Raw genomic sequence first — 56,853 nt, 5'->3', positions numbered from 1 at the left:
ATGGGTTGAAAAGAGGTATGTTATTGATTATAGATTCTTTTAAAAGAAAAAATAAGAATCTATAGAAGAATCTACAAAAAGAGATTTAAATTTCAAACACGAATTTGAACAATTTGGCGAACAAAAAATGACTTCAGAGCAATCACGTTTAACGTTATCACTAGTGATGATTCTGATTATCATGATGGCTACCTTAGTTTATTTGGTTTCTAAATCGTGTTAATTTATTTTTAATACTTTTTATTGATCCAAAAGAACCCCAGTTATCTAACTGGGGTTTTTATTATATAAAGCATGGTGAGTTTGAGAAAGGAACATTAAACAAAATATTCCATATACCCATCGAAAGTAGTTAGTAACGATCCCTAAAAATACCTTTCAAAAAAGTAAATAATGATATAAACAAATAAAATGATATTTAATAAAGATATATCTATATTTATAGAAAGTAATAATATTATGAATTGGAATAACAATATTATAGACTTATTCAATTCATAATTTTTAATCTTTTTATTGATTTAAGTCGATTATCTATATAATATTAAATAGAATTAATTTTAAAAAAATTAATTTACTACAAAAGTATAATTTACCTATACCTTAATGAATTTAAATTAATAATTAATTTTAATTACAAATTTATGAATCAAAAAACAAACAACGACAAGAAATTAATCGAATTCGGATATATTCCTTGTCTAAATTTGCCAGAAAGAATTGACATCTTCATTTATGAAATCGAAGAAACTGAGATGTACTTATTGGTACTTCGTATTAATGGAAATCCCATTAAAACAACAGTAACGATAATAAGTCAACAAGTCCTTAATGACCATTTATCTGGTATTTCAGGTCTTGAATTGTTTGATGAAACAGTGAAGTTGTGTAATGTCTTTACACGCATAATAGTCTTTCTTAAAAAGTTATATTATGTTTAAAAATTAAATTTTAATTTTAATTTAATTCACCCCCCAGTTGTCGATCTAACTGGGGTTTTTATTGCTTGACTTAAGTAAAAGTCGTCATGGAATAATTTAAATAGTCTATTATAAAATATCTCATCAATCCAAAGCTATCTTGATTTAAAACTGAAGAATTATTTAAAAGTTTATGAAACTCACAACTTACTTTTTAATAGAGAGCAAAAATATTATGAATTCAAATCTCAATATTATAGGCTTTATTAACTAATAACTTTTATAAGTGTTATTGACCTAATTTGATAATCTATATAGTATAGAATGGAATTAATTTTTAAAATTAATTTGCTACAAAAGTATAATTTATCTATACCTTAATGAATTTAAATTATTGTTAAATTTTAATATTAAACTCATGAAAAAAAGAAGTGACGACAAGAAATTAACCGAATTAGGTTATATTTCCTGTCCAAATTTGAAAGAAAGAATTGACATCTTTGTTTATCGAATTGAAGAAATTAAGAAGTTCTTATTGGTACTTCGTATTGATGGAAAAACAGTTAAATCAACAGAAACTACGATAAGTGAACAAGTCTTTATTGACAATCTAGCGGGTGATTTTACTCTTGAAACCTTGTTTGTTAACGCTGTGGGATTGTGTAATATCAATGCACGCATGATACTCTTTCTTATAAAATTTTCTTCTGTTCTCAAAAATTAAATTTTTAATTTATTTTACCCCTCAGTTATTGGTATAACTGGGGTTTTTATTGCATGATATAAACGAAAATCGTCATGAAATAGCTTGAATAATCAATTATAAAGCATTTAATCAATCCAGAGTCATCTTGATTTAAAACTAAAGAATTATTTAAAAGTTTATGAAACTCACAACTTCCTTATTAATAGAGAGCAAAAATATTATGAATTCAGATATCAATATTATAGACTTTCACAATTAATCACTTTTAGGAATGTAATTGACTTAATCCGATTATCTATATAATCTAATCTAGAATTAATTTTTAAAATTAATTTACTACAAAAGTATAATTTACCTATGCCTTAATGAATTTAAAAATTTTATTAACTAAAAAATATTTAAATCATGAAAAAAAGATTTAGACGTATGCCTAGAGGAAAATTTAATTATGGTTGTTTTTCTAGTGAAGAGGTAAAAGGATGTGAAATCTTAGTTTATACTTATTTCCCTTACTTAGAATACTCATTGGTTCTTCGCTTTGATGAAGATATCATTGTTAGTGAAACTGAAACTTTTATAAGTAAAAGTGATTATTTTGATAATTTCAAAGATTATTTTGATTCTTATACGAAGTTTCATATTGCATTGAAGTTGATGAAATTAGATTTAAATAAGATTCGCGATTTACATCAAACATGGTCTCAATCCAAAAAATAAATTAAATTTTTAATTTATTTTACCCCCCCAGTTATTGATTTAACTGGGGTTTTTATTGAATGATATAAGGGTTCATTGCCTTGAAATTATCAATCATATTGCATCTAATTAACCCAAAGTTACCTTGATATAAAAATAAAATTATCTACAAATTTTACGCAATTCACTTCACTCCTCTTTCAATAAAAAAGCTATTTAATTAGCTGAAAACCTATGACTAATTAAAATCAATTGGGATGATAACTGGCTAATTCAGTTAATATTAACGCTGATTGCGTTTTGATTGAAAGCTAAATTGATTCAATATAGTTTAATAAACTAACTGAAGAAATAAAAAAATGATTACTGTAGAATTGAGTAAAAAACCTTAGGTATTAAAAAATATTGAAATTTCAGAATTATTGGTTTAGTATAAAAGTAGGTTAGTCTAATTCACAATGTTGAGTTATATAACTACCTACTGGTGAAGTATTCACAAATTTAATTAATTTATTCCATTATGTCAAATTTTGTAATAATCGGATTTTTATCCGAACAAAAAGAAGAGGGAGTATCAATAGCAATATTGATGGAACCTGATCGTTCGATTGTTAAATTAGTAGCAATGCGAAACGGCAAGAAAATTGAAGGTACTATTGAAGTTAAATTAACCTCAAAGGATTTTGATAGACTGTTATATGATTATCCAGATCCAACAGAGCGTAAGTATTATGTCTATGGCTTGTGTAAAGTAAATAAAAATGTATTATATCCTAATACGTTTCGTACTGTACCGAGAAATCATAGAACGCTAGAACATGTATTTATACATATACTCTTCTTTATTTGTATATCTGGAATTCTGGCTTGTTTACTCTTTGGTTTAGGTAAATTTGTTCTATATATAGTAGAATTTTTTTCTTGGCCATAGTTTTGGAATTTTATTAATTCAACAAAATAAACCTCAGTTATTTAACTGAGGTTTATTATTAAAGTTTGGTCTTTCATGAATAGTTATCATTATTGCGCAACAAATTAAAATTCTATAGCAAATAAAGACTACGATGAATAAATAGGTTACTCGTATAAATATGATACTTTTAATAACTTTAAGACTTTTAACAGGTAATCTTTTAAAGATTTAACAAAACTATTGAATTAATTAAATAATATATCTTTATAAATTATCAATCATATTGCATCTAATTAACCCAAAGTTACCTAGATATAAAAAATAAAATTATCTATAAATTTTACGCAATTCATTTCACTCCTCTTTCAATAAAAAAGCTATTTAATTAGCTGGAAATCTATGATTAATTAAAATCAATTGGGATGATAACTGGGTAATACAGTTAATATTAACGCTGATGGTGTTTTGATAAAAAGCTAAATTGATTCAATATAGTTTAATAAACTAACTAAAGAGATAAAAAAATTATTACTGTAGAATTGAGTAAAACACTTTGGGGGATTAAAAAAATATTGAAATTTAACGATTATCGGTCTAACATAAAAACAGGTTAGTCTAATTCACAATGATGAATTATATAACTACCTACTGGTGAAGTAATTCACATGCCTAATTAAAAAAATTGCATTATGTCAGATTGTAAAATCATCGGATTTTTATCCGAAAACAGTGAAAGGGGAGTATCAATAGCAATATTGATGGATCCTGATCGTTCAATTGTTAAATTAGTAGCAATGCGAAACGGCGAACAAATTGAAGGTACCATTGGAGTTGAATTAACTTCAAAGCGTTTTGATAGACTGATAGATGATTATCCTGATCTAAAGAAACGTAAGTATCATGTCTATGGCATGTGTAAAGTGGATTACAATGTATTATATTCTGATACATCTGATGAAACCACAAATGAAATTAGTTCAAATTCTAATGATCATCTACGGATTGAAAATAAAATCGTCGATGCACTTGCAACTACTTTGGCGTTTCTTTTCATAATAGGATTAGTGTGTATTTCTGTTTATCTTATAGGCAAATTCGCACTTGCTATATTAGTGTACATTTTTGACCATTTGAAATTTGATTAATCTAACCAAATAAACCTCAGTTATTTAACTGGGGTTTATTGTTATAGTTTGTTCTTTCATAAATAGTTATCATTATTGCGCAACTAATTAAAATTCTACAGCAAATAAAGACTACGATGAATAAATAGGTTGCTCGTATAAATATGATACTTTTAATAACTTTAAGACTTTTAACAAGTAATCTTTTAAAGATTTAACAAAACTATTGAATTAATTAAATAATATAATTTTATAAATTAAAATCCAATATAACAAGATAAAAAACAAGTTAAATTATGCACTTTTTATTGATACACTTCTAAATTAAACACAAAACCCTAACATCATTGTATTCTATGTTTTATGATAGAATATATGTTTAGTTATTTGCTTCATAATTTAATTACCGCTTTAAATCTGGTACATAAATGAAATCAACAAACAATAAATTTTCTGTAGCACCCATGCTTGATAGGACAAACTAACCTTTATTTAAAGGTTTTATACTATGCTTGGGTTCCTATTGGGAGCCTGACCCAGACAATAAAAAACCGGAATATTCCGGTTTAATCAATAATATTTTTAGTCTAGGAATGTGTGAGTTCAACTTCCCTTTTGGCTTCATCTCGCTTTCTATCAATAAAGTCTGCCAGATCCTTAACGTGAACAATTCTTGGTGCTTTTTGTCCTTGATCAAGTCTAAAAGAGGGTAGTGCTAATTCACCACAATTTGCTTTTTTATTTGCGGTTTCGGGTTTCATTCCAAGATAGCGTTCGGCGATTTGAGATAATGGTATTGTCGGCGTGCCAAATTCGGCCATAAGTAAAAATACTGTATTCATTTTAATACTCCACGGTTATCGTTATCTGCACTTAACGATGTTTAATGATTTAGATTTGATTAATATTTGGTTTTATTTAATTCATAAGCTACACACATTTGTTCTGCATCTCTCAATACATCATGTAATGCATGATGTTTAGTAAAATTAAAATTTGTTTTAAAATCTTTAATATATCCCTTATTACTATTAGTTAATGCATCAATATAAGTCCTGATATCACGCACGTTATAAAACTTCCACGGCACTTCTAAATCAAGCGATTTATATGCATTAACCAGAATGGCCTCATCAAATGACGTGCCTCTAAAATATAAATGAACATCATCATTATTACTGAGTTTGTCATTGAGATATTTACTCAAATTTATCAGTGCCTGTCTTGGATCCCAGCTATGACCTATAAACGGTGAATAGTCATTGTTTTTCCAAAAATCAATGGTTTCTGCTGATATAGAGCGACCTCTTAAAATTTGAGGCAATAAATGGAGGTTATAATAAAACGATTGATTTTTATTTTGTTCACTTGAGCGTAACATGTGATTTATGGAAATCATTGTTTCTTTTAAATTGAATTTATTGAACGAGAACGCACCAATTGACAAAATCACCGCTGTTGGTGCTGTATCTAGTGTTTCAATATCAATAATAACTGTATTAATTGTCATGCTAATTTTCTCCATGTTCGCTATATTTAGTCATGTTTAGCCCTTAATGTTTCAGCGTAACACTTTAATTCTGCTCGATATAGCTGTTTGAGTGCATCAGTACCAATCGGGTAAATATATATTTTGCCGTCAGCTTTTTTTAGGGCTTCTTCAATCCCCTGAGCTTTGATTTCATTGATTTCTTGTTCTAAATATACGTTTAAACCTCTGTTCCATTCATTAGATAGAATTGTTTCAAAAAACTCCTTCTTTGTTATAGAGCCAGTATCAAGGCAAACGGAGCCACAACAAATAAAAAGTAGCAATTTTTTAATTTTTTTTGACAAACTCTCAAAATCACGGTCAACGTTAAAATATTGGTTTAATTTATCTTCGTTCCATCTAATGTCCTTATAATCACCATCGAATTTACATGTAGTGAACTGGTTAACAAATTCGTCAATGTATTCGGGGTTTGGAACGTCATTTATTAATTTAGATATAATCTCAGACTTACCCTCTTGGTATCGCGTTTCTTTTTCAGCTTCCTGTTTTTTAATTATTGTTAGTAGGTGTTTGACTACAAGTACGTAATCCTCATATTCAACATACTTGCCTGATGATGGATCACCTGCAATCAATCCACCTAATAGCGTATATCTTCTTATCTCCTCCGCTTGTAAATGGCAGCGTTTTAATTGTTCAGTCATAATTAATCCTTAAAATAAATTATTTAACTTTTTACTTTGCTTTTTTCATATTCATAATCAGTCATAAAATTATTAAAAACGTTTTTACTATTAATCATTTTCATGACAACTTGTTCCGTAATTTCAGTTGTATTTGGTGTAGCTAACCAGAATTGAGTTAATCTATGTAATGGGTTGGCCGTTTCCCACAGATCAACTTGAAATTCAGCAAGGTAATCAGATAATTCATGTGTAAAGTATTCATTAGCAGTTATAAACGTATCTGTTTTTAAATACTCTCTCTTCATCTGATCTCGACATATAACACCAGCCATTATTTGCCACTTATAACGGACTTCATTTAACATACGGGCTTCAAATGATTTTGGTTTAATTTCAGAACCCTTGTAATAGACAAACACATCAACCGCAGTAATATCTAAAATCATATAATCTTTGGCCACAATTTTAGATATCTGCTGATATTTCAACGTTGGGTTATATTTTTTATTTCGCCTTTTTTTCATTGTCTTAATTTCAAAAACTTAAATCTAAATCCAATCCCAATTGACAGGAAAACAATTCACATGATTCAGAACATGATCCAGAATCGTAACCTCCACGCCCTCTAATTGTTGCTACAATTTCATCTCGTGTATGGTTTTGGTACATTGCCATGATTGAAATTAACGAATTGTTACCTCTGTACATAATTTTATTAGCCTGTTGCCGACGCTCTACAACACGGACGTCGGGGTCGTTGATCAGATTGATAAAATCCGTTGCCATTTTTGGCTCGTCACGGGTGGCTAGAGCAATTTTATTAACGCTTTTTTTGATACAAAAAACACAGTTTCCGAGATGTTCTGGTAAATCTAAATCAAACGGCTGAGTTCCCCACCAGTCGATAACGTCCCGTTTATCAAAATCGCAAATATCGGCTAAATATTTATAACCCTGTTTGGGTTGTAATCGTCTAGGCTCGTCAGCTCGAATGCCTAGCCAAGTTGTATAGTTACCGTTGCCGTACGTCTCGTTACAATATCGTGTGAACGGCTCGAGTTTCAGAGTGCGAGTACAGAATGCGCCGTGAACGTACGGCGTTCCATATTTATAGCAAACGTCCCGAAACGGCTGTAAATCCGGTTTGAGTTCGTCTAGTGTTATCACGCGATACGAGTTTCCCTGTCCTAATTCAGGATTAACAACTACACGTAAACACGTTAATTTTATTCCCCAATGTTTGACTGTATTTTTTATAAACTCATAGGTTTTCGGGTGTTCCGCCCCCGTATCAAGAAAAACAAAATCCGTGTCGGGGTAGTCGTTTTTCATCAAATGAACCAGTAGTGCAGAAGAGCGCCCCCCACTAAAACTAACAACATTTTTTGGTAATAATTTCATATCGAGGTCCCTGTATTCAAGGAACATAGCTCTATAAAGCGCTCCAAAAATAGGTTGTACGCAACGTTGCTTGGAAGAGGTTCAATTCTTTTATTCAACAACGGGACGTTTCTTAACATTGGCCATTCTTTACCGTCATTGGCTATATCACGATGCTCTGTTGCTAATAAAATTAAATCGGCTCGCTTAACTTCAGCTGACATAACTACTGGTAAATTAAATTTTTGGCGAATAATAAGATCAACATAATTCTCAATCTTTTGATAATCGGGTAATAATTTTTTTAGCGGAGAAGGTATATCTTTACAATATGCTTCTACAGCATCATGCAGTAGGGCTTCAAGTTTAAATTGATCCGGCACTATATAACTACATTCTACAGAATGTTGTGCAACCGAATAAAATCGGTCCAGTTGTCCAGTAAACCGGCACTCATGAGACAGCCCTTTGGCTATATCTTCAATACAGATTGCATTGGCGATAGGGTTTTGGTAATCAAAATGTAACCCAGAATGGGTTGTAATCCAAGTCATATAATACTCCACATTTAATTAATAACGTCTGCACTCGTTATTTAGTTACTACAATTTGCACTACAATATATTCCAAAAATTATTCACTTATGAATGAAAATAATTTATTTAATTGTTTATGATCGTTAGCTATATATAATTCTTCTAGCCCAACCCAATGAGTCACGATTTTTCGCCATCTTTCGCTTTTAGATTTCATCAAGTGAAGTCTACCTTCTAATTCAGGCACTGATTTTATTAATTCAATACACCTACCAAGATCACCTATATCTAAAGGATGAGCATATTGATAGGGATAGATTCCCGTTGTCACACTTGCAAGATATTTACTACTTTCGCCTACATTGTCTGATGCAAACCATCTAATTAAATTTAGATATGATTCAATAGTACTAAGATTTAAATTTCCCATATTTACTCCGTTTTTTCAGTCCAATAACTGGCGCTATAATAACCGTTGTTTTCACACTCCAAATGAACCCTACCTGTAACATTACCATTACCGTGATGGTCGTAGCTAAAATATTTCATAATGCCTCCTCAGGTAGTGGAATTTCATTTAAATAAATCCAATATTTTGCTTCCCCATCTACTGAATACATCCACTTTTTTGTAAATTTATTAATCCAATCTTTATAAAAAAATGGTTTGTTATTATGAAATGACACCACTAAGCACATGGACGGAAATCCGTCGTCATCTACCAGCGTTGGCAATTCCCGCTTAACATCACGCCAATTTAATTTAGTAATTTGATTGATTTTTTTGCTCATTTTTTTATCGCAAGGACCTAGTAAAATCTTTAATCAACGTAGCTAATTCATTAGCAACTAAATAAAAATCCGCTTCTATTCGTTTAGCTTTATCATCCAGTGAAATATCGCAATTTTCATATCTCATTTCAGATGAATAATTAATTTTAGAAAAAACTAACTCGGTATTTACCGTAAACACTGTTCTCTGTTGATATGAAAACGACAGTGACTTGATTTCATGACCTGAATTAAGATAGCTTTTAACTTCATCAGCTGTTAAATTCTCGTCCATAAGTTTCACTTTTCCATTTCCCTCCAGTGGATCCTCTAGTAGCGCATCATTCAGAATAAAAAAGTTAGCCGGAGGATTGTCATTTAAAACCCATTCTTTTAACGTGGATGATATATTATTTTCAATAGAAAGAGGTTTTAGTGATAATGCGCCTAATTCTTTTCTTATCGAGGCAAGAACGTCCTCGGATTTTTTAAAGCTGGCTGTTTCTATCGCGATAAATTGATCGCGATAATTAATCCAAACATAGGTGTATTGATCTTTAGTGAAAGCGACTGGTAACAATTCAACCATAATTTCATCTTTGGCTGTTAGCTTTTCACTGCGAGTTAATTTACGGCCCAATTTTTGTTCTAAATGCTTAATTCGTTCAGCTTGTTTTTTCTTAATAACAGAACCTGGTAAAATTTTACTTTCGGTACGTACTTTTAATAACGTGTGGCCATGGATATCTAGTTTTAATGAATCATCATCGACAGGGGATACAAAACCGTGTTTGATAGAATCCAATGGTCCGCACGGGGTGAACGCCATATTTTTTAGCGTGTCGTCGTCTAAACGTTCAATGCTGCTGTTGTTTTTATCGAATTGATAGATAATGAGGTTTTTGAAAAACATATTTAATACTCCACATTTTTATTTTATCTTTCTGCACTAAGATATATTTAATTAGTCGTAATCGTTTGGGTAAACAATGTCGTCTACGTCACAGTCAAATACCAGTTTTGATTGACCGTAATAAAGCGCGATCATTACGTTTTGATATTTTGTATTGGTTGGTTGTAATAATTCCCCTATGCGGCGGCCAACAATTTTTGCTGCATAAACGTTATAAACATAACAGTCATCTTGATATAATTTACCTTTTACTTTTTCGTCTAAACGGCGACACGCGAGATAGTTGTCCAATGAGTGTTTGCTTCTTTCTGATAAATAACCCTTTTCAGGTCCCTTATCAAAATAGATATGCATGTATTCATTGTCATAATCGCTTTCCTCAATCCGGATGTCTGGTCTATCCCATCTGTTCTCCTCTGCCTCCTCGACGTATTCCTCAACAAACGCCTCCAGCAAATCAGATAGATAAATATATTCAGGTATGGGGTATTCATTAATTATGTCATTAAGCATTTTTGTTGCTGTATCTACAAAATGTTGCTCAACACCTGATGACATCCATTGCTGTTGAAGTGAGTTGACAATTAATTGATTATATTTAGGAAGGGAAATGATATCTTGAATATTGGCTGGTAATGCTTTTTTTACTGCATTTCTTAGTATTTCACCAAAATCTCCATAGGATCGAAATTCACTATCGATTATGTCTTTGAATAGTTTTTCTATTGCATTATCAATTATTAATGCTGGTTTATCACTGTTATTAAAGCGGTCTACACCGTCCATTAACAAGTCTTTTAATGTTTTATCTTTCATTTTTCACTCCACACGTGTTGTAAATCAATTTCTATTTTGTGGGTCTACTGCATTAGTCCCACAATTTCGGTTATTTAAATATGGCAATCATATAAACTAAAAAATTCATGATACGGTGCTAACTGTTCGTATGGATTATTTCCTATAACTAAAACTGCAAAATGGCTCATAACAATACTCCACAAATTTAAAAAAACGCTCTGGTCTGCACTCCGAGAGCGTGCGATAACTCCACTTCATTAACTGGAATCAAGAACAGCATTAACCAAGTGTACTAGATGCCTATCTTTATACTTGTTAGGCTCAAGTTTCCTTTTTTGTCACCACAACAATAAGGAATTATGATATAATTTAGATAACCACAACATATAAACAAGGAATAAAAATGAAAAAATCTACAGCGGAATATATAGCTTTGAATATGGTAAATAACATACTTAAAACAGATCCTTCTGCCTTTATCTATAAAGGCAGTGATGCTAATACTACTGCAAACTATATTGCTGATTTTATTAAAACACTTTCAACACGACTAGCTACTGATTGTGATGATCAGAAGATTTATCCTGTGGATAAGAGTTAATATAATCTATAGCTTTGCAAGCTTTTGATGCTAACAGTTCTGCATCTAAATCTTGCTTGGCTATACTCATCAAAATAGCCTTTTTTATTTTCACTTTATCTCCTAATGACAAGTGTTTCTTTTTTTCAACCATATGACCTTAACCTCCCATTTTAATAAAAATACATTTGGTTAATGCTGTTCCTGATTTTTAAAGAGCGATCATACTAGTGATTATTTATTACTTTCCAAAACCGCTGTACTTTCATATGCCTCAGCTAGCTACTTGAACCTTGTTAACTAATTAAATAACTCGTGGTATTGTTTAATTATTTTGTTAACTCAGTTTGTTTTGATGTGGCTAGTTTAGTAAACTGTTAATTAAAAGTAAAGTGAAATGTTTATTAAAAACTAAACTTTTTTATAAATAAATGCTTTTGTTCAGTAAAACAATAGGTTAGCAAATTATAAATTTTGTACGATTGATTGTTTTTTGTGCTCTCAGAGTAAGGAAAGATTCCATATGTGGATTTTAGGCATGAAAAAACCCGCACTTGGCGGGTTTGATTTTAGGAACAAGTATGATCTATAGGAATGGGCATTGGCTTTTTTGAATGAATTATTCCAATTACAACACCATTTACCTTATGTTCCTTTGAGTATCTAAATATTATAGTGCAAGGCTCTTTGCACTTGGGACAATATCCCATTGTCATATTAAAGTCCAAATCACGAGCACAGAACTATTGACACAAAGATCTAATGGCATATATAATAAATATGCCGTTTCGAAATGCGTCGTGAAAACAAAAATTGCTCGTGAGAAAGTTATTTTTGTTTTCTAGTGATCTTAGCCCCTGATAGTTAGTCGCTTTCAGGGGCTTCCCTTATTTATGCCTTCAATTTAAATAGTCAGTTCAAATTTTCAAAGCACATTAGTATTATACAAACTTATTTCTTTATGATCAATTTATATTGCTTAATTCTTCTTAAAATTAATTTTGAGAAGAGATTATTATCTTATATGATTAATTACCTTTATTAATATAAACGCTCTTAAAATTTGATTGGTGAATGATTAGAGGTATGTAAAAAAACACAGCTATTATTTATAAGCTGATTTTAAGCACAAAAAAACCGCCGAAGCGGTTATTTTTTTCACTGAAACTGATTTTCAGTAGATTTTTTCCATAACAATAAATTTATTAATATTTCGCGAGCTGTTGATTCATCTATAAGATAATGGTTTTCTACAAAAAGAGGAATAAAATAAGATTTTGGATAATACTTTAATCTTGCATATGGCACGCCTTTTTCTATGTGATATTCGGCACCTATTACATTGAGTTTTATATTTTTTTCATAATCATTTTTTTGTGAAAGCAATTGATCAGCTGGGAGATGAGACCATCGAATAAAGTTTATTATTTCTGAAATCGCTTCATCAACCTGATTTCGTTCTATTTTCCCGTAAAATACCTTAAGATATCCGCTCCATGCGCCATAGAGCGTTATTAGTTGCCAAGTATGATTTTTGGGATTAATAGCCGAAAATAAGCTATCATCCCATCCTTCATTTTTACATTCATTCTGATCATTTAGTCTAGAGCAAAAGTGAGTTTTATTTTTGAAATAGTGCTCATTATGTTCTTTATAATTATAATCAGCACAACCAGACATTATGAATAATATAGATAAAATTGTAATAAATCTTCGCATTTTTCAATCCTTATTATAATAATTAAATTAACCATGTTTCCTTAATAGCATTGATTGACTAAGCATTACTTTCCCATGTATATAAAGTTGATCGATTTCTTCTTCTGTTATGTCCCACTCCTTGTATTTTTTATTATCAGATATAACTATTAGTTTATTTTTAATTATCTGTAGCCGTTTTACATATAAATTTTTTCCGAATGTAAATACATAGATGCCATCACCATTAAATTCTTTTTTAGAAACATCAACATATATTGCATCACCGCTATCAAACGTGCCCTGCATACTGTCGCCACTTATATTGATGACTTTCAAATTTTCAGCGCTAACACCTCTAAATAATAATTTTGCCTGCTCCGAATCATATTCAATTAATTTCACCACTTCCATCACATCCGAGTTTAGGTAGCCCAATCCTGCGCTAGCGTTAATATCCAAAATTTCAATCACGTAGTTATTATCATTAGTGTGATATCTATTATTCTGATTAATTCCATATAATTCATTGTGTTCTGTTTTATCTAAATAAAATTCAGGCATACCATAATCATTTTCCAAACGTCGAGCTGATTTCTCACCAAATGATGATTTACCATTGATTAATTGAGAAATGTAACTTTTTTCTTTATTAGGTATGGTTTTACCAGCAAACCATCGTTTTAGGTTTATAGCTCTCAGCGTTTGTAATTCATTTTTATTCATAATGGCTCCTAATTTTTTATTATCTTATTTAGTATTTACTAAATTAGCAAAAAATAAACTTTACTTTACCCATGGTTTAGTGTTAAATAAACTAAATTTAATTTTTACTAAACCGAGGTGAAATGACTTTATCAGATTACCTATCTCAGCTTGAACGAGGCGGGAAAAGCCGCTTCGCCGAAAAAATTGGCGTCTCTAAATCATTTTTGCGACAAATGGAAGTCGGAACAGCTCCAATTCCTATAAATGTGGCAAAAAAAATTGAAAAAAACACACAAGGTAGAGTTACAAAAGCTGAGTTACGCCCTGATGTATGGGCTGAATAATAAATGTAAACACTAAATAATGTAACCCAAACGAGGAATTTTAAAATATGGGAAACAAAAAAAAATTAATTAACGATTTATTGAGTTGTATTGATGGTGGTGTAGAGGTGGCATCTAGTTATTTAGGTTTATCCGTATCTGCATTTAACGATCGTCGTTATGAAAATAAAGGCACTCGTTTTTTTAGTGGTGATGAATTAATGGCGTTACAAAATTTGAGCAAAACTGCATTGGTTGCGGATTATTTTGCAAGAGCAGTGAATTGTATAGTCATAAAAAAACCTGATGTCGCTAAAGCGGGAAGTTATGATCTTTTTGAATCAATGTTAAGTATTGGTACAGCTAGAGGTAAATATGAAAATTATTTAGCAAATGCAATTAGTGATGGAGTTATAACAGATGAAGAAGAATCTATATTGAACAGATTGTGTGAGTCAATAGTTAAAAACAGGCTTAAAGCACATATCGAAACAATTAAATCACATAAACAAAAAGTTGACCGATAGCAATTTTGCAGACGGCTATCGGTCGGTGCGAAAAAACACTTGTGGAGTATTAGTCGCATGAATAGTTTAACACTAAAATGTACTATAACGCAATTGCGTTGTAGATTTTTGCCGTTCGGCATTCAATATGAAGCCATGATAAACAATCATTGGCAACCCGTCACCCACAAATTTGTCGAAATTTTGTGGTCTATTCTAATCAAACAACAAAGAGAGCTTGTCAAAAATAATTCGTTGAGCTATAGTGATGTTGCACTAGCAAAATCTAGTGTCAGGATTGGAACCCTGCAATTACCTATGGCGACACATGACGCCCAAAGCGTCTTTTTTTGTGTCAATGCTCGCGTGCATCTGTATTTCATATCAATGGTGGCGTTAGTGGGGCATCCGAAAGGGTGGCTGTTTTCCGTAGGTAGCAGTAGTTCCAACCCTGTTAACGTCACCGCCAATGAGATTGGAACCTCTTGCGGTGATTATAATAATTACCCTACGGAGGCTGTCTCTATGACTACTATCCCTAATGAAATAGTACCTAGAAAAGCTATATCAATAACTCAGATTGATACTATCAATAAAAAACTTCTTCAAGTTGAAGCCATTATTCATCTCCTTTCAGTCAATTCAAGCACCGAAATCCAAATCAATGATAATTTGGTTTGCGATGTACTATGGGCTGTATCTGATTTAGTTGCTGATGCACGTCACTGCTTACACCATACTCCCAACGTGGAGGTGCCTGCATGAGTATGTTACTAATGGTCAAGGCCATGAATGCAAAAGTTGGTAACTCATCAAGAAAACTTGTTTTAATCAAATTAGCCGATCATGCAAATGATAAAGGAATTTGTTGGCCGTCTCATGACCATATTGCTGAACAATGTGAAATGTCAAAAAGAACAGTGATAAGACATATTGAAGAGTTAGAAAAACAAGGATTAATTAAAGTTGTGCAACGAAAAAGAGAAGGTGAAGCTTTTAACAAAACAAATCTCTATTATTTGTCTCTAGATGATAGTGCCAATTTGTCACTATCAAATCAAAACGATAGTGACATTTTGTCCAACGATGGTGACATTTTGTCAAATGATAGTGACAATTTGTCACAAACGATAGTGACACAGTGTCACCCTAACCAGTCATTAATAACCAGTCATAAAACAGAACCAGTCAAAGAACCTATAAATAAAAGGGCACTTGATTTATCTCATTTTGAACAAGCTCCTAGTGATCGGGTTTGGTCAGATTATCTTGAACATCGGAAAAACAAAAAAGCTAAACTTACCCAAACCGCTTTAAATCTGTTAATTAAACAAATTAATCAGTGTTTAGCATTTGGATACAGCACTGATGAAGTCTTAGCCGAATGTATGGCAAGAGGTTGGATTGGCTTTAAATCTGAATGGATTTTAAAAAATAATCAGTCAACCCAATCAAGTAGTTTTATGACTCTTGAGGAACGTAATCGATTGGCATTTGAAAAATCATTAGGAGCGATGTCATGAGTAATAACAAAAAACAATTCACCGCCTTGATGTATGGATTATTCAATACTTATGGACAAAATTTCAATCAGACTCAAGTTGATGTTTACTGGAATGTATTATCTAGATATTCACATGATCAAGTTACTCAAGCATTTAATCAATATTTACTGATTGGAAAACGCTTTCCAAGACCTGCTGACATTATTGAATTAATTGATAATGCCTCGGGTAATCGTCACATGGAAGCCAGTGAAGCATGGGCAATCGCATTGTCAGCTAATGATGAAGCTAATACGGTTGTTTGGACTGATGAAATGCATAAAGCGTGGGTTGTTGCTAAAAACGTAATGGATCTTGGGGATGAAGTTGGTGCTCGCAGAGCTTTTATCGAATCGTATGGACGACTTATTCAAGAGTCAATTTTTAATTGCAAGCCGATCTCTGTAACAGTTTCGCTTGGTTTTGATAAAACAAAACGAATTCAAGCAATCAACAATGCAGTTTTTACGGGTTTATTAAGCGAAGCTGAAGCGAAAAAATATCTTCCGAAACCTGAGAACACTTTTGCAATGCTTGAAAACAAACAAGATGATGAGAAAAGCGCAGGGATTCCGGCTGGCTTATTCGGCATCAAAGCAATGCTAAAAGCTGACAAACTCAATAAGCAAGAAAAATGGAAAGTTGAACAATCACGTTTACATGAATCACTTAGAAAACGTTATGAACAACAATTATCAGAATTAAACAATGAGGCAGTTGCAAATGGCTAAATCTGATTATAAGCACTCGAAAAGTAAAACTGATGCCGATATAAAAGATCTATGGCAGACACCAATTGAATTATATGAATATCTGAATGCCCGATTTAGTTTTGTTTGTGATGTTGCTGCAAGCGATCATAATCATTTGCACTTGAATTACTTAACGGAATCATACAATTCACTGATTAACGGCTGGGCACACTTAAGAGGCGGTTATGCGTTTTGTAATCCTCCGTATTCGCGTATTTTGCCATGGGTTAAAAAAGCTAAAGAAGCGTCTAATCAGGGAGTTGGTACCGTGATGTTATTACCAGTTGATACTTCAGTCGAATGGTTTAATGAATTACAAAAGTCAGCGAGTGAAATTTATTTTATTGTAAACGGACGTATTTCATTTGTTAGATCTGACAATAAACAAAAAATTCATGGCAATAATCGCGGTTCATTGTTTGCAGTATTTAATCCATTGTCTATTGGTGAATGCCGGATCTCTTGTGTTAATCGTAGTGAAATATTTGAAACATACGAAAAAATAAAAGACAACATACCTGATCCTAAAGTTTCGACAGTCTGGCCCAAAGAGGTTAATTCTATTTTTAATTCGGTTGAGTATTCAAAAAATTTAAGCATTGATCAGCAAATAAAAATTAAACAAAGCATTAATAAAATGATTATGGATCGATTACCACGTGATCAAATTTATAATGCTACCAAATTTCTTGTGAATAGAATGGAGGCTAATAAATGATTATTTTATCATTATTTGATGGAATTAGCAGCGGTCGCGTCGCTCTTGATCGTGCAGGTATTCATGTTGCTAATTATTTTGCTAGTGAAATTGATAAATATGCAATCAAAGTTAGCCAAAACAATTACCCAGACATTATTCGGCTTGGCGATATAAACAACTGGGAAAATTGGGACGTTCCCTGGTCCGATATTGATTTGATATTAGCAGGCTCTCCATGTCAGGGGTTTTCATTCGCAGGTAAACAATTAGCATTTGACGATAAACGCTCGGCGTTGTTTTTTAGATTTGCTGAAATATTAGCACACGTTCAATCGCTCAATCCTAATGTCAGTTTTCTGCTCGAAAACGTTAGAATGAAAAAAGAGCACGAAAACGTGATTACGTCAATTGTAGGCGTTGATCCGGTCATGATAAATAGTGCGTTGGTATCAGCGCAAAACCGTAAACGATTGTATTGGTGTAACTGGAATGTAGAGCAACCAGCAGACAAATGTATTTTGTTAAAAGACGTTATCCACGAAACCATTGATATAACAAATCATGACAAATTGCCTGTATTTAATTGTAATCCCAGCGGTAGGGGGATGAATGGTACTGTTACGCCAATTACTAACGATAAAAACCCAACACTCACAACAAATAAAGGTGAAGGGAACAAAATCGCGATCCCATTTAATGCGGTTGTGGGGATAAAACAAAATCCTCGAGGTAAAAATCGTGGTGGGATTCATACGGAAAAAAGCCCCGCATTAACCAGCAACTCATGGGAACACAATAACCATTTATTATCGGCTGTTGTTAAAGATAATTTTATAGACTCATTTATAGTGCCGTTTGATAAAACATTGCAGATTTTGGATAAAGAGACTATTGCCGGTAAAATCGGATTTTTCCGTTCCGACTGCCAGTCCGGACGCATTTACAGCATACACGGTAAAGCAGTAACTCTTTGCGGTGATGCCGGAGGCGGAGCGGCAAAAATGGGTCAATACCTGTTTGGATGTATAACCCCTGATAGAATCGAAAAACGACAAAACGGCCGGCGATTTAGCAATGGCGAGAAATTCTATACCCTCACGGCACAGGATCGGCACGGCATTTTAATTGACGGGTATATTAGAAAATTGACACCGATTGAATGCGAACGTCTCCAGACTCTGCCAGACAACTACACAGCAGGCGTTAGCAATACCCAGCGTTATAAAATGCTAGGTAACGGCTGGACGGTTGATGTTATAACCCACCTTCTAAAACACATGAAAGGTTAGTAAGATGATAAATTTAAACAATGAACGTATAGAGTTTGAATCCGTCATGCGTAAAAATGGGTTTCCTGATAATCATTTACGAAAGGATCGTAAAGGTAGATATTTGCGAAAAAATGTTGAGTCTGCATTTCAGGGATGGATTATGAAAGCGATAGCTAAAAAAGGATGAGAGATGAGTGAATTGAATCATAATGAACTTTGTTTAATAGCTGATAAATTTCTAAAGCGTAATGGTTTTGGAGTGGTATTCCATGACCGTTATCAAGCGTGTATAGGAACTGGAGAAAAGCCTGACGCTATTGGATTTAGAAATAATGTATCTCTACTAATTGAATGCAAAACCAGTCGATCTGATTTTTTGGCTGATAAAAATAAAACGTTTAGGATCAATCCCAATCTTGGAATGGGGGACTGGCGTTTTTACCTGTGTCCACCAGATTTAATCAAAATTGATGACCTGCCCATAGGGTGGGGGTTACTGTATGCCTGTGGCAACAGAGTTAGAAAAATACACGGGTTTCCTACAAATGTGACGCTGATTACTGATAAACCATTTAATAGCAATAAACAGGCCGAGTGTGATTTTTTATATGGTGTATTCAGGCGTATGGTTATTCGCGGACATTTTGATGATATTTATACAAAATATAACGCAAATGAATAGTAGCAGAAGAAAAAAAGTATGTACTTTTTGTGGGTTAAATTTAACAAATGATAGCACCATATTTTGCGATGGAGTAATAGGTTTTATGAATGTTGTTAGCGAAAATACAGTTATTGGCTGTGACGCAGTAATGTGTAGAAATTGCGCAACAAAAATAGGATTTAGTCATTATCATTCAGAATATGCCCCAGTGAAAAAAATCAGTGACACGATTGATCTGTGCCCGATTTGTAATAACAACCAAGCAGATGGCGAATTAAATATCGTTACCAATGTTGAATCTGCAATACGGGCGCATTTGGCGTTAATAAATAGAAGTTTGTTTAGGATTGTAAAATGATTACTTTGATTTTGCCATTTCCACCCTCAATGAATACATATTGGCGTAATTTAAATGGAAGAACGTTATTAAGTGCAAAAGGTCGCAAATATAAGACTGATGTTGTTTATGCAGTTTATGAACAATTAAAACGGGTTCCAAAACCAATTACAGATAATGTTGCTGTCAACGTTGAGTTTTATCCGCCTAACAATATTAGGCGTGATATGGATAATTATTTTAAAGCTTTGTTTGATTCGCTGACTACAGCTGGTGTTTGGATTGATGATAGTCAAATAAAACGAATTGAATCTGAGTGGTTTGAGTCAGTAATTAATGGTAAAGTAATTATATATATAAATAAAAAATAGTTATTATGTCAGACACCAAAATTATAAATTATAACGACCTTAATTTAGATGATTATTGTGCAATTAGTATTGATACTAATGTTTTTAGAAAAACTGGATATAACTTTCAAAGTTCTTTAATAAAACGCTTACCTGAATTAGGGATGATCTGTGATATTTTAATTCATGAGATAGTATACAGAGAAATGGAATCTCACTTAACAGAAGAACTACAAAAAATTGATGAAAATGTAATTAGTACTTTAAATGAACTAAAAAAGAAAAAATCACATATAACTAATGAACAATTAGATATAGTGAAAAATACGCTATCAATTGGTCATCATGAGAATATTATCGATGTCAAATTAACAAAATTCTTACAAGAAACAAAATGTAAAATAATAGATTGTTATGCTGATTTTGATATAAAACGTTTGATAGATGATTATTTTAATAACAAATATCCATTTGAAATAAGAAATAGCAAAAAAAATGAATTTCCAGATGCAATAATACTTCATTCCCTTGAAAATTATGCCAAGAGAAATAAACAAAAGATTTTAATAATCTCTGAAGATTTAGGGTGGCAAAAATTTGCTGAAAAATCTGATTACTTAGATTGTGTTGATAACTTGTCGGTTGTTTATGATGCTATTTATCCATTTGAAATAAAGCAAAATATTATTAACTGTATAAAGAAAATCTTTTTTCTTCAACCCAATCAACAATATGACACCCTTTTTAACTTATTATCTTGTGAAGTCGAAAAGTTAAATATTTCGGTTATAGCTAGTTGTTCTTGTGCAGAAGTAGATTTAGTGGATGAAAATTATCAAATTGATCTTGAAAATATTATTTTATCTAAAGATTTAAAAATCAATGTAATAAGCATAGAACAAGGTAAGATGAGTTTTACACTTCCAATAACGCTAAATATTTATATAACCACAATGCTAGCTTTTTATAAATACAGCGATTATTCAGATTATTATGAAGTCGGCCGTCAACCCTATGAATATGAAGAATTATTCACTACGGATATCACATTGGAAATTTCATTTTCCAATTCACTTCGTTTGAACGATCTTACTATGTTTGATTTAAAGATAAATCGGGTAGAACTACCTTTTAATACCTTAGATATTGATTATGGAAGCGTTTATTTAGACATATATGAAGATTATTAAGTTTCTTTTTATAAAAAAGGGATATATGAAAATATTGGTTGAATAAAATTCAAATAGTTGTAATTAGCAAATTAATTATATATATTAAATCTGTCAGAGTGCAGACTGACGTTGAACAAGTGCTTAACAATAGTGGAGTATTAAAAATGTATAGCCAATCTTCTGTGGTGACAGATAATGCCACGTCAACAATGCCGAACGGCAATCAGTTAACCATGTCTAGCCGTGAAATTGCAGAATTAACTGGGAAAGAGCATAAAAATGTTATTAGAGATATTAATAACATGATTGAATCTTTAAAAAAAGATGGACCAAATTTGAGCCATGAAATAAATCAATCAGTTACATATCAACATGATGCCAGAGGTTATATTAGCAATATTTTATTAATTAAAAAGTATGTTGAATGTTTATTAACAGGTTACAGCATTCCTTTAAGAATGAAAGTAATTGATCGCATGCATCAATTAGAAGATAACTTATTTAAATTGCCTAAAACATTACCAGAGGCGTTACGTGCATATGCTGATGAATGTGAAAAAAATTTAAAGTTGGAAAGTAAGATACAAGAGGACGCCCCTAAAGTTGCGTTTGTTGATAATTATGTAATAAGTCGCAATTCTAAATCTTTGCGAGAAACCGCAAAAATTCTCAAAATGTCAGAAAGGGCTTTGATAGAAGCATTGATCAGAGATAGGTTTTTGTATCGGCTATCTGGTAATTTATTGCCGTATTCTCGCCCAAGCATAAAATCTTATTTTACTGTTAAAACTGGTTCCGCTGAAAATGGACATGCATACTCACAAACTCGAGTAACAGCGGAGGGTATTTCATGGATTGCTAGTCGTTATGCATCTGAACTAATGGTTAATTAGGCTAATTAATGAAAGCAATCCTTACTCCTTATTATCAACCCGAGCTTGGAATTATTATTTTAAAACCTGGTACTGAGTTATTAAAGAAACTGAGTGACGGTAATCGTATAATAATTTCTCCAGCACAGGACGAACACGCAGGTATCAAATCCGGCATTCTTCAAAATGACCAACAATTATTAAATAATGAATATATAGATCCATTCATTTTACATGACACTGTAGTAAGTAAATTGAAGAAATTATATAGTTTTGACGTATGGTTAAATAGTCGATTTAATTGTCAGCTTGAAGATGAAGAATATTGTCATCATGAGTTTGTTAATGAAAAAATAGGAAATTCAGCAATACATATATGCTGGCATCACAATAAAGATTTAATTATTGATGATAAAATAAAAGCAATTGCTAAACGTAATTTAAAACAATTTCTAATCGACTGTATTATTAACCAATTAAAACACAATACTAATCATCAGTTATCAATTCAAGAACTTGGTTGGTGGGCAGTAATTAATCATCTATATGAGCTTATACCAGAAAATATGGCGAGGCTACTACATGGGCGACAAATAGAAAAAATAAAATCAGTTTACAAAGAATCTGAAATAATTGCTTATGATGATAGATCAACTACACGATTAAAAAATGAAATAAAAAAAATAAAATTAGATCCTGAGTCGCCGGAATCTTTTATGTTACGCCCAAAGATGAAGCATTGGGAATGTGAAAAATATACTCAATGGGTTAAAACTCAGCCATGTGTATGTTGTGGAAAACAATCGGATGATCCGCATCATATAATTGGATACGGGCAGGGTAAAATGGGCGGAAAATCGCATGACATATTTACAATACCGCTATGCAGGAAACATCATAATGAACTACATCAGAATGTAGAAAACTGGGAACAGAAATACGGTTCACAGTTATTTTTATTATTTCGCTTTTTAGATCGCGCATTTGGAATGTGTGTTATTTCTTAATTTGGACTTCTTTACGTATGGATGGCTAATTGGTATAATAATAGCATTGTGGAGTGTAAGCAATAAACAGAGTGCAGACTGTTTTTGTGAATTCCTCTCTATAATTTTACGGAGAGTATATGAAGAGAGATATTAAATTAGTTCTAGTCGCATGGGCCAATGTTAGACGTAGTATAAAAACGGGTTTAGAATATCCGTATAAATCATCAATGATTAATAGTAATGGCTTTGATTCTCGTCCATTGCTAAGTGAAGATGAAGCCGAAATTGTTGATAACGCGGTTCTGCGCTTGTCAACAATAGATACTATTTCTTATTCTATCCTTAAATCAGTTTATATCAATCAACAGTCGTGTCGCCAATTAGCTAAAAATATACATAAAAGTAAAGACTTTGTTTGTGACAAATTAAAAATGGCTGAAATTTATGTGTTCGCTAAAATTCATGATGTAATAAGTGATGTAATTTTATAAATTGACAATAATTTTGTCGGGTTGTATATTGTCTCTTGGTGCTCAACACACCAAGCAACGAGCGGACTTCCGCACCCGAAAGATTAGCGGTTTTTTTACGTCCAAATTTTATGGTCGGGTGGCGTGCATAATACAATACCGAAAGGGAATAATGCAGGCTGTCTCGTTGCAGTGTTGAAGCACCCGACCTCCCTCAATCAACATGGGGGATAATAATAAAATCAACGAGGATGTAGATATGTCAAATCAAATTCAATTAGTTCAATTTCACAATCAACAAATATCAATTCTTAATTATAATAATAATCCTTATGTTGCTATCAAGCCAATATGCGAAAATATAGGTTTGGATTGGGAAGCTCAAAGGCAACGAATCAAAAGAAATGAAATACTTAATTCAACTGCCTTTATGATAAAGGTAGTTGCAAAAGACGGTAAAAATAGAGACGTGTTATGTTTACCTCTCGGTTACCTCAACGGATGGCTCTCTGGTATAGAATTAAGCAGGGTTAATCCGGAAATAAAACCTATTTTAAAACAATATCAATTAGAATGTTTTGATGTTCTTTATAATCATTTTATGCCCAAAGTAGCTCAACAATACCCTCATACAATCTCACTCGAACAGCAACAGCAAATCAAACAAGCAGTAAACGAACGATCATATAGAACAGGTGAGCATTATCAAGCAATTTACACTAAGCTCTATGAGCAATTCAAAATACCTCGTTATCAAGATTTACCTCTAAATCAATTTGATAATGCAATTGAATTTTTAGGTGGATTATTAATAAAACCAGAAGCTTTAACAAGCGATGAGCTTTGTAATTTTGCGTGGTTATATAAAGCAGCAGAATATATGCGTAGCGAAATCGAAGAAATGGAGCCTGTGCTCAGACTGTTAAAATCTGAAAAAGCCTCACTATACTATACGATGAGCAGAGAATACCGTAACTTAACTCAACTTTGCAAAAAAATAGTACAAAATAAAATGAAAAGTACCCAAATAAATAAAAATGATTTGTCTTGGCAACGTGTATTACCATACGTTCAATGAAATAAGCCCCGAAGGGGCTTTTTTAAATGCCATACATTGCCATTTTATGAAATTTATCAATAATTAACTCAATTTCTTTCATGTATATATTTAAAGGTTCATTTTGAAGTTTTTCAAGTTTGTGGGTTTTGTTTTTTCTATTTTCTAATAATGACATAATAGCCAAAAGCCTATCTTTATGTTCTGGCATAATTTCAAGTAGATTATTATAGTATATAAATGAGCTTTCACCTTTTTCATTTTTGGCGTTGGGAAAATGCTTTATAAGATTAAATAACTTATTATCGAAAGAAACAATCCAATTATCTAATTTTTCGTTATCAAATCCTGTAAAATCACCTACGTTACATATATTTATTAGTGCTAAATCAAAAGAGCCATTTGAAGCTATACTCTTCATTTTGTCTAAAGGTGATAATCTTTTAAATGACTTCGATTTCTTTTCAGAATAAAAATTATTTCGAATATCTTTAATTAATTCTTTATAAGGACCATTGTTTTGTTTTAAAGATGATGAGTAGAAAACAATACAAGCAATAAATAATTCTTTTGAAGACACTAAATCAAGTTCACTTATAACAATATCAAGATAGCGATTAATTTTGATATCAAAAGTAGACATGTTTAGGTTTTTTTCAATAATTTGAATTAATAATAATGAACAGTAGGAAGTATAAGATGTTAATTTTTGTCCTTGGGTAAAGTTATCTATTAGTTTTAAGGTTTCTTGCTTATCAAAAGTATCATCATTAATATTATCTTCTTCATAGGCACATTCGAATTTAAATTTTTGATCGAATAATTTTAGTTTTTTATAGCTACAATTCGCATCTTTACCAGGCATTTCAGATAAAGAAAAAAAAGGACACCATGCAATGTTTGGGAATGGATTTGCTCTAAAGAAATCAAATAACTCCTTTAAATCATGTTCTTTTAATATTCTAATTCTATCTTGGTCGTTATTTACCTTCATATCAGCACATTTTTCCATGGCTATAAGAATATTTGTATCTGGTATTAAATTAGTTGTGACGCCGTTTTGATAGTTATTTTTTATTCGTTCTAACGTGAGTGTTTGCGCGTTTTCATTTGGATATAATGATGGTTTAATAAATCGAAGTTTTCTTGACATGTTTTTACCTTATATAATTCAAAAAATCATCCCTATTATATTAAAAATATATTTTATGTAATTGACTGTCTCTGTGTTGCGACATATAATCAACCTAAAGTGCGGTTTTATGCGTTTGGAACTAGTATAAAATAAATGGACTTATGAAAAAAATTATCTTCGCTTTATTGTTATTCCCAGATTTTGCTTATGCAGCACAAAATTTTAATTCTGCAAAAACTCAGTTAATCAATCTGTACAAATCAAACAAAATTCAAACAACTACGTTTTATTGTGGTTGTCATTTCTCATTTAATAACAAATCTGGCGTAGTTGATTTTAGCCAATGTGGATATGAGCCAAGAAAAAATCAAAATAGAGCGTCTCGTATAGAGTGGGAGCATGTAATGCCAGCCGAGAATTTTGGGCGACACCTGCAATGTTGGCGAGATGGTGGACGCAAAGAGTGCAAAAAAGACCTGAAATTCAATGAAATGGAGGGTGATTTACACAATTTGCAACCTTCAATCGGCGAGGTAAATGGTGACCGTTCTAATTATCGCTATTCGCAATTTACTAATGAATTCACTCAGTACGGACAATGCAAAAGCGCTGTAGATTTTAAAGATAGAAAATTTCAGCCTCGTGAGGAAATCAGAGGCATTATAGCTCGCACATATTTCTACATGTCAGATAAATACAATATCAATTTATCTGATTCAGAACACAAATTAATGACGGCGTGGAGCAAGATGTATCCACCTGAAAACTGGGAATGTGAACGGAACAAACTAATAAAACAAATTCAGGGTAATGATAATAAATTTGTTACTCAACAATGTAATTAAGCCGACAAAAAAGTCGGTTTTTTTATACCTAAAATCGGCAGCAATGCTATATATACAGTTAACATCTAGCTAGTGCGCTACCTCTCATTAAACTAAATTAAATTAAGACATAAAAATATGGACAAATATTCTTCTCCCATTTCGTATTTTTGGGGCGCTATATGCACATTATTTGGTGCCCTCAGCCTGAATGATATCGCTGTTGTGGTGGGCATCATTCTATCGATAGCGACGTTCCTAATTAATTGGTGGTACAAACGCCGAGATGCAAACCACAAAGAGAAATTAAGGCAATTTTACTATGAAAAGCATAAAAACGATAACGACGAGTGCGATTTGTAGTGTTTCGGTAATTATAGGCATAGTTATTGCGAGTTACTCAGATGAAATTAAAACGAGCAGAGCCGGACTAGAAATAATCAGCAATGCTGAATCGTGTATCAGAGAGCCATATTTATGTCCTGCAAATGTGTTAACAGTTGGCATAGGGTCAACCACGGGCAACATAGAAAACAGATATTATTCTGACGACGAAATAGCACAACGTTGGGTTGACGATATAAAAACAGCTGAACGATGCGTATACCGCCACGCTAACGGGTTTCATCTGCCTCGTAGTGTTTTTGACGCAGTAACGTCAATTACGTTTAACGTTGGCTGTACAAAAATGCGAACATCAACAATGTATAAATACTTAAACACTGGTGACTATAAATCCGCTTGCAATGAGTTCCCGAAATGGAATAAAGCAGGCGGCAAAGTGCTAAATGGTTTAGTAGCTCGTCGAGAAAAGGAAAAAGCATTATGTCTATCGTATGCTTCATCATCGCTGCAATAATGGCTGTTCATGGTGTAAATGGTTGGGGTTGGTTTTTGTTTGTAGCATTATTGTTGAGTGATTAGTTATGTCAAATGGAAAAATATTCAGCATAGTGTCAACTATTTTAGTTTTTGCCATTTATTGGGGCTACAACAATTATCATGAGAAAAAACGATTAAAAAACGCTAATACCTATCTAACGAATCAAATTAACCAGTTAGAGAAAACTATATCCAAAAACAATCAGATTATAGCGCAACGAGAGCACGAAAAATCGCAGGACGCTATGTCAATAAAAAAAATCCACGAGCAAATAAATGACACAATTAAAAACAATCAATGTGCTAATGAGTATATGCCTGACAACGTTATTAATTGGATGCGGGACGGTAAAAACTGAATATGTTTATCAATGCAATATACCGGCATCACTAACACAACAAAATAACGCACCATATATTGGTAAAAAAATCACTTGGGGTCAATGTCCTGTTTTGTACACTGAATTGCTAAATGAACTTAGGCAATGCAATGCGGATAAAAGGGCAATAAGGGAGATTAGTAAGTGAAGTGCAAAGCAAAGGGGTGTTGTGTTATTGCATACACTTCTAGTGGTTATTGCGATAAACATCTATATATGATTAGAGCAAAAAAAATAACTAATAGATTATTTTCACAAATTTGTAATAAGAGAGGATGTAAAAGAGTAGTTCAAAAGGGTAAGAATTACTGTTTTGTTCATGATTTGTCTATATCTAAAAATGGAGTTAACAATGCCACCGAGGACCCCAAAAGCATGTAGAAAACAAGGTTGCCCTAAAGTGACAACAGATGTGTCAGGTTACTGTGCAAGCCACAAGCCGACGGAAAACGGTTGGACTCGGTATCAAAATGGGCGATCTAGGCATCAGCGAGGTTATGGATCAGCGTGGGACAAGGTAAGAAAACAAGTCCTGCAACGTGATAAATATATTTGTCAGTGTGATGAATGTAAGGGATTAGGGTTAGTTAAGGAAGCAACTCACGTCGATCACATCATTGCAAAGGCTCATGGTGGAACAGATGATCTAAGTAATCTGCGTGCAATAAATAAGAACTGTCATGATAAGAAAACAGCAAGAGAGCGGCTTAGGTAGGGGGGATCAAATCTCTACAACTTTTATTCTTCAGGACCGCCCCCCTAGTCAAATTTTTACAACCGCGAAAAATGAACTTTAAATAGGAGATGTTATGGCTGGAGCAAGCGGACGGTCAGGACGTAAGCCAAAACCAGTCGCAATTAAAAAGCTCACGAATAATCCGGGCAAACGTAAGCTCAATAAATATGAACCCACATTTACACCAATAAAAGGTGTTACCCATCCAGAATGGTTTGTAGAAGCTGAATTGCACCTCGCTATTATAATGTGGGAGCTAACAGCAAAAGAGCTGTGTGCCGAAGGACTATTGTGTTTAACCGATTTGAGCATTCTTGAGCGTTGGTGTGTCGCATATGAATTTTGGCGTAGAGCTGTAATTAACATTGCTAGACAAGGCAATACCGTGCTCGGCGCAACTGGCGGACCAGTAAAGAATCCTGAGTTAACTGCCAAAAAAGAACAAGAATCTGAAATGAACACGACAGGTGCATTGCTGGGTTTAGATCCTAGTAGCCGCCAAAGATTGATTGGTTTAGCGACTAAAGAAAAATCAAATAACCCATTTAGTAATTTATAGTTATGGCCCAAAAATCATATAAAAATGTTAATGCTGCAAATCAATATGCTAGAGATATTGTTAAAGGGAAAATTATTGCGTGTAAATATGTAATTGACGCATGCCAACGGCATTTAGATGATTTAGAACAAGAAAAAAATAAGTCGTTTAAATATAAATTTAATAAAGATCTTGCGGAAAAAGTATGTAAATTTATTCAATTATTACCGCATACAAAAGGCGAGTGGGCATTTAAAAGAATGCCGATCACATTAGAGCCGTGGCAATTATTTATATTTTGTTGTGTATTCGGATGGGTTCATAAAAAAACAAATTTACGTCGATTTCGTGAAGTATACACTGAAATTCCTCGTAAAAATGGGAAGTCGGCAATTTCAGCAGGAACGGGGTTATACTGCTTTTCGGCGGATAACGAATTTGGTGCAGAAGTTTATTCTGGTGCCACAACTGAAAAACAAGCGTGGGAAGTTTTTCGCCCAGCTCGATTAATGTGTAAGCGGACACCTCTTCTTTGTGAAGCTTTTGGTATAATCGTAAATGCTTCTAATCTTAGTCGAATTGCGGACGGTGCTCGCTTTGAACCATTGATCGGAAATCCTGGTGATGGGGCTTCTCCGAGTTGTGCAATTGTTGATGAATATCATGAACATGATACGGATTCTCTTTACACAACAATGCTGACGGGGATGGGAGCACGTAAACAACCGTTAATGTGGGCGATTACAACCGCAGGTTATAACATTGAAGGCCCTTGTTATGACAAGCGTCGAGAAGTAATTGATATGCTAAATGCAACAGTCCCAAATGACGAATTGTTTGGCATTATTTATACGATCGACGAGGGCGATGACTGGACAGATCCATCCGCACTTGAAAAGGCCAATCCCAATATAGGTATTTCTGTTTATCGTGACTTTTTATTAAGCCAACAACAACGAGCAATTAATAATGCAAGATTGGCAAATACGTTTAAGACTAAACATTTAAATGTGTGGGTTTCAGCAAAATCAGCATTTTTTAATATGATCAGTTGGGCAAGCTGTGAAGATAAAAGTTTATCGTTAGAGCAATTTGAGGGGCAATCAGTAATACGCGGATATGATCTGGCCAGAAAATTGGATATGAACAGTGGAGTCAGACTATTTCACCGAATTCTTGATGGTAAACGGCATTATTATTGTATTTCTCCAAAGTTTTGGGTGCCCTATGACACCGTTTACGGTGCTGATGTCGAAGATAGAAAAACAGCAGAACGCTTTCAAAAATGGATTAACACTGGGCATCTAGATGTTACTGACGGTGCTGAAATTGATTATCGTGAAATATTACATGACGCTATTGAGTCAAACAAAGATAATCCTGTCACAGTTTCAGCGATAGATCCGCATGGCGCTACAAACCTATCACATCATCTAGCTGACGAGGGATTAAACCCAGTCACAATTATTCAAAACTTTACTAATTTAAGTGACCCAATGAAAGAATTGGAGGCAGCCATTCAATCGGGCAGATTTCATCACGACGGTAACCCTATTTTAACGTGGTGTATTAGTAACGTTGTTGGAAAAAATGCACCAGGTAATGATGATATTGTTCGACCGATAAAAGAGCGGAACGAAAACAAAATTGATGGAGCGGTAGCGTTAATAATGGCAATTGGTCGAATTATTTTATCTGAACAAGATGATGAAGATTCTATTTACGAAAAAACGGATGTCTTATGCTAAACATAATTATTTTTTTAATTGGGATTTTGGGTGTGGCTTTAGTCTCTTATGGAGCATGGCTTATATTGCCGGCATGTGGTTTTATTACTGCAGGTTGTATTTTAATCCTGTGGTCATATTTTGCGTCAAAGGTGATTGCTAACTTCCAACAAACAACAAATTGAAAATAAAGAAGGTTAATTAATAATGTTTACTCCCTCAATGTTCAAAGGGCATAAAATTCAACAAAGCGGAGCGTGGCGTTGGATTAGTTCTATTTCTGGAAAATCAAGCTCAGCTGGGGTGATGGTAAATCGTGAAACAGCATTTGCACAAAGCGCAGTTCAAGCGTGTGTTACTCTTTTAGCTGAGTCTGTAGCACAGTTGCCCTGTGAGCTATATCGTCGCGGTAAAAATGGACAACGAGAAAGAGCAACAGATCACCCTTTATATGATTTAATTCATAATCAGCCAAATAAAAAAGACACTATTTTTGAATTCAATGAACAAAAGCAAGGTTATCTTGGCGTTGATGGAAATAGTTATTCATTAATAGAACGCGACGGAAGTGGCTATGTAACAGAGTTAATCCCTGTAAATCCTAAAAAAATTCAGGTTTTAAAAGGTCCTGACGGATTCCCTTATTATAATCTTTTAGATCACAATGAAATTGTCCCCATGCACATGATGCATCATGTTAAAGCATTTTCATTTGATGGTTTTGTGGGTGTTTCTCCGCTACAAACTAATGCCGATGTTATCGGTTTGAGTATTGCAGTTGATCAGCATGCATCACAAGTGTTTGCCAACGGTACAACAATGAGCGGTGTAATTGAACGACCAAGCGATGTTAAACCAATTGAATCCCAAGAAAAAGTTGACGCTATTTTAAATAAATGGAGAGAAAAGCATAGCGGTATACGCAATGCATTCTCAGTAGCTTTACTACAAGAGGGAATGACGTATAAACAATTGGCAATGGACAACGAAAAAGCACAACTATTGGAAAGCCGGCAATATGGAGTAATCGAAGTTTGTCGATTATATAAAGTTCCACCTCATATGATTCAGTCATTGGACAAAGCCACATTTAGTAATATTGAGCATCAAGGATTACAGTTTGTTATTTATACCTTATTGCCGTGGTTAAAACGTCACGAAGCAGCAATGATGCGTGATTTATTATTACCGTCAGAACGTAAAGATTTATATATTGAATTTAACGTTTCAGGGTTGCTTAGAGGTGATCAAAAGGCGCGTTATGAATCGTATGCAATCGGGCGGCAGTGGGGGTGGCTATCAGTCAATGATATCCGAAGAATGGAAAATCTAACCCCAATACCTGGTGGTAATACGTATTTAACTCCATTAAATATGGTTGATACATCAACAATAACAGGAATTAAAAAAGCAACACCAACTCAAATCAAAGAAATAGAGACAATACTATGCCAAAAATAATTAATTATCCACATCTTGCAAATCAAGTGTTTGGTGTTCCTCATTATGCAACTCGACAAACATTGGATGCAGTAAAAGCAGTGATTATTCCTCGAATGCTCAGTGACTCTTTATCGTTATCTGATCTCGACAATATTAATTTAAGTACAAAACCAGAAGCAACAAAAGTAACAAGTAATGCAAATCCCGTTAAAGTTATCCCTATTCATGGATTACTAACTACTCGACGAGGTTCAATCAATGCAGCATGTACAGAGCTTGTAAGTTATGAACGACTACGAAATGACATTAATCAAGCTTTGAGTGATGACTCAATAAAAGAAATTGTCCTTGATATTAATTCTGGTGGCGGTAGTGCCACTGGGTGTAAAGAGTTGGCTGATTTTATTTATCAATCGAGAGACATAAAACCCATTACTGCTATTGTTAACTTTTATGCTTTCTCTGCTGCTTATTTTATAGCTGCTGCTTGTTCTAAAATCGTTCTCAGCCAAACATCTGGTGTCGGCTCAATTGGTGTGATCTGGGAACACATGGAAGCATCAAAACTGGAAGAAAATGCAGGATTAAAATTTACAACAATATATCGAGGTGATTTTAAAAATGCAGGTTCAATGCATGAGCCTTTAAGTGAAAATGCATTAACAGAAATCAATGCTCAATTAGATTGGATGTATAACTTATTTACTCAATCAGTTGCACAATATCGCAATATTGATATTCAAAAAATCATTGATACTCAAGCAAGATGCTTTTTTGGTGCTGATGCAATTAGTGCAGGTTTAGCTGATGAAGTACAAAATCCGCAAGATGCAATTAATGCAATAGCATCTACATATCAACAACAAACACAATCAAATCAAAGAAATATTAAAATTCGTGCTCAAGCAATTAATCAAACAGCACGAATCTAACAATTAACCAATCATAACTTAATACAAGCGACTTCGGTCGCTTTTTTTATATCTAAATCAAGGTGGAAACATGTCTAAAATTCTAGAATTACGAAGAAAACGTTCAGACGTAAATGATAAAGTGCAAGCTTTAGCAAAAAAGTCAGAGGAGGGATTAACGAGTGATGAATCCGCTCAATTTACTCAACTTTGTACTGAGTTTGACGAAATTACAGCGCAAATAGAACAGATCGAAAAAGCAGAAAAAATGCAAGCGGCTATTGCACAACCAGTTAGTGTCGTTAATGCTCCGGCAGTTGTTGTTCAGCAAGAGCTTAAGCAATATCCTGGTGCAGGATTGGCCAGAATTGCAATGTCTATTGCAGCAGGTCAAGGAAACCTTCAAGATGCTGCAAAATTTGCGGAAAAAGAAATTGGCGATAAAAACGTTGCAATGGCAATTAGTACTACACAATCATCAGGCGGTGCATTAATTCCGCAAAATTTATATAGTGAAGTTATTGAATTATTGCGTGATAGAACTGTTGTGCGAAAACTCGGTGCTCGTTCAATTCCATTACCTAACGGAAATTTAAGTCTGCCAAGAATGTCGGGGGGAGCAACTGCATCTTATGTTGGTGAAGGGGATGATGCAAAAGCGACCGAATCGAAATTTGATGATGTTAAATTAACAGCTAAAACAATGATTGCGCTTGTACCGATGTCCAACCAATTAATTGGTCATGCAGGTTTTAATGTAGAGCAGATGGTATTAGCCGACGTACTGTCAGCAATTGGCGTACGAGAAGATAAAGCTTTTTTACGTGATGACGGAAGTAACAATACACCGAAGGGCTTTAAAGCAACCGCTATGGCCGCTTTACGTAATATTGACTGGACTGGTACAGCAAATTTGAATGCAATTGATGCATATTTAGATTCATTAATTTTAAAATTAATGGAGTCAAATAGCCTAATGATCGCTTGCGGCTGGGCAATATCACCTAGAACATGGATGTATTTATATGGACTTCGTGATGGAAATGGCAATAAGGTTTATCCAGAAATGGCACAGGGTATGCTAAAAGGTTATCCGATTGAGCACACAAACGCAATACCATCAAATTTAGGTGCAAACTCGAATGAAACTGAAATTTATTTTGCTGATTTCAATGATGTTGTGATTGGTGAAGATGGCCATATGACTGTTGATTTTTCTCGTGAAGCAACTTATATAGATGCAAACGGTAATCAAGTTTCTGCTTTTGCTCGAAATCAGTCGCTAATTCGTGTTGTTACAGAGCATGACATCGGATTCCGACATCCAGAGGGGTTATCTTTAGGAACTAAAGTCACTTTCTAATTTAGTTAATTTAATTAAATTTCATCAATAATAAAGCCATCAATAAGGTGGCTTTATTTTTAAGGGAATATTATGACCAAAAATAAAGATGTAGTTACAGTTACAGATGCTCAATTATCTGTTTTATCAATTGATAAAGAGAGCATATTGGCAAATGGAACAGATCAGGCAATTATTACTGTTCAATTAAAAGATTTAAAAGGAAATGATGTTAAACCATCAGGTGAAGATAAAGTTACACTGATTTCTGAAAATAAAGGTACCTTGTCTGAATTAGCTGTGAATAAAGATGGCGTATTTACTTGCACAGTTTCATCAACAACTGGTGGTTCAGAAAAAATTGGTTTTAGTTTGAATGATGTGATTAATCAAAATCAAGTTGAATTGAAGTACATAGAAGAACAAACTTCAGAATCACCAACACCACCAACAACACCAATACCGCCAACAACACCAATACCAACAACACCAACAACACCTAAAACGCCTAAAACGTCTCAAAAAGAGTCTAAAGTTGTTGTTGAATTCTCGTGTCCATTTAGTCGGTATTCAAAAGGTGATATTGCTGGGTTTGATGCTAATTATGCAAACGAATTAGTGGAAAAACGAAAAGTTGCCAAGCTTTATAAAAAATAATTGAGGCTTCAATATGATTGTTGATTTAGAAATAATGAAGCAACACCTATCTATAGATAATGACTTAACAATTCATGACAAATTAATTAAATCTTATATTCAAGCAGCTCATAAGCATATTGAAAATGAGCTAAATTCTAAAATAGTAACATCATCAGAACAAATATCTGAATGTGGCTCAAAAAAAGTAATCTATTTTGATGAATCTTTGCGTCAAGCTGTTTATTTAATTGTTACTCATTGGTTTGAAAATAGAGGCATTATTTCGGTCGGGAATAATGTTAATAAATTACCTATGGCTGTAGACGTTTTATTGTTTCCGTATCGAGAGCACTTTATAGGTTAATAAAAATGATCCATTCAGGTGAATTAACAAAATACATATTGGTGCGAACACGGGAAGATATACCTGTTCACGCTTATGATCTACAAAAAACTCACGTTAATAGATTTCATACTTTTGCGAAAATTGTTCATTCAAAATCATCAACGTATTTAAATTCTTCACAAATAGATAACACAATTACTCATTATGTGATTATTAGACGTCGAGATGATAAATGTTTAACAACGGACAATGAAATTGTTTTTAAAAATAAAATTTATAGGATCAAAAGGGTAAGAGAAATAGAAGAGTCTACCAGTTTTTTGCTAATTGAATGTGAGGAGATTGGAGCAGATGAATGATTACAACGTTCATGTTGATTTTAAATTAACCGAAGTGGCTGAACTTGACCGAAAAAAATTGCGTAAAACCTTCGTCAAAATCGGTAGAAAAATTCAAGCAACATCACGCGCATTAGTTAGTAAAAAACAGGTTTCCAAAAGTGGTGAATATCCGGGATATCGAAGTGGTAAGTTGAGCCGTTCTATCGGTTATAAAGTGCCTCGTCCTACATCACGGCGACCAGGACTCATGGTTATTGTGATGCCGAATGTTAAAGGCGGAAACAATATGGAAAAACTGATGGGTCCGTATTATCCAGCATTTTTATTTTATGGTGTGCGGCGTAATGCAAAACGAGGGAAAAGCCATAAAAAAGGAGCATCAGGTGGAACGCCTTGGCGCATTGCACCACGTAAAAACTTTATGATTGATGCGTTAAATAAAGAATCATCATGGAGTAAATACACGCTAGCTAAAGAGCTAGTCAACTCAATGAAGCAGGTTAAACAATGAAATTATCACATATCGTCCACACATTGCGCCATTTTAGTCCTAGCTTTGAAGGTCGTGTTGGGGGAGCTGCTGAATTTTCAGCTATCAAAGATACGGCATTCTTGAAATTGCCAGCCGCTTATGTGGTTCCGCTTGATGATAGAGCAGAAGATAACAAGTCACAAACTGACTATTGGCAAAATGTGACTGAGGGGTTTGGGGTTATTGTTGTATTAAAGCCGCTTGATGAGCGAGGGCAACACGAAGCATACGACATTGTTGAAAATATAAAAACCGAACTTTGGCGAGCATTGCTGGGTTATGAACCTTCACCTGCGCATTATCCTATTCAATATAATGGTGGTGATTTACTTGATTTAGATCGAGGAAGAATTTTTTATCAATTTAATTTTAGTGCGGTACGCGACGTTGGGTTTGAGGATACTCGACAATATTTTGATTTAAATGCTATTGATAACCCAATTCCTGATCCTGACTGGCAACCCGATCCAAATAACCCCGATATTACCGAACCTCCTCAGTATAACCCGTTAAATATCGGCAATTTCAATGCTTTAGCTGGGACTGTTAATGAACAGGATTCGCATGTAACCGTTAATTTTGAACACAATAATATCTATGAGGGCAATAATGATAATTAAACCAGTTAGTGGCAAGCAGGTATATGACCCCAATAGCGGGGATTATTTACCAGCAGACGGTCGTAATGTTGAGTTTAACCAATACTGGGCTAGACGATTAACAAATAATGATGTTGAAGAAGTTACAAACATCAAAGTAAAACAAGAAAAAAAGGTAGCTAAAAATGACAATTAGTTTTAACAACATCCCTAGCAATATAAAAGTGCCGCTATTCTATGCGGAAGTGGATTCATCAGCGGCCAATACAATTCAAGATAGCGGTGCTTCATTAATCATTGCGTATCCATTGGCTGAAAGTCTAATTGAGCGTAATAAACTTATTATTATGCCAACAGCAGATCACGCTAAAAAACTCTCAGGGCGAGGCAGTCAATTATCTAGAATGGTTGAGGCCTATCGCAATATCGATAATTTTGGCGAACTTTTTGTGATTGCAGTAGATGAACCCACTGCTGGCTCGAATGCATCTGGTACTATCCAAATATCGGGTACAGCAGAAGAAACAGGCACATTAAGTCTCTATATCGGTAACAGTAAAATTCAATCGAGAGTAACCGTTTCTGATACTGCAGAAAGCATAGCAAACGGCTTACATAATGCGATTAATACTCATCTTGATTTACCTGTTACCGCAACCGTGACGAATAACACAATAACGCTAACAGCCAAACACAAAGGATTGAGCGGTAATGATATTCCTTTGTGCTTTAACTACTATGGCACAATTGGCGGAGAAGCAACCCCAGACGGTTTAAATATTGTTATTAATCAAATGCATGGCGGAACTGGCACTCCAGATTTAACGCCCGTTATTGCCGCTATGGGTGACAAACTCCTTGATTTTATCGCATTCCCATTTAATGACTTATCATCTTTGGCAACATTTAATCATGAAATGGATGATACTACAGGGCGTTGGAGCTATGCGCGCCAATTGTATGGACATGCTTATACTGCTAAAAAAGGTGATTTATCCGAACTTATAGAGTTTGGCGATAAATTAAATTACCAACATATTACCGTTGCAGGTTATGAAAAAACTATTCAAACGGGGATTGATGAATTAATTGCGATGCGAACTGCTCGTAATGCTGTATTTATTCGTAATGATCCGGCTCGACCAACGCAAACTGGATTATTAAATGGTGCATTGCCAGCATCTGATAGCAATCAGTTTACACTAACAGAGCAACAATCATTATTAAGCCACGGCATTGCGACAGCATACGCTTCTAGCGGTAATTTATTAATTCAGCGAGATATCACCACATATCAACGTAACAGTTATGGTGTAGCCGATAATAGTTATTTAGATAGTGAAACACTTCATACACTCGCTTATGTATTACGTAAATTACGTAGTGTGATCACATCTAAATACCCGCGGCATAAATTGGCAAATGATGGCACTCGGTTTGGTGCTGGACAGGCAATTATCACACCCGCAGTAGCTAAGGCGGAAATTAATGCAACATATCGTCAATTAGAATTACTAGGCTTAGTTGAAAATTTTGATGTGTTCAAGAAGAACTTAATTGTTGAACGAAATGTTAACGACCCAAACCGTTTGGATGTGCTATTCCCACCCGATCTCGTTAATCAACTACGCGTTTTTGCTGTGTTAGCACAGTTTAGATTGCAATATAAAGAGGAGAAAAACTAATGACACAACGACGTATTGCAGGAACAACTTACATTAAAGTTGATTCTATCCAGTTATCGTTAACGGGCGGTATTGAAGTCCCAATGAATACTAACGTTAAAGAAAGTATTTTGGGGTTAGATAATAGCGTCCACTACAAAGAAACGTTCCGAGCTCCGTACATTAAAGGGACATTTAAAGTACCGAGTGATTTTCCAATCGATAAGTTAATGTCGAGTGACTCAATGACCGTTACCGCAGAATTGGCCAACGGTAAGGTTTACGTTTTATCTAATGCTTGGGTTGAAGGTGAAGTTAACCACAATGCCGAAGAAGGTACAGCAGAAATCGAATTTCACGGTGAAGAAGGATTTTATCAATAATGAAAGAAATTAAATTATCAAAGCCGATTATGGCACACGGCAATGAGTTACATGTACTTGAATTAAAAGAGCCTACCGTTAAAGATATCAAAAAATTAGGCTTTCCATTTGATAGCCAAATGATTGGTGACCCTAAAAAAGTGGCCGATTACATTGTTGCGCTAGGTAACGTTACGCCAAGCTCCGTTGAGCAACTTACACCCTATGATTTTTTAATGATTACGGGTGAAATTATGATGTTCTTCGGCCCAAAGGAGAAGGTGGAGAATACAGCGGAGGAGCAACCGACAGCGGAATAATTACAATCGAATATCTTGTAAACCTTTGTTTTGACCTCGCCAAGTACTGGCAACTTTCCCCTTTTTATATCATAGAAGAACGTTCACTATCCGAAGTTTTTGAATTATGTGAACAAGCAAATCGCATAGAAAATAGCAAGGAATCATAAATGGCAGGCTTTAACTTAAAAGCAGTGGTGACATGTGTTGATAAACTGTCACCTCAATTAAATACCATGAAAGGCAAACTTGAAAAGTTCCAAAAAAAAATGAACAAATCAGGCTTTGGCAAACTTGGTTTAAAAGATGCTGTAACAGGTTTGGCTATTTCTGCGCCGTTTGTTAAAGGTGTGAAAGATGCGATGGCGTATGAAGAAGTGATGGCTGACATTAGGAAAGTCGTTGACTTTGATACGCCTGAACAATTTAAACAAATGGGTCAAGATATTCGTGAAATGTCATTAGCATTACCGATGGCTGCGAAAGATATTGGAGCCATTGTTGCCGCAGGTGGGCAAGCAGGTATACCCAAAGAGGATTTAAAGCAGTTTGCCGAAGATGCCGTAAAAATGGGTATTGCTTTTGACACATCAGCCGAAGAAGCAGGTAGTACAATGGCTACTTGGCGCACAGCTTTAAAACTCACTCAAAGTGAAGTTGTTGGGCTATCCGATAAGATCAATTTATTGAGTAACACACAAAATGCAAAAGCAAAAGATATATCAAGCGTTGTATCACGGATCGGTACACTTGCAGCAACATCAGGGGTTAGTGCAGATAAATTAGCGGCATTAAGTTCAACAATTATTGCAACGGGTACCAATACCGATCAGGCTGCGACGGGTATTAAAAACTTTATGCTGACGCTAACATCAGGAAAAGCAGCGACAGCGAAACAACAAAAGGCCTTGCAACAGTTAGGCTTCACATCAACTCAAATAGCAAAAGGGATGCAGAAAGACGCCGAAGGGACGATCATGTCGGTACTTGAATCGCTAGGTAACGTGTCGGAGGACAGGCGTACTGCTGCATTAACTGTATTATTTGGAAAAGAAAGTGTTGCCGCAATATCGCCATTACTCAACAATATGGAGTTATTAAAGGAAAACTTTAAACGTGTCGGTGACCAATCGCTGTATGCTGGATCAATTCAGAAGGAATATGAATCCCGTTCAAATACAACTGCAAATAAATTGCAGCTTTTTGACAATGCGCTAACCAATATTAGTTTATCAATTGGTGATGCGCTGTTACCTGCATTTACTGAGTTATTAGATCAAATGCAGCCGCTAGTTGTTTCATTCGGTCATTTCATCCAAGAAAACCCTGAACTAGTGAAGATGGTTGCAATGGCGGTTGCGGGGTTAATTGGTCTTCGTGTTGCGTGTGCGGGGGTGAATATTATTGTTGGTGCGCTATCAACGGGGATCAACCTTTTCAACGGGGTGTTAAAAGGCGTTACTGTTGCAACAAAGCTATTTACATTTGCGCAAATAGCTTTATCAAATGCGTTTAAAGTTGTGCGTATAGCGTCAATAGCTTTGAACGCTGTGATGGCTATGAACCCAATCGGTCTTATCATGACAGGTATTGCCATAGCAGCTACATTAATCATCACATATTGGGATGATATAGTTAAGTTCTTTCAATGGCTTTGGAGTGTTATTAAGCCTTACGTTATGCCGATTATCAATTTCTTTATTGAAGGGTTCAAAGTTGGAGCTTCTTTTATTGTTAATGCTTGGAGTGCTGTTAGTAAGTTCTTTAGTGGATTATGGGAATTTATCAAACCCTTTGTCATGCCTATCATTAACTTCTTTATAGCAGGTTTTAAAGCAGGCGGTGAAGGGATTGTAAAATCATGGGAAGTCGTAGGTAAATTCTTTAATGGTATCTGGGAGTTTATCAAGCCTTATGTAATGCCGATAATTAATGTATTTGTCGAACCATTTAAAAATGCGGGGGAAGCTCTTCCAAAAGTGTGGGAAAGTGTCCAGAATTTCTTTAAAAACTTGTGGGATAACGTTAAGTCAGGCATCCAACCGCTACTAGATGCGTGGGACTATATTTTCGGTGATGATGAAAAAGAAGTAAAAGTTAAGATTGATACAGCAAATTTACCGAAAGAAATGGCGAAACCAATGGTTACCTATCCGTATTATCAAGCACCACAAATGCCACTAAACAACTTTTCTAATAGTAACACGAATCGAAATAGCAATGGAGAATTGGTTGTGAAGTTTGAAAATGCGCCGCAAGGAACCGTTGTAAAACAAACTAAAAAAGCATCTGGCTTTAACACTAAAGCTGATGTTGGCTGGAATCCGTATGCTATAGGGGAAAACTGATGAACTTCATGAATTGGTTAAATAATTTATTGCCGGCCAGTTTTCGCGGTGTACCGTTTCAAGTTAGCGGTACCTCATCAGAGTTTGGACGGCGGAATCAGACACATGAATACCCGTTTAGAGATGTACCCTATACCGAAGATCTGGGACGTTCAGCACGTAAAAATAAAATTGACGCCTTTGTGGTTGGTGATGATCACAAAGAACAAGCTGAAAAACTGGTAGAGGCAATTGAAGAAGAGGGAGCAGGAACATTAATACATCCTATTCTTGGTGAACTTAATGTCAATATTGTGGGTACAGCAACAGTCAGTAACTCCGTTGAAAACGGTCGAATGAGTGTTATTTCATTTTCATTTGTCGAAGCTGGTGAGTTGATATTCCCTGATTCGTCGGTAGCGACTGATGATGTAGTTGATGAAAATGCAGATAATGTAGATCAAGCACTATTAGATGCGTTTGAGGATTTTGACTTAATTGATGCGCCTGATTTTGTACAGCACAGTATTCTTGATGACACCATGTCAATTTTAAATGACATCGCTGATGCTTATAATGCGATAACTCCATATGTTAATGATGCGGTTAAAATCCTAAATGGTGACCTGTCGCCAATTCTCGGTGCGGGTGGTTCAGCCATTATTAATTCAATTAAAAATGTTTGGAAGAGTGCAACAAAATTTTCCAATTCTATAAATGGGTTGATAGCAAGAGTAAAGGTGTTTAACGGTATATCATTTATAAAAAGCATTTTACCTAGTGCTATTTGGTCAACGGATAGCAAATCAACTAAAAAAAAGAAGAAAAATCAAAACTTAATTAATACTGCTATTCGAGTTACAGCACTAACAGAAGCATCACGAATAATTGCGTCACTACCGAAACAGGTTGAAGATAAAAGAAAACAAGCTTTTGCTCCTGTGGCATTAGAATCAACAAAAGGTAAAAAAGAGCATTCTTTTGGTCATTCAACGGCTAACATAACAAGCACCTCCGTATCAACATCATCAACAGTTGAAAAAAGTAACACAATTTCATTTGATGAGTTACTGGATATCAAAGAATCCATTAATGAATCATTTGATAAAGAATTGTCACGAACCGAGCATGATGGTTTATACATTGCGCTAGTAAAATTAAAGGCTGCGGTTAACCAAGATATCAATGCACGCTTAATCAAAATAGAAAAAACAATTGTTTATATTCCTAATGAAGTATTGCCCGATTTAGTTTTAGCTCACTATCTCTATAACAATGCTATGCGTTGTGAGGATATATCAATTCGCAACAACATTCTTCATCCTGGTTTTATTACTGTTAAAGAACTGCGAGTACCAAAACCATGAATCAAAATAAAGTTTTTTTGAAAGTTAACCATAAGTACTTCGGTGGTTGGACTGATGTAAGTATTTCGGCCGGTATTGAACGGCTAGCCCGTGATTTTAATGTCACCATTACTCGACAATGGCCATCCTCAGGCGAGGATTCAGAGACGAAAATTGATGTTAAAAATGGTGATTTAGTTGAAGTGTATATCGATGATGACGTGGTTTTAACAGGGTATGTTGAAGCGTTGCCGATTCGGTATGATGCAGGGTCGCTATCAATGGGCATTGTCGGTAGGAGTAAAACGGCTGATTGTGTTGATTGTAGTGCGGTACCCAAACAATATAGCGGTAGTTCAACTATTCAAGTTATTCAAGATTTGGTTAAACCATTCAAACTGAATGTTATTAATCAAGGCAGTGATGCAGGTTCCGTTAGTATTCAAGCGGATCAGGGGGATACCGTTTTTGATGTCATTAGTAAAATAATGGGCATGCAACAAATTGTTGTGTTTGATGATGAGCAAGGGCAAGTAATAATTGGTGATATTGGTTCAGATGAGGCAAAAACAGCATTGGTTTTAGGGGCTAATATTTTGTCTGCGGATACTGAAAAAAGTATTAAAGATCGGTATTCAGATTACTTTGTCTCTGGGCAAAGTGTTGGTGATGATGAAAACTTTGGTGAAGCAACACTAGCATCAGTTAGATCCACATATAAAGATGAAGGGATCTTAAGATACCGCCCTCTAATCATTAAACAGTCTGGCGATTCGAATAACGGTACTTGCCAAGAACGCTGTGAAATGGAAAAAGTGCTGAGAGCAAGCAAAACCAGAGAAGTTACATATACGGTTCAAGGTTGGCGGCAAGGTGATGGAACGTTATGGAAACCAAATCAAATGGTTGTCGTTGATGATCCGCTACTGGGTTACGATAATGAAAAGCTGGTTATTGCCGAAGTTAAATACAGCTTAAGCAGTCGCGGAACGTTATGTGAATTAAAAGTAGGTCCCGTTGAAGCCTATTTGCCTGATAAGAAGAAAACCAAGAAGAAAAAAGGTAAGAAAACCGATGGCGAGGTATTTTAATGCGTAAAGTTTTGAATAAAATAATGAACCTTGTATCTCGTGGCTATATCACATTCAGTAACAGTGAAAGTAAATGTCAAACATTACAAATCAAAATGTCGGGCGGTGAGCAAAAAAGTGATGTCGAGCATATTGAGCCGTACGGGTTCACATCAAGACCATTAGATGGCGCAGAAGCGGTAGCGTTATTTTTAGACGGCGATAAGTCGCATGGTGTGGTTTTGGTAGCGGGCGATCGTCGTTACCGTATTAAGTCACTAAAGCAGGGTGAAGTAGCTATTTATACAGACGAAGGTGATTACATTTTTTTTAATCGCAATAATGAAATCAATGTAAAAACAAAAAAATTTATTGTGAGTGCTGATGATGCAATAGTGTTAAATACAAAAAACTTAACAGTTAACGCATCATCAGGAACACAATTTAATACACCATTATTAAAATCGTCTGGCGAAATAGAAGATAAAACTAGCACTATTTCAGATATCAGAACCGTTTATAATGGTCATACACATAACGAAACGAACTCGATTACCCAAACGCCTAATCAATTATTAAAATAACTTTCACTTCATTACATCAACCGTCATCAGACGGTTTTTTTTATGGCTAAAACAAAATGATATTAACAATAAATGGTAGAAATACTCATCCGACTAATATTCAAAATAAGTTATATCGTGCGCTGATAATTTCGCTATTCACATGGCGACGAAAAAACGCCAGTGATGATTCAGAACACCCGTACGGTTGGTGGGGCGATTCTTACCCTAGTATAGCAAATGACAAAATTGGGTCACGCCTTTATTTATTGGCTCGCTCAAAATTAACTAATCAAACAGCGAACTTTGCAAAAATTTATATAAAAGAGGCTGTGCAATGGATGATCGATGACGGGATAGCCTCTCGAATAGAGGTTTCAGTAAAGCGAACCGATTTAACTGTTTTAGTTGCTACTATCAATATTTATAAAACAGATGGGAGTAATGAAGAATTTAGGTTTGACAACTTATGGAGTGATTTTAATGTCTAGTGGATTTTCAAGACCAACATTACCAGATTTAATCACAACTATACGCAATGATTTGTATGCGCGCCTAGCTATTGATGATGAGTTGATTTCATTACGGCGTAATGACCCAGAGGTATACGGACGAGTTATAGCGGGGGCAACACATGTGTTATTAGGTTACATTGAAAATATGGCCAAAAATATTTTACCCGATCAAGCAGACGAAGCTTGGTTGATCCGACATGGAAATATGAAGCGTTGCTATAGAAAACAACCTACGCCTGCGGTTGGTTATATTCGATTTGATGAAGTGGCTGATGGCATTGTTATTAATAAAGACCAAAAGGTCAGGCGTCAAGTTGATCAGTGCATGTATACCGTTACCCAAACGACAACATCCGCAAATAATGTTTTAAGAGTGCCTGTAGTGTGTGACGAGGTAGGTAAAAAAGGGAATTGTGATGATGGTGTCGGTATGTCATTGATTACCCCCGTTACAGGTCTATCATCAACTTGTTTTTCTGATTCTATTGAGTCAGGTGCTGATATAGAGGATTTAGAATCTTTTAGAAAACGAGTTATCGACAGGTGGTACTACACACCTCAAAGCGGAGCCGATCAAGATTATGTACAGTGGGCAAAAGAGGTTCATGGTGTTACACGGGCTTGGTGTTATCGTCATTGGGCAGGAGCGGGGAGTGTTGGCGTGATGGTTGCAAATAACGATCCTGTAAACCCAGTTTTAGACAGTACCACAATTCAACATGTGAAAAAACATATTGGGCCATTAGCCCCCGTTGCCGGCTCTATGCTAATTGTTTTTTCGCCGATACCTAAGCCCATTAATTTTAAAATTATGGTCACACCTGATAACCCAGAAATTCGTTATCAAATAGAAGCCGAGTTAAAAGAATTTTTGTTACGCGAAGGGAAACCACAATCAACACTATTTAGATCACGTATTAGCGAAGTGATTAGTTCATCATTCGGCGAGTATGCCCATGAATTAGTTTACCCCGATAAAGATATTTTTATAGAAAAAAATCAGGTAGCCGTCTTCGGGGGGGGTGAATGGATTTAGAAAAACAATACCAAAGCCTGGTAGGGCACTTATTGCCCTACGGCCCAGCATGGGATAAATCAGAACCAATCCTTTTATCACTAGCATTAACACTATCAAAAACGCATATTCGATTAGATGATTTAATGCAAGAAATCAATCCCAAAACGACGACAGAGCTGATAGATAGATATGAGCAAATTTGCGGATTACCAGATAGTTGTTACCCATCGGAGGTTCAAACGCTAACTACTCGGCGCAACCGTTTAGATTCTAAGATAAATTTGGTCGGTGGCATAAGTAAAGCATTTTTTCTACAAGTTTTAAAATCCAACGGTTATTTAGACGCCACGATTACAAACTATAACAATGACGTTTTTACCTGTGAATCAACATGCCAAGACCATTTATACGGTGAAGAGCGGCGTTTTTACTGGATTGTAAACATACCTCACGATTATCAAATAATAGAAATGACCTGTAATGACGGGTGCGATTCGCATTTGAGAAAGTGGGGGGATAAACAAATTGAATGCATAATTGAAAAATTATGCCCATCACATACCTATGTAATTTTTAAATACGGAGCAATCAATGCATAGAATTGACACATCTACTGCCCAAAGAGATAAATTCGGGCAAGGTAAAAATGGTTTTACAAGAGGCAACCCTCAAACAGGCACACTAGCAACGCAATTAGATTATCTTTATTGTGATGCCATTCAGGAAGAAATTGCTAATGCGATTGAGTCAGCAGGCATTAAACTTGATAAATCAAAGCACGATCAACTTGCTACAGCCATTAAAGAATTTGTCAAAAAAGGTAGCGTAAAGCTTAATTCATCTACTAACAGCACATCGGAAACAGAGGCAGCTACCCCATTGGCTGTAAAAAAAGTTTATGAGTTGGTATCAAATGCAGTAAAGAAATCGGGCGACGAAATAACTGGGCAGTTGCGTTTTTCACCGGCGTCATACGGAATAAAATTTTTGCACGAAAATGGAAATGAGCTTGTTTTACGCCCCTCGGGTGATAGTTTTATATACGCATACTACAATGCTGAATCAAACACGTGGACAAACAAATTACGATACACAGCAAACGGTAATACATGGCGTTTTGAAAATATTGATGATGTTGCGATAAACGGTAAATCAGTTTTAAAAGCTGGTGATGCAGTACAGTTGCATGGTGATTTGTCAAATACAAACATAAACAACTTGACAGGATTAAACGAGGGCATCTATTTTCAAGGCAGGAATGCTCAAGCGACTACCGAAAACGGCTATCCGATTAATCAAGCCGGTACGTTACAAGTTTTTAAAAATGGTGCAGATGGATCTGGATGTTGTCAGATTTACACAACTTACAGAAACGCACGACAATTTATCAGAAATTACAGGGGTGGCACTAGAACGTGGGAGTCATGGGTTGAACAAATCACAACAGCAAACATTAATGATTATTTACCTGTTGGGATACCTCAGCCGTGGCCAGCCACTACACCGCCAGCAGGCTGGTTAAAATGCAACGGATGGAATTTTGATAAAAATAAATATCCAAAACTTGCTAACGCGTATCCGTCGGGTAGGTTGCCCGAGTTGCGCGCAGAATTTATTCGGGGGCTGGATGACGGGCGCGGAGTTGATCCTGGTCGCGAGATTTTAAGCCATCAGGATTGCGCCATTCAAAGTCATAATCATAGTACACCTATTCGGATGTTTGCAGAGCAAGGGGCGGGCAACCCGTGGGGTTCTGGTGGTGATAAGTACGAGGGCGATTACATTTTCAACAGCAACTACACTGGCGATAATGAGACAAGACCTCGTAGTGTTGCGTATCTATTTATAGTAAAAGCAGAATAAAAAAATAGGAGATTTATGTAATGAAATATCAATTAACACCAAAAATAGCACAGTTTGATGAAGCTGGTTTCGTTGTAGTTGAGGGTTGGGCATTAATTTATAACACAGATACTAGAACTGGAGAATTCATCAACGCAACATACGAATATGCTGCCGTGGGTATTGGTTTACCGGATCATGTTTGTTTAGATGCGCCAAAACCCGTTAACGACGGTAAAGCAATCGTCAGAGCAGGCGAGAAATGGACATACCCGGCAGATCATAGAGGCAAAAAAATCTACTCAACTGAAACAGGTGCAGAATCAGTGGTAACAGAAATTGGCGATATTCCGAACAATTACACGCTATTAAAACCGTATAGCGGGTTTGACACGTGGAACGGTGAAGCGTGGGTGTTAGATGAAAACAAACGGCATCAGCACTATGTAGCTGTAGCAACAGCACAAAAAAAACAGCTATTAAAAGAAGTAACTACGCAAATTGATTATTTGCAAGATGCGATTGATGCGGAAATAGCAACGGATGAAGAAAAATTAAAACACTCAGCGTGGAAAAAATACCGGGTTTTACTAAATCGTATTGATGTCGATGCTGCGCCTGCAATTGAATGGCCGGAAAAACCAGAGTAATCAAAACACACTATCAATCTTCAACTTACAATATTCAACAGCGTCAGCTAACATCACAAAATCGGCGATATCATATAGTGTTTTCTGCGTTTGATAGAATACATAATTGTGATCGTCGTCGCTGTTGATAATGTAGTACTCGCCCGATATTTCATTTTCGTAATCTTCGGGCATCATTCTAATCTAGATATGCAGGAATCGAACGAAGAGGAGCAACTGAAACAGTGGAAAAAATATCGCATACTATTAATGCATCGGATATCAATGCGGTTTTCCCCGAAAAACCATAAAACCCTATCTGTATAGGGAACGCTCGTGGTATAGCGACACAGTAGCCTGCAGTCCGGTTAATCCCTATGTGTATAGGGAACGTCAAATTCATTAAAACTGCATTTAAATCAGAAACGGTAACCCTATCCGTATAGGGAATACGGCTATATCGTCGTTAAAAATATCCCCGTTTGGCGGTTTATCCCTATGCATATAGGGAACACTATTAATATAATCTTTTCATCAAAAAATCATTTTGGTGAACAATGATGGTGGGATATATAAATATAGTATACGTGCATAATTTAATTATCTCAATTTATTATTTAAATAAATATTTAGTGCGGTCTATTCTGTTAGGTGATTACAAAAACGACATTGTAACTCCGAGCTAGCAAAATTAGTTATTTTATTAGTTCGGAGTTACTGTTTTAAAATTTTTTATAATTTTTGCAAATGCGGAACAAAATCGATATCGACGTTACATGCGTCTAAATATTTGAAAATTGTTTTTATACTAGTACAATCAGGGCTTTTCTCAATTCTGCTGATATTTGAGGCTGGCAAATTTAATCGTTCAGCTAGCTCGGTTAGTGATAATCCCGCAATTTCACGAGATTTAATCAATAGCTCTCGTAATTTCCATGTTTTGTCTGATTCGTTAGATGGTGCATCACTTGAAGTAGATATATCAAATCTATCAATTTTATGCGTTACTTATCTTGACCATTTATTTTATCAAATTTATTATGTAATGAATTTGGGAATAAACTAATATAAATATTCCACAGTGTTTGTAAATTGCGATGCCCAGTAACTTGAGCAACTTCTTCTATTGCAAAGCCTTGCTCGAGTAATCGGCTGGCACCCTCTCGCCTTAGGTCGTGGTATCTCAAATCAGCAATTCCTAAAATATTTCTAACACGTTGAAAACCAGCAGTAACTGAGCTGGAATTATACGGAAATATTAACTCTTCATTTTTAGGCTGTGATTGTAAAATAGTCCACGCTTCGCCAAGTAAAGGGACAAGCATGTGATTACCCTCTTTTTTACGGGGATCTTTCCGGTTTCTAACTAGCACTGCTTTTTGTTTATAATCTATGTCTTCCCATTTCAGAGAGCAGACCTCGCTTATACGCATACATGATAATATTGAAAAATTTAAAATATCAACAAAGGGTATTTTTGAATTTTTATGTGACTGCCTTTTTTGTAACTGTTTAACAATACGATCTAATTCATCATTCACAGGCCTTCGTGTTCTACGTTGACTTTTTCCGATTAGGTTCATTTGAATTAATAATGGCCGTGCATCTTTTACGACAGTATCGTCAATATTAATCCCATAAACTGGGCGTGCCGCTTCAAGCACCGATCTAATATAACTAACATCATGACTGACGGTGGCCGGTAGTGTTCCAGTTGCTATCCGACCTCTGCAATGCTCTATAATGTGATGGGTTTTTAATTCAGATAATTTAATATTTGCTATATCACTTTCAATGAGCATTTGAATTACATACCGTTTAGTTCGACCGGCTTTTTCTCCGAGATTTGGATCTGAAAGATATTTAGATAATAGATTCCCCAGCGTTAATTTAGTTATGTCATTTTTTTGTGGGAGCCCAAATTGCTCTATCTTAGATACCTGGTTATTCCCCCATGTTTTGGCTAATTGTTGTTTACTAAATGTTTTAGATTCTTTGTACACAACTTTGCTTTTTTCTTTTACAATAACGCTACATCGGTATCGAGGGGTACCATCAGCACGAACTCGTTTTTCTATGAAATAATGAGCCATATATATATTTGCCTTGATTTATTTTGTCCTACCGCTGTGGGAACCTGTATGGGAACCTGATAATGGAAAAATATAACAAAATGTGATAAAATAAGCAAAAATAATATTTTAATATAATCTATAAAAAACAGCCTTAAATACTGGTATATCAATGAATTCAACCTTAAATAAATTTTCCATTGCGCCCATGCTTGATTGGACCGATAAACATTGTCGGTATTTTCATCGGATATTGACTAAACAAACTTTACTGTATACCGAAATGGTAACAACAGGAGCAATCTTATTTGGTAAAGGGAATTACCTTGATTTTAACGTCGATGAACATCCTATTGCTTTACAACTTGGCGGAAGTGATCCCAATGCATTAGCACAGTGCGCTAAATTAGCTCAAAATCATGGTTATGATGAAGTAAATCTTAATGTTGGCTGCCCTTCAGATCGCGTTCAAAATGGGATGTTTGGTGCGTGCTTAATGGGAAATGCTGATTTAGTGGCTAAATGTATTGAATCCATGCAAGAACAAATTGATATCCCCGTAACGGTTAAAACACGAATCGGGATCGATGATCTAGATAGCTACGCTTTTTTATGCCAATTTATTGAAACAGTTCTACCTTATACTAACACGTTTATTGTACATGCACGTAAAGCATGGTTATCCGGACTTAGCCCTAAAGAAAATCGTGAAGTTCCACCACTTGACTATGAACGAGTTTATCAACTCAAACGAGATTACCCTAACTTAACTATAGCCATCAATGGTGGTGTTAAAACGATCGACGAAATAAAACACCATTTAAATTATGTTGATGGCGTCATGGTGGGACGAGAAGCCTATCAGAATCCCATGTTATTAGCACACATTGATTCCCAAATCTTTGGCTTAGATACGCAACCCATAGATCCAATAGCGGCAATACGATGTCTTTATCCTTATATCGAACAACAACTTTTACAAGGTGCTCAACTTAATCACATTATGCGTCATACATTGGGTATTTTTAATGGACAAAAAGGTGCAAAACAATGGCGACGCTATCTTAGCGAAAATGCATATAAAAAAGGGGCAGGGATTGAAGTTGTCGAACATGCTTTAAACTTTATTCAGTAACATTGCCAGCGTCATCCTGTTGTTATGGTTGTTTAAAAATTAAGCGTAATTGCAGGTGACAAGCAAATCGTTATATACTATTAAGCCATTTTCATAAAGGTCTAAATTCTGTGCGGTTAAATACAAGTCAGCAACAAGCTGTTGAATATGTTTCTGGCCCGTGCCTGGTCTTAGCCGGTGCAGGTTCGGGAAAAACTCGGGTTATAATAAACAAAATTGCTTACTTAATTCGTGTTAAGGAATATTTGCCACGCCACATTGTTGCTGTGACCTTTACCAACAAAGCCGCGCGTGAAATGAAAGAGCGTATTGCTCAATCACTCAGCAAACAAGAGGCAAGAGGGCTTAAAATCTCGACTTTTCATACACTGGGTTTGGATATCGTTCGTCGAGAATATAAACATCTTGGCATTAAAGCTAACTTTTCTTTATTTGATGATCATGATCAAACTGCATTACTCAAAGAACTGACTCAACAATGGTTAGATGGAGATAAAGATCTCATTAACCAACTACGTTCAACTATTTCGAATTGGAAAAATGATATTGTCGACTCAACAATAGCCATGGCTAGGGCTCAAACCAACAAAGAAAAGTTATTTGCTCATTGTTATCAGCTTTATGAAAAACAATTAAAAGCTTGCAGTATCTTGGATTTTGATGATCTTATCTTATTGCCTACCTTATTATTAAAAAATAATGAAGAAGTTCGAGAAAAATGGCAAAATCGAGTTCGTTATCTACTCATTGATGAATATCAAGATACTAATACCAGTCAATATGAATTCATTAAATTATTAGTCGGTAATCGAGCCAAATTTACTGTTGTAGGCGATGATGATCAATCGATCTACTCATGGCGAGGAGCCCGCCCTAAAAATTTAGTTTTACTCCAACAAGATTTTCCTAATCTAGAAGTTATAAAACTCGAACAAAATTATCGATCTTCCGGGCGAATTTTAAAAGTTGCCAATATTTTAATTGAAAATAATCCCCATATATTTGAAAAAAAACTATTTTCAGAACTGGGTTATGGTGAACAGCTTAAAGTTATCTCTGCCGATAGTGAAGAGTCCGAAGCCGAAAAGGTGATCAATGATTTAATTGGTCATCGATTTGCGAATAATAGCCAATATGGTCAATATGCAATTTTATATCGTGGAAATCATCAAGCCAGATTGATCGAAAAAATGTTAATGCAATACCGGATCCCTTATCGAATTTCGGGGGGGACTTCCTTTTTTGCTCGAACTGAAATTAAAGATCTCATGGCTTACTTGCGATTATTGACAAATCCCGATGATGATAATGCGTTCATACGCATTATCAACACGCCAAAACGTGAAATAGGGCCAGTCACGATCCAAAAACTAGGGGAATGGGCAAATCATCGAGCTGTCAGTTTATATCAAGCAAGTCATGATATGGGACTTACGGAAGTATTATCTGGCAAACGAATGGAAACGCTACAACTCTTTATTCAATGGTTTGATTCACTAATTCAAAAATCCCATAATGAACCCATGGAAGCTATTCACGAGTTACTGCATGGAATCCATTATGAAAGTTGGATTTATGAAACATCACCCTCACCAACCGCAGGACAAATGCGAATGCGCAATATAGAGCAATTAATCAGTTGGTTAAATGATATGTTACAAGGTGATGACATTGACGAAGGTATGACACTTGAACAAGCCGTAGCAAGATTTACCTTACGGGATATGCTAGAACGCAACGAATCTGAAGAAGAACTCGATCAAGTTCAGCTTATGACACTTCATGCATCTAAAGGACTAGAATTCCCTTATGTCTATTTGGTTGGCATGTCTGAAGGCGTTTTACCGCATCAAAACAGTATTGATGAGGACAATATAGAAGAGGAGCGTCGTCTTGCTTATGTTGGCATTACCCGAGCACAACAAGAACTCACTTTTTCCTTTAGTCGTCAACGCAAACAATTTGGCGAAACAGTTTACGTAGAGCCAAGCCGTTTTTTGCTGGAACTCCCTCAAGATGATCTCAATTGGACGGATGAACGAACAAAATTATCCCCTGAGAAGAATATGCAACAAGGACAAAGCAGGCTTGCTATGTTAAAAGCGCAGATAGCCAATGCTAAATAAATATCAATTACAATTAAACTTAATTCGAAAAAATTTAAAAACAGGCGGAAAGAATAAACTGATAGAAATTTAGAATTAAAATTTCCAAATGGAAAATGTTTAAGTGATCGATAGAAGTTAAATAAAACCAATAAACAGATAACCTAAAAATACCGTTATAACGATTAGCAAATATAGACAAATAAAACGATAAATTGATGATATTTTGATAATCTAAGCAGACAAACGACTAAAAATCATTGACGGATCGAAATAGCTTTATATAATACACAGCGTTAAATCAACAAATCAATGACAACATGTCTCCTTAGCTCAGCTGGATAGAGCAACGGCCTTCTAAGCCGTAGGTCACAGGTTCGAATCCTGTAGGGGACGCCATTTCATCAATGACTCAAAACGACCGACCACGATTAAATCCCATTTATGCCTGATTTTTAGAATTTTAACACGATCTAATATGATTCTATAGGATTGACAACGCCAATTTATTAACTAAGATTGTAGCATTCTGCCGTCTTTCCGAGTTGTCAATATTCATAAATTCACCCGTAAATAATTTTGTGAATAATGTATTTGGCTGTATAGTGTGCTTTATTTATACACGAGAAACAGATATGAATATATTTAAGAGATTAGTGAAAGGCGATCTAGGTCTAGCTGTAACTTTTTGGGTGTTCGGTGTTTTATTTAGTGTGATTCTAATTGTAATTTATTTTGCAATTACTTCTATTTTCAACGCATATCACGTTCCAACATCGTTTAGAATTAGCGTAATTTTATTTATTTATTCAATTAATTTTTTAAATTCGATTCTGGTTCTTGTCGGTTTATTTAATCTATTAAAATATGGTGGCGTTACTTATTGGAGAGTGATAGCTTTGGTTGTTTGGTTATGCGCGACTGTATATTCAGTCTATGATGACAGCTGTGACATACTACATTTAGTTACGCAGTAGTCTTGCAACTGTTTACATCTGTATTTTTAACATGTAAGCACTCTGAAGCGTTATAAATCGAAGCATGTAATTAGAAAAATTCTCTAATTATTAGGTCATCCATTAAGGTGGAGTGACCAACATCAATTCTGTTCAAATTAGATATCTCTCACTGAAGGGCATTTATTTTGAATATTATCTAGGCCATTCAGCCTGTGTGGTGGTTTACTTTCACAGTTTATCATGTCACCCTTCACTAAGCGGGATCAGCAAACAGTAATCGCCTCTAATCTCTGGTTACTGCATAATCATAGACATTTATTTACTAAAGAACTTGGTCTCTCTCGAGGTTGAGGCTAGAAGTGATTACGTTGCTTAACCAATATGTGCTGTTGTGATTGCGTCCACTACTATTGGACTTTCACAAGCCTCAGCTAGCTACGTAAATTTTCTTAAATGATTAAATAATTCGTGGTGTTGTTTAGCTATATTAGTGCGGTTATTTGTTTTGGTGTGTGAGATTTAAAAAACTAATTTGATTCTGTTAAATTTTATTACATAACCCAATATTAATGGGTTATTTTTTCCCATCGCATGATGAATATCAGTGGGCGCAAATTCTAGGCATAAAAAATCGCATAAAGCACAGATTATTTTAATACATAGTTTATCTTAGATCTAAATCTTCTATTTCCTGATTAAGGCTCTGTATTGCTGTAAAATTTGTTACAAAATAAAATATAGATATAATGATTGTTACTAAGGTAAATACTGAAAAATTGAAATATTTATTAATAAGTTCCATGCTTAAAAATAAATATATATCTATAGAATTTAATATAAAAGTAGAAGTAGAAAAAACAAAGTAAAAAAAGAAAGAATTTCTAACCCTGGTAATACTTTTTTTTATTTCTGATCTATAAATAGGATTTTTAACGCTTCCCATATTGAATGTTGTGACTAATCCCATTCCAACTGAAAATAAAATGCCACTTACTGTGTAAATTATTTCTATTAACTTTGACGGCAAATCCCTTTCCCCACAAAAAAAAGAAAAGAATAATGTAATAATTAATATTAATAATATGTTAAATAGTTTTTTCATTTTCCAATTCTATCAAAAATTTAGTCATCTCTTGATATAAATCTTGTTCTATGATATCACCCTCATCAGTTTTTTCAATCTCAACAATTTTTGTTTTTAATAATTCTTTTCCATTCAGTTTTTTATTCTTTTCTCCTTTAACAATTACATCGGATGGATCATCAATATATTTTAAAGTAAGTTCAGCCATTCTTTCCATATACTCTTCCATACTTATGTCCTTAGGTTTATGAAATTCTAAAACCAATTGTACCGAAACCATTTCTGCAATATCTTTATCTGATAACATTTTTACTTCATTGTTATAACTTAATCTTTCTTTAAGAAATTTAATTATTTCATAAGGTTTTAAAAATAAACTCTTTTTGGATTCCTCATTTTTAATATTTTTATTTTTTACTCTTGGCTCAGAGATATTTAGAGAGCCATCGTTCAAAGTAATTGTTTTTATTTCTGCAAAACTAATATTTTTACGTTTTTCTAATACAGGTGTTAAGCTACAGCATGATGTGTTTGTTAAATAATTTATATATGTTTGAA

Annotated in this window: 68 protein-coding genes and 1 tRNA gene (2 of these 69 only partly in view); 52 read left to right on the top strand and 17 right to left on the bottom strand. The window is 34.7% G+C overall.

Annotation, left to right across the window (positions count from 1 at the left end):
* From J3U36_RS07110 to J3U36_RS07090, 5 genes are all read left to right on the top strand, one after another.
* On the top strand, positions 1-65 hold the end of the coding sequence (locus J3U36_RS07110; RefSeq protein WP_065559470.1) for a hypothetical protein. 301 nt of this gene lie to the left of the window's left edge; 65 of the gene's 366 nt are visible here — the last part of the coding sequence; its start codon lies off the left edge, out of view; it ends in the stop codon at positions 63-65.
* A gap of 1,273 nt (positions 66-1,338) precedes the next feature.
* Positions 1,339-1,644 carry a hypothetical protein gene (locus J3U36_RS07105; RefSeq protein ID WP_267359628.1) on the top strand — a complete coding sequence of 102 codons (306 nt, stop codon included), beginning with the start codon at positions 1,339-1,341 and terminating at the stop codon, positions 1,642-1,644.
* Positions 1,645-2,052: 408 nt separating this feature from the next.
* The gene (locus J3U36_RS07100) at positions 2,053-2,343 is read left to right on the top strand and encodes a hypothetical protein (protein WP_267350730.1); all 291 of its coding nucleotides are present in this window, start codon (positions 2,053-2,055) and stop codon (positions 2,341-2,343) included.
* 499 nt (positions 2,344-2,842) lie between these two features.
* A complete protein-coding gene (locus tag J3U36_RS07095) occupies positions 2,843-3,253 on the top strand; it encodes a hypothetical protein (protein ID WP_267380493.1) in 411 nt (136 codons plus the stop codon).
* A 671-nt stretch (positions 3,254-3,924) separates the two neighbouring features.
* Positions 3,925-4,380 (top strand): hypothetical protein, encoded by a 456-nt coding sequence (locus J3U36_RS07090; protein WP_267380495.1) that lies wholly within the window; start codon positions 3,925-3,927, stop codon positions 4,378-4,380.
* 566 nt (positions 4,381-4,946) lie between these two features.
* Here J3U36_RS07090 and J3U36_RS07085 read toward each other — a convergent pair.
* The 10 genes from J3U36_RS07085 to J3U36_RS07040 form a co-directional block, all read right to left on the bottom strand.
* The gene (locus tag J3U36_RS07085; protein ID WP_267380497.1) at positions 4,947-5,201 is read right to left on the bottom strand and encodes a pyocin activator PrtN family protein; all 255 of its coding nucleotides are present in this window, start codon (positions 5,199-5,201) and stop codon (positions 4,947-4,949) included.
* 59 nt (positions 5,202-5,260) lie between these two features.
* Complete coding sequence (locus J3U36_RS07080; protein ID WP_267380499.1) at positions 5,261-5,869, bottom strand: 3'-5' exonuclease; 609 nt, start codon at positions 5,867-5,869, stop codon at positions 5,261-5,263.
* 26 nt (positions 5,870-5,895) lie between these two features.
* The gene (locus tag J3U36_RS07075) at positions 5,896-6,558 is read right to left on the bottom strand and encodes a hypothetical protein (protein WP_267331415.1); all 663 of its coding nucleotides are present in this window, start codon (positions 6,556-6,558) and stop codon (positions 5,896-5,898) included.
* A gap of 23 nt (positions 6,559-6,581) precedes the next feature.
* A complete protein-coding gene (locus tag J3U36_RS07070) occupies positions 6,582-7,064 on the bottom strand; it encodes a hypothetical protein (protein ID WP_267380501.1) in 483 nt (160 codons plus the stop codon).
* A gap of 10 nt (positions 7,065-7,074) precedes the next feature.
* Positions 7,075-7,941 (bottom strand): phosphoadenosine phosphosulfate reductase family protein, encoded by an 867-nt coding sequence (locus J3U36_RS07065; protein WP_267380503.1) that lies wholly within the window; start codon positions 7,939-7,941, stop codon positions 7,075-7,077.
* The gene (locus J3U36_RS07060; protein WP_267380505.1) at positions 7,938-8,474 is read right to left on the bottom strand and encodes a hypothetical protein; all 537 of its coding nucleotides are present in this window, start codon (positions 8,472-8,474) and stop codon (positions 7,938-7,940) included. Before J3U36_RS07060 ends, J3U36_RS07065 begins: the two co-directional genes overlap by 4 nt.
* Before the next feature lie 79 nt (positions 8,475-8,553).
* Positions 8,554-8,886 carry a hypothetical protein gene (locus J3U36_RS07055; protein ID WP_267380507.1) on the bottom strand — a complete coding sequence of 111 codons (333 nt, stop codon included), beginning with the start codon at positions 8,884-8,886 and terminating at the stop codon, positions 8,554-8,556.
* 115 nt (positions 8,887-9,001) lie between these two features.
* Positions 9,002-9,247 carry a hypothetical protein gene (locus J3U36_RS07050; RefSeq protein ID WP_267380509.1) on the bottom strand — a complete coding sequence of 82 codons (246 nt, stop codon included), beginning with the start codon at positions 9,245-9,247 and terminating at the stop codon, positions 9,002-9,004.
* A gap of 4 nt (positions 9,248-9,251) precedes the next feature.
* Positions 9,252-10,139 (bottom strand): recombination-associated protein RdgC, encoded by an 888-nt coding sequence (gene rdgC / locus J3U36_RS07045; protein ID WP_267380511.1) that lies wholly within the window; start codon positions 10,137-10,139, stop codon positions 9,252-9,254.
* A gap of 51 nt (positions 10,140-10,190) precedes the next feature.
* Positions 10,191-10,955, bottom strand: coding sequence for a hypothetical protein (locus J3U36_RS07040; RefSeq protein WP_267380513.1), 765 nt, complete (start codon positions 10,953-10,955; stop codon positions 10,191-10,193).
* Between the two features lie 385 nt (positions 10,956-11,340).
* On the opposite strand from J3U36_RS07040, the gene J3U36_RS07035 reads away from it, so the two are divergent.
* Complete coding sequence (locus tag J3U36_RS07035) at positions 11,341-11,538, top strand: hypothetical protein (protein WP_267380515.1); 198 nt, start codon at positions 11,341-11,343, stop codon at positions 11,536-11,538.
* A gap of 1,137 nt (positions 11,539-12,675) precedes the next feature.
* On the opposite strand, the gene J3U36_RS07030 is transcribed toward J3U36_RS07035, so the two are convergent.
* Positions 12,676-13,236 carry a hypothetical protein gene (locus tag J3U36_RS07030; protein ID WP_267380517.1) on the bottom strand — a complete coding sequence of 187 codons (561 nt, stop codon included), beginning with the start codon at positions 13,234-13,236 and terminating at the stop codon, positions 12,676-12,678.
* 27 nt (positions 13,237-13,263) lie between these two features.
* On the bottom strand, positions 13,264-13,941 hold the full coding sequence (locus J3U36_RS07025) for a S24 family peptidase (protein WP_267380519.1): 678 nt from the start codon (positions 13,939-13,941) through the stop codon (positions 13,264-13,266).
* 122 nt (positions 13,942-14,063) lie between these two features.
* Between J3U36_RS07025 and J3U36_RS07020 the strand changes: the two genes are divergently transcribed.
* From J3U36_RS07020 to J3U36_RS06950, 15 genes are all read left to right on the top strand, one after another.
* Positions 14,064-14,267, top strand: coding sequence for a transcriptional regulator (locus tag J3U36_RS07020; protein WP_267380520.1), 204 nt, complete (start codon positions 14,064-14,066; stop codon positions 14,265-14,267).
* 47 nt (positions 14,268-14,314) lie between these two features.
* Entirely contained in the window at positions 14,315-14,773 is a 459-nt protein-coding gene (locus J3U36_RS07015) for a YmfL family putative regulatory protein (protein ID WP_267380522.1), read from the top strand.
* 57 nt (positions 14,774-14,830) lie between these two features.
* Entirely contained in the window at positions 14,831-15,517 is a 687-nt protein-coding gene (locus J3U36_RS07010) for an ash family protein (protein WP_267380524.1), read from the top strand.
* Positions 15,514-16,275 (top strand): helix-turn-helix domain-containing protein, encoded by a 762-nt coding sequence (locus tag J3U36_RS07005; RefSeq protein ID WP_267380526.1) that lies wholly within the window; start codon positions 15,514-15,516, stop codon positions 16,273-16,275. The genes J3U36_RS07010 and J3U36_RS07005 overlap by 4 nt, the downstream gene beginning before the upstream one ends.
* Complete coding sequence (locus tag J3U36_RS07000) at positions 16,272-17,027, top strand: hypothetical protein (protein ID WP_267380528.1); 756 nt, start codon at positions 16,272-16,274, stop codon at positions 17,025-17,027. Before J3U36_RS07005 ends, J3U36_RS07000 begins: the two co-directional genes overlap by 4 nt.
* A complete protein-coding gene (locus J3U36_RS06995; RefSeq protein ID WP_267380531.1) occupies positions 17,020-17,766 on the top strand; it encodes a phage N-6-adenine-methyltransferase in 747 nt (248 codons plus the stop codon). The genes J3U36_RS07000 and J3U36_RS06995 overlap by 8 nt, the downstream gene beginning before the upstream one ends.
* Positions 17,763-19,037, top strand: a complete 1,275-nt coding sequence (gene dcm / locus J3U36_RS06990) for a DNA (cytosine-5-)-methyltransferase (RefSeq protein ID WP_267380533.1) — start codon at positions 17,763-17,765, stop codon at positions 19,035-19,037. The genes J3U36_RS06995 and dcm overlap by 4 nt, the downstream gene beginning before the upstream one ends.
* Positions 19,038-19,209: 172 nt before the next feature.
* A complete protein-coding gene (locus J3U36_RS06985; RefSeq protein WP_267380535.1) occupies positions 19,210-19,701 on the top strand; it encodes a hypothetical protein in 492 nt (163 codons plus the stop codon).
* Positions 19,702-19,786: 85 nt separating this feature from the next.
* On the top strand, positions 19,787-20,041 hold the full coding sequence (locus J3U36_RS06980) for a hypothetical protein (RefSeq protein WP_267380537.1): 255 nt from the start codon (positions 19,787-19,789) through the stop codon (positions 20,039-20,041).
* Positions 20,038-20,391 carry a RusA family crossover junction endodeoxyribonuclease gene (locus J3U36_RS06975; protein WP_267331434.1) on the top strand — a complete coding sequence of 118 codons (354 nt, stop codon included), beginning with the start codon at positions 20,038-20,040 and terminating at the stop codon, positions 20,389-20,391. The genes J3U36_RS06980 and J3U36_RS06975 overlap by 4 nt, the downstream gene beginning before the upstream one ends.
* A 5-nt stretch (positions 20,392-20,396) precedes the next feature.
* Positions 20,397-21,560, top strand: a complete 1,164-nt coding sequence (locus tag J3U36_RS06970; RefSeq protein WP_267380539.1) for a PIN domain-containing protein — start codon at positions 20,397-20,399, stop codon at positions 21,558-21,560.
* A gap of 146 nt (positions 21,561-21,706) precedes the next feature.
* Positions 21,707-22,435, top strand: coding sequence for a phage regulatory protein/antirepressor Ant (locus J3U36_RS06965; protein ID WP_267331436.1), 729 nt, complete (start codon positions 21,707-21,709; stop codon positions 22,433-22,435).
* 8 nt (positions 22,436-22,443) lie between these two features.
* Positions 22,444-23,421: a DUF968 domain-containing protein gene (locus J3U36_RS06960; protein WP_267380541.1), complete on the top strand. Its 978-nt coding sequence runs from the start codon at positions 22,444-22,446 to the stop codon at positions 23,419-23,421.
* 119 nt (positions 23,422-23,540) lie between these two features.
* Positions 23,541-23,894, top strand: coding sequence for an antiterminator Q family protein (locus J3U36_RS06955; RefSeq protein ID WP_267380543.1), 354 nt, complete (start codon positions 23,541-23,543; stop codon positions 23,892-23,894).
* 238 nt (positions 23,895-24,132) lie between these two features.
* Complete coding sequence (locus tag J3U36_RS06950; protein WP_267380545.1) at positions 24,133-24,951, top strand: phage antirepressor N-terminal domain-containing protein; 819 nt, start codon at positions 24,133-24,135, stop codon at positions 24,949-24,951.
* A 22-nt stretch (positions 24,952-24,973) separates the two neighbouring features.
* Here the strand turns inward: J3U36_RS06950 and J3U36_RS06945 are convergent, their stop codons facing one another.
* Positions 24,974-26,083, bottom strand: coding sequence for a hypothetical protein (locus tag J3U36_RS06945; RefSeq protein WP_267380546.1), 1,110 nt, complete (start codon positions 26,081-26,083; stop codon positions 24,974-24,976).
* A gap of 143 nt (positions 26,084-26,226) precedes the next feature.
* Here J3U36_RS06945 and J3U36_RS06940 point away from each other — a divergent pair, with 143 nt between their 5' ends.
* From J3U36_RS06940 to J3U36_RS06810, 28 genes are all read left to right on the top strand, one after another.
* On the top strand, positions 26,227-26,910 hold the full coding sequence (locus tag J3U36_RS06940; protein WP_267380548.1) for an endonuclease: 684 nt from the start codon (positions 26,227-26,229) through the stop codon (positions 26,908-26,910).
* Positions 26,911-27,027: 117 nt separating this feature from the next.
* Positions 27,028-27,252 carry a phage holin family protein gene (locus J3U36_RS11405; RefSeq protein WP_416379851.1) on the top strand — a complete coding sequence of 75 codons (225 nt, stop codon included), beginning with the start codon at positions 27,028-27,030 and terminating at the stop codon, positions 27,250-27,252.
* Positions 27,212-27,748 (top strand): lysozyme, encoded by a 537-nt coding sequence (locus tag J3U36_RS06935; protein ID WP_267380550.1) that lies wholly within the window; start codon positions 27,212-27,214, stop codon positions 27,746-27,748. Before J3U36_RS11405 ends, J3U36_RS06935 begins: the two co-directional genes overlap by 41 nt.
* A 755-nt stretch (positions 27,749-28,503) precedes the next feature.
* Complete coding sequence (locus tag J3U36_RS06930) at positions 28,504-28,866, top strand: HNH endonuclease (RefSeq protein WP_267380551.1); 363 nt, start codon at positions 28,504-28,506, stop codon at positions 28,864-28,866.
* Between the two features lie 94 nt (positions 28,867-28,960).
* Entirely contained in the window at positions 28,961-29,446 is a 486-nt protein-coding gene (locus J3U36_RS06925; protein ID WP_267380552.1) for a phage terminase small subunit P27 family, read from the top strand.
* A gap of 2 nt (positions 29,447-29,448) precedes the next feature.
* Positions 29,449-31,173, top strand: a complete 1,725-nt coding sequence (locus tag J3U36_RS06920) for a terminase large subunit (protein WP_267380553.1) — start codon at positions 29,449-29,451, stop codon at positions 31,171-31,173.
* Positions 31,167-31,337 carry a hypothetical protein gene (locus tag J3U36_RS06915; RefSeq protein ID WP_267380554.1) on the top strand — a complete coding sequence of 57 codons (171 nt, stop codon included), beginning with the start codon at positions 31,167-31,169 and terminating at the stop codon, positions 31,335-31,337. Before J3U36_RS06920 ends, J3U36_RS06915 begins: the two co-directional genes overlap by 7 nt.
* A 22-nt stretch (positions 31,338-31,359) precedes the next feature.
* Positions 31,360-32,613 carry a phage portal protein gene (locus tag J3U36_RS06910; protein ID WP_267380555.1) on the top strand — a complete coding sequence of 418 codons (1,254 nt, stop codon included), beginning with the start codon at positions 31,360-31,362 and terminating at the stop codon, positions 32,611-32,613.
* Complete coding sequence (locus J3U36_RS06905) at positions 32,601-33,527, top strand: S49 family peptidase (RefSeq protein WP_267380556.1); 927 nt, start codon at positions 32,601-32,603, stop codon at positions 33,525-33,527. Before J3U36_RS06910 ends, J3U36_RS06905 begins: the two co-directional genes overlap by 13 nt.
* 70 nt (positions 33,528-33,597) lie before the next feature.
* Positions 33,598-34,869, top strand: coding sequence for a phage major capsid protein (locus J3U36_RS06900; protein WP_267380557.1), 1,272 nt, complete (start codon positions 33,598-33,600; stop codon positions 34,867-34,869).
* Positions 34,870-34,941: 72 nt separating this feature from the next.
* Positions 34,942-35,505, top strand: a complete 564-nt coding sequence (locus J3U36_RS06895) for an Ig-like domain-containing protein (RefSeq protein WP_267380558.1) — start codon at positions 34,942-34,944, stop codon at positions 35,503-35,505.
* A 13-nt stretch (positions 35,506-35,518) separates the two neighbouring features.
* Positions 35,519-35,851 (top strand): head-tail connector protein, encoded by a 333-nt coding sequence (locus tag J3U36_RS06890; protein ID WP_160430319.1) that lies wholly within the window; start codon positions 35,519-35,521, stop codon positions 35,849-35,851.
* Positions 35,852-35,856: 5 nt separating this feature from the next.
* A complete protein-coding gene (locus tag J3U36_RS06885; RefSeq protein ID WP_086365949.1) occupies positions 35,857-36,192 on the top strand; it encodes a head-tail adaptor protein in 336 nt (111 codons plus the stop codon).
* Complete coding sequence (locus J3U36_RS06880) at positions 36,185-36,685, top strand: hypothetical protein (RefSeq protein ID WP_267380569.1); 501 nt, start codon at positions 36,185-36,187, stop codon at positions 36,683-36,685. The genes J3U36_RS06885 and J3U36_RS06880 overlap by 8 nt, the downstream gene beginning before the upstream one ends.
* Positions 36,682-37,326 carry a hypothetical protein gene (locus J3U36_RS06875; protein WP_267380571.1) on the top strand — a complete coding sequence of 215 codons (645 nt, stop codon included), beginning with the start codon at positions 36,682-36,684 and terminating at the stop codon, positions 37,324-37,326. Before J3U36_RS06880 ends, J3U36_RS06875 begins: the two co-directional genes overlap by 4 nt.
* Positions 37,316-37,501, top strand: coding sequence for a DUF2635 domain-containing protein (locus tag J3U36_RS06870; protein WP_267380573.1), 186 nt, complete (start codon positions 37,316-37,318; stop codon positions 37,499-37,501). The genes J3U36_RS06875 and J3U36_RS06870 overlap by 11 nt, the downstream gene beginning before the upstream one ends.
* Positions 37,491-38,990, top strand: a complete 1,500-nt coding sequence (locus J3U36_RS06865) for a phage tail sheath subtilisin-like domain-containing protein (protein ID WP_267380575.1) — start codon at positions 37,491-37,493, stop codon at positions 38,988-38,990. Before J3U36_RS06870 ends, J3U36_RS06865 begins: the two co-directional genes overlap by 11 nt.
* Entirely contained in the window at positions 38,990-39,352 is a 363-nt protein-coding gene (locus J3U36_RS06860) for a phage tail tube protein (RefSeq protein WP_091123698.1), read from the top strand. The genes J3U36_RS06865 and J3U36_RS06860 overlap by 1 nt, the downstream gene beginning before the upstream one ends.
* Complete coding sequence (locus J3U36_RS06855; RefSeq protein WP_267380582.1) at positions 39,352-39,651, top strand: phage tail assembly protein; 300 nt, start codon at positions 39,352-39,354, stop codon at positions 39,649-39,651. The genes J3U36_RS06860 and J3U36_RS06855 overlap by 1 nt, the downstream gene beginning before the upstream one ends.
* A gap of 149 nt (positions 39,652-39,800) precedes the next feature.
* Positions 39,801-41,978, top strand: coding sequence for a phage tail tape measure protein (locus J3U36_RS06850; RefSeq protein WP_267380583.1), 2,178 nt, complete (start codon positions 39,801-39,803; stop codon positions 41,976-41,978).
* Positions 41,978-43,324, top strand: a complete 1,347-nt coding sequence (locus tag J3U36_RS06845) for a DNA circularization protein (protein WP_267380585.1) — start codon at positions 41,978-41,980, stop codon at positions 43,322-43,324. The genes J3U36_RS06850 and J3U36_RS06845 overlap by 1 nt, the downstream gene beginning before the upstream one ends.
* Complete coding sequence (locus J3U36_RS06840) at positions 43,321-44,394, top strand: phage baseplate assembly protein (protein ID WP_267380587.1); 1,074 nt, start codon at positions 43,321-43,323, stop codon at positions 44,392-44,394. Before J3U36_RS06845 ends, J3U36_RS06840 begins: the two co-directional genes overlap by 4 nt.
* A complete protein-coding gene (locus J3U36_RS06835) occupies positions 44,394-44,957 on the top strand; it encodes a phage baseplate assembly protein V (RefSeq protein ID WP_267380588.1) in 564 nt (187 codons plus the stop codon). Before J3U36_RS06840 ends, J3U36_RS06835 begins: the two co-directional genes overlap by 1 nt.
* Positions 44,958-45,013: 56 nt before the next feature.
* Complete coding sequence (locus J3U36_RS06830; protein ID WP_267380590.1) at positions 45,014-45,427, top strand: phage GP46 family protein; 414 nt, start codon at positions 45,014-45,016, stop codon at positions 45,425-45,427.
* Positions 45,420-46,487: a baseplate J/gp47 family protein gene (locus J3U36_RS06825; RefSeq protein WP_267380592.1), complete on the top strand. Its 1,068-nt coding sequence runs from the start codon at positions 45,420-45,422 to the stop codon at positions 46,485-46,487. Before J3U36_RS06830 ends, J3U36_RS06825 begins: the two co-directional genes overlap by 8 nt.
* Positions 46,478-47,068 (top strand): YmfQ family protein, encoded by a 591-nt coding sequence (locus J3U36_RS06820; protein WP_267380593.1) that lies wholly within the window; start codon positions 46,478-46,480, stop codon positions 47,066-47,068. Before J3U36_RS06825 ends, J3U36_RS06820 begins: the two co-directional genes overlap by 10 nt.
* Complete coding sequence (locus tag J3U36_RS06815) at positions 47,061-48,332, top strand: tail fiber protein (RefSeq protein WP_267380594.1); 1,272 nt, start codon at positions 47,061-47,063, stop codon at positions 48,330-48,332. Before J3U36_RS06820 ends, J3U36_RS06815 begins: the two co-directional genes overlap by 8 nt.
* Positions 48,333-48,352: 20 nt before the next feature.
* Complete coding sequence (locus J3U36_RS06810; RefSeq protein ID WP_267380596.1) at positions 48,353-48,961, top strand: tail fiber assembly protein; 609 nt, start codon at positions 48,353-48,355, stop codon at positions 48,959-48,961.
* 711 nt (positions 48,962-49,672) lie between these two features.
* On the opposite strand, the gene J3U36_RS11400 is transcribed toward J3U36_RS06810, so the two are convergent.
* Both J3U36_RS11400 and J3U36_RS06805 read right to left on the bottom strand, forming a co-directional pair.
* The gene (locus tag J3U36_RS11400; protein WP_416379852.1) at positions 49,673-49,858 is read right to left on the bottom strand and encodes a helix-turn-helix domain-containing protein; all 186 of its coding nucleotides are present in this window, start codon (positions 49,856-49,858) and stop codon (positions 49,673-49,675) included.
* 86 nt (positions 49,859-49,944) lie between these two features.
* The gene (locus J3U36_RS06805) at positions 49,945-51,033 is read right to left on the bottom strand and encodes a tyrosine-type recombinase/integrase (RefSeq protein WP_267380597.1); all 1,089 of its coding nucleotides are present in this window, start codon (positions 51,031-51,033) and stop codon (positions 49,945-49,947) included.
* Between the two features lie 151 nt (positions 51,034-51,184).
* Here J3U36_RS06805 and dusA point away from each other — a divergent pair, with 151 nt between their 5' ends.
* The 3 genes from dusA to J3U36_RS06790 all read left to right on the top strand — a co-directional run bounded on the left by dusA (position 51,185) and on the right by J3U36_RS06790 (position 54,651).
* Positions 51,185-52,147 (top strand): tRNA dihydrouridine(20/20a) synthase DusA, encoded by a 963-nt coding sequence (dusA, locus tag J3U36_RS06800; RefSeq protein ID WP_267380599.1) that lies wholly within the window; start codon positions 51,185-51,187, stop codon positions 52,145-52,147.
* Between the two features lie 110 nt (positions 52,148-52,257).
* Positions 52,258-54,273 (top strand): DNA helicase Rep, encoded by a 2,016-nt coding sequence (gene rep, locus J3U36_RS06795; RefSeq protein ID WP_267380601.1) that lies wholly within the window; start codon positions 52,258-52,260, stop codon positions 54,271-54,273.
* A 301-nt stretch (positions 54,274-54,574) separates the two neighbouring features.
* Positions 54,575-54,651, top strand: a tRNA-Arg gene (locus tag J3U36_RS06790).
* Between the two features lie 1,224 nt (positions 54,652-55,875).
* Here the strand turns inward: J3U36_RS06790 and J3U36_RS06785 are convergent.
* Positions 55,876-56,313: a hypothetical protein gene (locus J3U36_RS06785; RefSeq protein ID WP_267380603.1), complete on the bottom strand. Its 438-nt coding sequence runs from the start codon at positions 56,311-56,313 to the stop codon at positions 55,876-55,878.
* A protein-coding gene (locus J3U36_RS06780; RefSeq protein ID WP_267380605.1) for a hypothetical protein crosses the window boundary here: on the bottom strand, positions 56,297-56,853 show its 3' portion. It continues 406 nt past the right edge of the window; only the last 557 of its 963 coding nucleotides appear in the window; its start codon lies beyond the right edge, outside the window — the gene reads right to left on this strand; it ends in the stop codon at positions 56,297-56,299. Before J3U36_RS06780 ends, J3U36_RS06785 begins: the two co-directional genes overlap by 17 nt.

It is taken from the genome of Gilliamella sp. B3817 (assembly GCF_026536705.1).
Classification (GTDB): Bacteria; Pseudomonadota; Gammaproteobacteria; order Enterobacterales; family Orbaceae; genus Gilliamella; species Gilliamella apicola_I.
Note: the sequence above shows the minus strand (reverse complement) of the source record. Positions and strands in the feature narration are given on the sequence as shown.

Bases quoted from the DNA above. Each gene is read 5' to 3' on its own strand.
- J3U36_RS06805 (WP_267380597.1), bottom strand. From the start codon at position 51,033: ATGGCTCATTATTTCATAGAAAAACGAGTTCGTGCTGATGGTACCCCT.
- dcm (WP_267380533.1), top strand. From the start codon at position 17,763: ATGATTATTTTATCATTATTTGATGGAATTAGCAGCGGTCGCGTCGCT.
- J3U36_RS06880 (WP_267380569.1), top strand. From the start codon at position 36,185: ATGAATGATTACAACGTTCATGTTGATTTTAAATTAACCGAAGTGGCT.
- J3U36_RS06845 (WP_267380585.1), top strand. From the start codon at position 41,978: ATGAACTTCATGAATTGGTTAAATAATTTATTGCCGGCCAGTTTTCGC.
- J3U36_RS07005 (WP_267380526.1), top strand. From the start codon at position 15,514: ATGAGTATGTTACTAATGGTCAAGGCCATGAATGCAAAAGTTGGTAAC.
- J3U36_RS07070 (WP_267380501.1), bottom strand. From the start codon at position 7,064: ATGAAAAAAAGGCGAAATAAAAAATATAACCCAACGTTGAAATATCAG.
- J3U36_RS06820 (WP_267380593.1), top strand. From the start codon at position 46,478: ATGGATTTAGAAAAACAATACCAAAGCCTGGTAGGGCACTTATTGCCC.
- J3U36_RS07075 (WP_267331415.1), bottom strand. From the start codon at position 6,558: ATGACTGAACAATTAAAACGCTGCCATTTACAAGCGGAGGAGATAAGA.
- J3U36_RS06815 (WP_267380594.1), top strand. From the start codon at position 47,061: ATGCATAGAATTGACACATCTACTGCCCAAAGAGATAAATTCGGGCAA.
- J3U36_RS06915 (WP_267380554.1), top strand. From the start codon at position 31,167: ATGCTAAACATAATTATTTTTTTAATTGGGATTTTGGGTGTGGCTTTA.
- J3U36_RS06910 (WP_267380555.1), top strand. From the start codon at position 31,360: ATGTTTACTCCCTCAATGTTCAAAGGGCATAAAATTCAACAAAGCGGA.
- J3U36_RS07085 (WP_267380497.1), bottom strand. From the start codon at position 5,201: ATGAATACAGTATTTTTACTTATGGCCGAATTTGGCACGCCGACAATA.
- J3U36_RS07055 (WP_267380507.1), bottom strand. From the start codon at position 8,886: ATGGGAAATTTAAATCTTAGTACTATTGAATCATATCTAAATTTAATT.
- J3U36_RS06885 (WP_086365949.1), top strand. From the start codon at position 35,857: ATGATCCATTCAGGTGAATTAACAAAATACATATTGGTGCGAACACGG.
- J3U36_RS07080 (WP_267380499.1), bottom strand. From the start codon at position 5,869: ATGACAATTAATACAGTTATTATTGATATTGAAACACTAGATACAGCA.
- J3U36_RS07095 (WP_267380493.1), top strand. From the start codon at position 2,843: ATGTCAAATTTTGTAATAATCGGATTTTTATCCGAACAAAAAGAAGAG.
- J3U36_RS06950 (WP_267380545.1), top strand. From the start codon at position 24,133: ATGTCAAATCAAATTCAATTAGTTCAATTTCACAATCAACAAATATCA.
- J3U36_RS06960 (WP_267380541.1), top strand. From the start codon at position 22,444: ATGAAAGCAATCCTTACTCCTTATTATCAACCCGAGCTTGGAATTATT.
- dusA (WP_267380599.1), top strand. From the start codon at position 51,185: ATGAATTCAACCTTAAATAAATTTTCCATTGCGCCCATGCTTGATTGG.
- J3U36_RS07040 (WP_267380513.1), bottom strand. From the start codon at position 10,955: ATGAAAGATAAAACATTAAAAGACTTGTTAATGGACGGTGTAGACCGC.
- J3U36_RS06810 (WP_267380596.1), top strand. From the start codon at position 48,353: ATGAAATATCAATTAACACCAAAAATAGCACAGTTTGATGAAGCTGGT.
- J3U36_RS07010 (WP_267380524.1), top strand. From the start codon at position 14,831: ATGAATAGTTTAACACTAAAATGTACTATAACGCAATTGCGTTGTAGA.
- J3U36_RS06835 (WP_267380588.1), top strand. From the start codon at position 44,394: ATGCGTAAAGTTTTGAATAAAATAATGAACCTTGTATCTCGTGGCTAT.
- J3U36_RS07025 (WP_267380519.1), bottom strand. From the start codon at position 13,941: ATGAATAAAAATGAATTACAAACGCTGAGAGCTATAAACCTAAAACGA.
- J3U36_RS07015 (WP_267380522.1), top strand. From the start codon at position 14,315: ATGGGAAACAAAAAAAAATTAATTAACGATTTATTGAGTTGTATTGAT.
- J3U36_RS06920 (WP_267380553.1), top strand. From the start codon at position 29,449: ATGGCCCAAAAATCATATAAAAATGTTAATGCTGCAAATCAATATGCT.
- J3U36_RS06840 (WP_267380587.1), top strand. From the start codon at position 43,321: ATGAATCAAAATAAAGTTTTTTTGAAAGTTAACCATAAGTACTTCGGT.
- J3U36_RS07050 (WP_267380509.1), bottom strand. From the start codon at position 9,247: ATGAGCAAAAAAATCAATCAAATTACTAAATTAAATTGGCGTGATGTT.
- J3U36_RS06955 (WP_267380543.1), top strand. From the start codon at position 23,541: ATGAAGAGAGATATTAAATTAGTTCTAGTCGCATGGGCCAATGTTAGA.
- J3U36_RS06930 (WP_267380551.1), top strand. From the start codon at position 28,504: ATGCCACCGAGGACCCCAAAAGCATGTAGAAAACAAGGTTGCCCTAAA.
- rdgC (WP_267380511.1), bottom strand. From the start codon at position 10,139: ATGTTTTTCAAAAACCTCATTATCTATCAATTCGATAAAAACAACAGC.
- J3U36_RS06895 (WP_267380558.1), top strand. From the start codon at position 34,942: ATGACCAAAAATAAAGATGTAGTTACAGTTACAGATGCTCAATTATCT.
- J3U36_RS06980 (WP_267380537.1), top strand. From the start codon at position 19,787: ATGAATGTTGTTAGCGAAAATACAGTTATTGGCTGTGACGCAGTAATG.
- J3U36_RS06865 (WP_267380575.1), top strand. From the start codon at position 37,491: ATGACAATTAGTTTTAACAACATCCCTAGCAATATAAAAGTGCCGCTA.
- J3U36_RS07090 (WP_267380495.1), top strand. From the start codon at position 3,925: ATGTCAGATTGTAAAATCATCGGATTTTTATCCGAAAACAGTGAAAGG.
- J3U36_RS06785 (WP_267380603.1), bottom strand. From the start codon at position 56,313: ATGAAAAAACTATTTAACATATTATTAATATTAATTATTACATTATTC.
- J3U36_RS06830 (WP_267380590.1), top strand. From the start codon at position 45,014: ATGATATTAACAATAAATGGTAGAAATACTCATCCGACTAATATTCAA.
- J3U36_RS06900 (WP_267380557.1), top strand. From the start codon at position 33,598: ATGTCTAAAATTCTAGAATTACGAAGAAAACGTTCAGACGTAAATGAT.
- J3U36_RS06940 (WP_267380548.1), top strand. From the start codon at position 26,227: ATGAAAAAAATTATCTTCGCTTTATTGTTATTCCCAGATTTTGCTTAT.
- J3U36_RS07105 (WP_267359628.1), top strand. From the start codon at position 1,339: ATGAAAAAAAGAAGTGACGACAAGAAATTAACCGAATTAGGTTATATT.
- J3U36_RS06925 (WP_267380552.1), top strand. From the start codon at position 28,961: ATGGCTGGAGCAAGCGGACGGTCAGGACGTAAGCCAAAACCAGTCGCA.
- J3U36_RS07030 (WP_267380517.1), bottom strand. From the start codon at position 13,236: ATGCGAAGATTTATTACAATTTTATCTATATTATTCATAATGTCTGGT.
- J3U36_RS06945 (WP_267380546.1), bottom strand. From the start codon at position 26,083: ATGTCAAGAAAACTTCGATTTATTAAACCATCATTATATCCAAATGAA.
- J3U36_RS06965 (WP_267331436.1), top strand. From the start codon at position 21,707: ATGTATAGCCAATCTTCTGTGGTGACAGATAATGCCACGTCAACAATG.
- J3U36_RS06870 (WP_267380573.1), top strand. From the start codon at position 37,316: ATGATAATTAAACCAGTTAGTGGCAAGCAGGTATATGACCCCAATAGC.
- J3U36_RS06995 (WP_267380531.1), top strand. From the start codon at position 17,020: ATGGCTAAATCTGATTATAAGCACTCGAAAAGTAAAACTGATGCCGAT.
- J3U36_RS07065 (WP_267380503.1), bottom strand. From the start codon at position 7,941: ATGAAATTATTACCAAAAAATGTTGTTAGTTTTAGTGGGGGGCGCTCT.
- J3U36_RS07100 (WP_267350730.1), top strand. From the start codon at position 2,053: ATGCCTAGAGGAAAATTTAATTATGGTTGTTTTTCTAGTGAAGAGGTA.
- J3U36_RS06975 (WP_267331434.1), top strand. From the start codon at position 20,038: ATGATTACTTTGATTTTGCCATTTCCACCCTCAATGAATACATATTGG.
- J3U36_RS07000 (WP_267380528.1), top strand. From the start codon at position 16,272: ATGAGTAATAACAAAAAACAATTCACCGCCTTGATGTATGGATTATTC.
- J3U36_RS06860 (WP_091123698.1), top strand. From the start codon at position 38,990: ATGACACAACGACGTATTGCAGGAACAACTTACATTAAAGTTGATTCT.
- J3U36_RS06890 (WP_160430319.1), top strand. From the start codon at position 35,519: ATGATTGTTGATTTAGAAATAATGAAGCAACACCTATCTATAGATAAT.
- J3U36_RS06970 (WP_267380539.1), top strand. From the start codon at position 20,397: ATGTCAGACACCAAAATTATAAATTATAACGACCTTAATTTAGATGAT.
- J3U36_RS07060 (WP_267380505.1), bottom strand. From the start codon at position 8,474: ATGACTTGGATTACAACCCATTCTGGGTTACATTTTGATTACCAAAAC.
- J3U36_RS06850 (WP_267380583.1), top strand. From the start codon at position 39,801: ATGGCAGGCTTTAACTTAAAAGCAGTGGTGACATGTGTTGATAAACTG.
- J3U36_RS07035 (WP_267380515.1), top strand. From the start codon at position 11,341: ATGAAAAAATCTACAGCGGAATATATAGCTTTGAATATGGTAAATAAC.
- J3U36_RS06905 (WP_267380556.1), top strand. From the start codon at position 32,601: ATGCCAAAAATAATTAATTATCCACATCTTGCAAATCAAGTGTTTGGT.
- J3U36_RS06825 (WP_267380592.1), top strand. From the start codon at position 45,420: ATGTCTAGTGGATTTTCAAGACCAACATTACCAGATTTAATCACAACT.
- J3U36_RS06985 (WP_267380535.1), top strand. From the start codon at position 19,210: ATGAGTGAATTGAATCATAATGAACTTTGTTTAATAGCTGATAAATTT.
- J3U36_RS06875 (WP_267380571.1), top strand. From the start codon at position 36,682: ATGAAATTATCACATATCGTCCACACATTGCGCCATTTTAGTCCTAGC.
- J3U36_RS07020 (WP_267380520.1), top strand. From the start codon at position 14,064: ATGACTTTATCAGATTACCTATCTCAGCTTGAACGAGGCGGGAAAAGC.
- J3U36_RS06855 (WP_267380582.1), top strand. From the start codon at position 39,352: ATGAAAGAAATTAAATTATCAAAGCCGATTATGGCACACGGCAATGAG.
- J3U36_RS11405 (WP_416379851.1), top strand. From the start codon at position 27,028: ATGGACAAATATTCTTCTCCCATTTCGTATTTTTGGGGCGCTATATGC.
- J3U36_RS06935 (WP_267380550.1), top strand. From the start codon at position 27,212: ATGAAAAGCATAAAAACGATAACGACGAGTGCGATTTGTAGTGTTTCG.